We start from the raw sequence: 57,671 nt of genomic DNA, 5'->3' as shown, positions 1-57,671 counted from the left end.
GGCCGTGGGTTACACGCTGGATGAGATTCCGAATGACATTACGCGCAAGACGCCTGCGTGTTTTGAGCCGACGATTGATTATGTTGTAACGAAGATTCCGAAGTGGCAGTTTGAGAAGTTTCCTGGCGCGGACGATGTGCTGGGACCGCAGATGAAATCTGTCGGCGAGGTGATGGCGATTGGGCGCACCTTCAAGGAATCGCTGATGAAGGCGTGGAGGGCGCTTGAGACCGGTAAGAAGACCGGTACTGAAGTGCTGGAGCCGCGGCGGTTGACGCAGATGCTGGTGACGCCGAGGCCGGAGCGGCTGGGGTACATCCGGTTTGCGTTTGAGCGCGGGATGAGTGTGCGTGAGGTTGCGCGGTTGACGGGGATGGACCCGTGGTTCCTGCACCAGATTCGCGAGATTACGCTGGAACAGCAGACAATTGCCAAGACTACTCCAGAAGAGATTACGGAAGAGGCTCTACGCAGACTGAAGCGGATGGGCCTGAGCGATGAACGCATTGCGGCGGAGTGGAAGCTTGAGGGCCATGACGGCGTGAAGCGGGTGAGGGAACTGCGCGAGTCGAAGGGAATCAGGCCGGTCTTCAAGCTGGTGGATACGTGCGCGGCGGAGTTTGAGTCGATGACGCCGTATTTGTACTCAACGTATGACGAAGAAGACGAGTCGCCCGCAACGGATAAGGCGAAGGTCATCATTCTGGGATCGGGGCCGAACCGGATCGGGCAGGGAATTGAGTTTGATTACTGCTGCTGTCACGCCGCGTTTGCGCTGAAGGAAGATGGCTACGAAACGATCATGGTGAATTGCAACCCGGAGACGGTTTCGACGGATTACGACACGAGCGACCGGTTGTACTTTGAGCCTCTGGTGCTGGAGGACGTGCTGGCGGTCTATAACCATGAGGCTGCGGGCGGCGCGAAGATCGGCATGATTGTGCAGTATGGCGGGCAGACGCCGCTGAATCTTGCTCACAGGCTAAAGGCGGCGGGAGTGCCGATTATCGGAACTTCGCCGGAGTCGATTGATCTGGCTGAGGACCGCAAGCAATTCGGAAAGCTGCTTGTCGATCTTGGGATTCCACAGCCGGCGGGTGGCACGGCTACAGGCGTGGAACAGGCGTTGGCGATTGGTGAGCGGATTGGCTATCCAGTGCTGGTGCGGCCTAGTTATGTGCTTGGCGGGCGCGCGATGGTGATTGCGTATGACGCCGAGGCTGTAACGAAGTACATGCGCGAGGCTGTGGAGTATTCGCAGGAGCGGCCGGTGCTGATCGATCACTTTCTGGAGAGCGCGGTGGAAGTGGATGTAGACGCGCTGTGCGATTCAGAAGATGTGGTGATTGCGGGCATCATGCAGCACATTGAGGAGGCTGGGATTCACTCTGGCGATTCTTCTTGTGTGCTGCCTGCGGTGGGGATTGCAGAGGAGACGCTGGAGACGATTCGGACGCATACGCGGAAGCTGGCGCTTGCGCTGAAGGTTGTTGGTCTGGTGAATCTGCAGTTTGCGATTCAGAAGGATGCAAGCGGCAAGGACCAGGTGTATGTGATTGAGGTAAATCCGAGAGCTTCGCGCACGGTGCCGTATGTTTCCAAGGCGACGGGCGTGCCGCTTGCGAAGGTGGCGGCGCGGCTGATGACTGGACGCACGCTGAAGGAGCTGTTGCCGAAGCAGGTTGCTTCCGGTAAAGACCTTGAGGTTGGCGATCACTATTATGTGAAGTCGCCGGTGTTTCCATGGAACAAGTTTGCCGGCGTGGATACGGTGCTAAGCCCGGAGATGAAGTCGACGGGTGAAGTGATGGGCGTGGCGGCGAGCTTTGGCGAGGCATTTGCCAAGGCGCAGCTTTCAGCCGGGCAGTTGCTGCCTTCCGGCGGCACGATGTTTATCAGCGTGAATGATGCGGATAAAGCCGCAGCGGTGGAGTTGGCGCAGCGGTTTGTGGGTCTTGGGTTCAAGCTGGTGGCAACTGAGGGCACTGCGAATGCGCTGGAAAAAGCTGGGCTGATTGTGGAGCGCGTGTTCAAGGTGAAGGAAGGCCGGCCGAATGTGGTGGACCTGATCAAGGGCGACAGAATTCAGCTGATTGTGAACACGCCGCATGGGCAAGACCCGTTCTTTGATGAGAAGGCGATTCGGCGCGCAGCAGTTCTGGCGCGAATTCCTACGATTACTACGATTGAGGCGGCGCAAGCGGCGGTGGAGGGAATTGCCTCAACGCAGCGCAAGCAGGTTACGGTGAATGCGCTGCAGCAGCTTCATGGGGCCAGAGCAAGCCTCGCTCGGTAGAACACACGAAGAGTGAGAGATGGTTAGCGGGCCGGGGCAAAAGCCTCGGCCTGAGCTATTTTGCGGAGTTTTTTCTTCGCGCTTGCACGATGCCGGCACCGATACCATAGCCGATTGTCGCGATGGCGGGCCAGGTGCCGAAGAACGGGCCGTTGTCATCGATGAGCCCGCTGGGAGTGGGGTAGCTGAAAAACGAGCGCACGATCTTTTCTGTGGCGGCACACTGGTTGCAGGCGTTGGGACCGGTGGGAAGATCAAGAAGCCAGAGGCTGAGGAAGAGCATCCAGATGATGCCGGCGAGCCAGACGTGGGGAGCAATCTCACTGGGCCGCGCGCCGATGATGAGCGCGCCGGCGATGAGCGGGACGAGAAACGAGAGTGTGGAGATAACGATCTGCGGGATGTACGTAGGATTGATGACATAGCCGACGAGCATCATGGCGCCCCAGATAGCAACTGCGATCAAGGTATGCCCGAAAAATGCGAAAACCTGATGAGTAAGCGTTTCACTGCCATCGTCGGCTTCGATTTCTATAGTGACTGACTTGGCCATTTGTGGCTCCAGTGGATTTGTCATCATTGTATAAATTGCCACTGGCAGGGCGGCAATGGCACAGAAGGGTAAGAGAAGGTAATAGGTTCCAAACCGTACCGTTTCCGGACGGGACTGTTTCCGAACTTTACAATGTTGATATGTATATCGAAGGCATTTTTACAGCGGCGACAACTCCGTTTTACACAGATGAGCGGGTATATTTCCGTAAGCTGGAGGCCAATGTGGCTCGCTACTCGCGGAGCCTGCTGGCTGGGATCGTGGTGCTGGGGTCCACGGGCGAGGCAGTGGAGCTGAACGATGCGGAGTCGCGTGAGGTGCTGAAGGTTGCGGCGGATGCGGCGGCAGCAGAGAAAGTGCTGATTGCAGGTGTCGCCAGGGAGAGCGTTCGCGGAACGATTGAGCTGGCAGAGGCCGCCGCTGAGGCGCGATACGATGCGGTGCTGGTGCGGACTCCTACGTACTATGTGCCGGCGATGAGCGAGGCCGCTGTTCTGCATTATTTCCGGAGCGTGGCGGATCGATCGCCGCTGCCGGTAATCCTGTACAACATTCCGCGATTTGCGCCGTACAACATTCCTGTGCCTGTGGTGGCGGAACTGGCACAGCATCCGAACATTATTGGGATTAAAGATTCGACGGGAAGCGTGGAGCAAGTGAGGATGCTTGTTGAGGCGACGCGGACTGCTCCCACGCGGAGTGTGCCGGTAACGACCATCTTTGAACCGGTGACGGGGCGGATGCTGGCTCCGAAGCTTGAGACGGAGAGCGGATTTGTGCCGGTGGGCGATCTAAGCGGCGGAGTTGCGGTGACGGTGACACAGTCTTCGACGTTGCTTAAGACGCGAATGAAAGAGGTCGGCTTCCAGGTGTTGGCGGGTTCTGCGGGAACCTTGCTGGAGTCGCTGGAGGCTGGAGCGGCAGGCGGCGTTCTGGCGTTTGCGGCTTGCGCACCACAGGCGTGCCAGGAGGTTTACTTTGCGTGGAAAGATCACGACCTGGAGCTGGCGCGGGCGAAGCAGGAGAGAATAGCCGGACCAAGCCAGCGAATTGTGGGCCAGCTTGGGATCAGTGGAGTGAAGTATGCCTGCGACTTTAACGGCTATTACGGTGGGAAGGCAAGGGCACCGCTGCTGCCGCTGAATGCAGAGCAGAAAGCGGAGATTGAAGGCCTGCTGGCGGATATCCGGAACTAGAAACCATTCCATCAACGACAGTGCGTTTCAAAGCAAAGATTTTTGCTGAAGAAAGGCATCACGTGGTTCTGAAAGCGGTCTGCTACTGCGCTGGTGTGCGTGCCGGAGTAGATTTCAAAGCTGTTTGCGAGGCCGTAGCGATCAAAGACCTCATGCAGCTTGCCGGCATCGATACGCAGCCCATCCTGGTCGCCTACGTCCATAGCAATGGCGCGATATTGACGCAGGTCTCCAATGTACTGGTCAACGAAGGCGAGCGGGGCATTGGCGGCCCAGCGGGCTAGAACATCGGGCTGCGGAACGCCGTCCTTTGTGGGCAGGTCAAGATAGAGCGGAGGGTTCTTTGGGTCAGGGGACCAGGCCGCCGCCGAGGCCAACTGCGCACGGGCGAAGAAGTTGAGCTTAGCGGAATCTTCTTCGTTTTTCACTTCGGCGAGGGCTTTTTCCAAATCAGGGTTTGCTGGGCTCGCAGAGCGTGCGGAGAGGCAGCATGGACTCATGATGTAGAGGCTGCCGAAGACGTCAGAATGCTTCATTCCGATGCGGGTAGCTCCATAGCCGCCCATGGAATGACCGACAAGGCCGCGGCTCTGACGATTTGGCAACGTCCGATAATGCGCATCGATATAGGCGACGAGGTCGTGTGAGATGAAGCGCTCAAAGTCTCCTGTGGTGATCGAGCTCGAATACATGGAGCCGTTGTGGATGGTCTTCGAGTCAGGAAGAACGACGATCATCTCCTTTGCGCCCTGGGCGAAGGCGCCTTGGATGGTTTGCGGAACGTGGATCTCATGCGACCACTGCTCGGCTCCGATGGAATAGCCGTGAAGAGCGTAGATAACCGGGTAACGGTGATGCTTGTCAGTGGCGTAGCTGGGCGGCAGGAAGACGAGAACGTCGCGGTCAACGGCGTCGCCTTCGAGGTTGCCTTCAAGCGATGCGCCGTGAATCTTAATGCGTTCAAGCGTGACTGGCTTTGCGCCGGGAATGACGGGAGGGACCTGAGTTTGCACCTGTGCAATGAGCAGGGACGCGAGGCCTAGCTGAAAGGCTATTGCGACGAACAGCACTTTGATCATCTTTGTCATCAGGAATGTCCGAATTCGGGAGTCAAGCAACTATAGCGAGGAGTAAGACGCTGAGACAAGATAATCCACGGCATGTGTCAATATGTCCGATAACGTATATTCTGTATACAATCGCTATGGGATTGAACCTGAAAGGGTTAAATAGGCTGGCTTCGGTGAAACTTACTCTTCCCTTAGGGGCTGAGCCGCGAATAATTTATGGAAATGGAATGTGCGGGAGGGTTTATGCGCTCGGCTACATTTTGTAGCGGCCTAGATCTTCGTCGTTCAAGCCCTGCAGCCAGCCGCGCAGTTGTTCTGCCGATGGACCGTCGGCCGGGCCACCGGGATTGAGGCGAGCGGCGTGCATTACGCGCTCATCGACGTAGATCGGACAGTCGTAGCGAAGAGCCAGAGCGATGGCGTCTGATGGGCGCGCATCGATCATCACCTGTTCGCCATGCTGCGTGAGCCAGAGTGCGGCAAAAAAGGTGTTGTCTCTAAGGTCATTGATGACTATGCGATCCAGCTCAGCATTCAAATTCTGGATGATGTTGCGGAGCAGATCGTGGGTCATGGGGCGGGACGCCACGGACTTGTCGATCTCGTTGAAGATCGCATTGAACTCAAAGATGCCAACCCAAATGGGCATGACAGCGTCCGAAGCGACGTCTTTGAGGACGACCACAGGCATATTGGTTGCCGGGTCCATCATGAGGCCGCGGATTTTGACTTCGAGGTCCATCAGTTCCCTCCTACTCTATCCCTGTTCCGGTTTTCTGGCTAGAGCGCTTCGCCTACCAGGCTATTTGGATGCGTGGCTGTGATGCGGACCTGCATGTAGGTTCCAGGAGCAGGGGCGATGGGCGAACCGGTGGTGAAGTTCACGGATTTATTCTGACTGCTGCGACCCGAGACCTGACCGCGCGCTGGATTTTGCCCCTCAACCATTACTTCCATTACTTCCCCTAAATGTCTGGAATAACTAACCCTTTGAATCTCGCGCTGGCGTTCAAGCAATACTTGAAGTCTTTGCGCTTTCTCAGCTTCGGGGATCGAGTCAATCATGACTAAAGCCGGCGTGTTGGGCCGAGGGGAATATTTGAAGCCGAAGACGCAATCGTATTGAACTTCTGCGAGGAGGTCCATGGTTTGGATGAAATCATCCGGGGTTTCGCCTGGGAAGCCGACGATGATGTCGGTTGAAAGCGAGATTCTGCGCTTTGCCGCCTTCATCCAGGAGATGCGCTCAAGATACCAGTCGCGGGTGTACTCGCGGGCCATGGCTTTAAGAACGCGGTTGGAGCCCGACTGGATTGGCAGATGAATGTGGTCGCAGAGCGTGGGGTAGGCATCGATGACTTCGACGATGTCCTTGGTGAAATCGCGCGGGTGCGAGGTGGTGAAGCGGACGCGGCGGATGCCGGAGATCTGGCTGACGGCGGCGAGGAGTTCCGCGAAGGACAACTTCCCTTCCGAATCGCGATAGCTGTTGACGTTCTGGCCGAGGAGCTGAATCTCGCTGTAGCCGAGATCTGCGATGCGCTTTGCTTCTTCGAGAACTGAAGTTGAGGTGCGGCTGCGCTCTTTGCCGCGCGTGTATGGGACGACGCAGTAGGCGCAAAACTTGTCGCAGCCTTCAATGATGGTGATGTAGCCGCGATAGGGGTTCTGGCGCGCGGTGAATTCGGTTTCGAAGGTTTCGTCGGTCTGGCGGTCGTCGAGGCCTGTGATACGGGATTCGCCGGCTTCAAGGCGATGGAGCATCTCAGGCAGCTTGCGGTACGAGGCGGAGCCGGAGACGAGCGAGACGTAGGGAGCGCGCTCGAAGATCTTTTCGCCTTCCTGCTGTGCGACGCAACCGAGGACGCCGAAGCGTTTGCCGGATTTGTACAGCTTTTTGTAATCGTTGAGGCGATTGAAGACTTTCTGCTCGGCCTTATCGCGGATGGAACAGGTGTTGTAGAGGATAAGGCCGGCTTCTTCTTCCGACTCGACCCGGCGATAGCCCTCGCGCTGGAGGGTCCCAATGACTTTCTCCGAGTCATGGGCGTTCATCTGACAGCCGAAGGTCTCAAGATAGAAGGTTTTTTCAGGCGACATCACAAGATTCAGTATATCTTGGCTGCAGATCAAGAGCAGGAGTTCATTTGCCATGCCGATTGAGGTCACAGGTATTTCTCCGCTGGTTCAGGTTTTTCATATGCCCACGTCAATCCGGTTTTATCGGGACAAGCTGGGGTTTACGGTAACCGGGCGCTCGAAGGCGATGAGCGACGACGAGGACGATGTGAACTGGGCGATGCTGGAACTGGGTGGGGCGGATGTCATGCTGAATACGGCCTACGATCCGGACGATGTTCCGGCCCAGCCGGATGCGGCGCGATGGGACGGGCATCAGGACACTTGTCTGTACCTGGGCTGCCCCGATGTGGATGGAGCGTACCGGGAGTTAATGGCACGTGGAGTCGAGCTCGATCCACCGAAAATTGCGTGGTACGGAATGAAGCAGCTTTACCTGAAAGACCCGGATGGATTCGGGATTTGCTTTCAATGGAAGGCGTGACTTTGGATTGTCACTCCGATCTTAGTGTTTCATTCGGATTTACGGACGCGGCGCGTATTGCAGGGATAGTCGCTGCCACAGCCGCGGCCAACACCAGAAGCCCAATGGCAATACAAGCGGAAACCGGGTCAGTTGTGCCGGTATCAAAGAGCAATCCTCTGATAACGCGAGCACCCACCAGCGCCAGGCCAACACCTGCAACGAGTCCGATTCCTGTGAATTGAGCAGCCTGCGACAATATCAGGCGCAAGATACGCGCGCGAGTGGCTCCCACCGCCATCCTCACGCCAATCTCCCGCGAACGCTGTGCAACGGAATAGGAAAGAACTCCGTAGATGCCGATGGCCGCCAATGCAAGCGCCACCACGGAAAAAATGCCGAGCAACATGGCGGTCATCCGCTGCCGGGCAATGGAGTTCGACATAAGCGCATCGACAGTTTGGACGTGGTAGATGGGCTGGTTGGGGTCCAGTGCATTCACTGCATTTTTTACGATGGACTCAACGCTCGCGGGATCCGCGAAGGTGCGCACAAGCAGAGCCGCGTGCAGACCGAAGCCCGGAAGATAGATCTCCGGTTGCGCATCGCTCTCAATCCCAAGGTCATGCGCGTCGGAGACCACTCCAATCACCGGAATCTTCTCCGGATGCGGGCTCAACACCCCGATAAGAATGTTGGCGCCCAGCGGGTTTCTGCCTGCCAGGTACCGCCGGACGAAGGCGGCATTGACGACGAATGATTGAGTACCTTTCTCAATGTCTTTCTGCTCAAAGATTCTGCCGCTTTGGAGAGCAAGGCCGAAGGTATGAAAGAAGCCGGGGCTCACGTATCGGATTTGCGCGGCGGGAAATATGCCCGGCGCAGTGGGAGGCGCGCCTTCCACCAGAAACCGAGTCATTACCTGGGACGGTCTGAGCGGAACAATCGTCGTGGTGGCGGCGGAGGAAACACCCGGAGAGCGCGCTATGTTTTCGAGAAGCTGCTCATAGAAATGATTCGTGACGGGGCTCTCATCGCCATACTTCGGCTCCGGCAGTGTGATTTCAGCACTGAGCAGATGATCGGTCCTGAAGCCTGGGTCAACCGCCAGCAGCTTCTGAAAACTCCGCACCACAAGCGTGCTTAAGAAGAGCACCACGACTGCGATTGCGATCTCTCCGGCAACCAGGGCGCCGCGCTTTCTGCTTCTGCCGCCGGTGCTTCCCCGCTCTCCTGCACGCAATGCCTCGGTCAGGCGCGGCGAGCGGTTCAGGAGCGGGAAGATGCTGAACAAAATCGCCGTCATCATGCATGTACACAACGCAAACAGTAATACAGGAATGTTGAGGTTGATGGACTGAATCATCGAGGGATCAAGAGATGCGGCGTGAGCAAGCGCCATGCGCAGCAACGGCAAAACTGCGGCCGCCAATGCGATTCCCAGTGCTCCACCCAGCAGGCAGAGCACAACCGCCTGGGCTAGAAATTGAGAAAAGAACTGCGTTCGGCCAGCGCCAAGCGCCTGTCGAATGGCAATCTCGCGCCGCTGTGCCGTGGCCCTGACCATCAAGAGACTGGCGACATTCGCACATGCAATCAAGAGCACCAGAAAGACAGCTCCAAGCAGGCTGAGCATGGCCGGGCGCAGCGTTCCCACCAACTCCTCGCGCAACGGCTTCAGCAGCACGCCGAAGTTTCGGTTGGTGGCGGGATACGCGACCGCCAGGCGCGCCGAGACTGCCTGCATATCGGCTCTTGCTTCGGGCAACCCAATACCAGGACGCAGGCGGCCAAGGACCCTGACCGAGTGCCACACGCGAGATACGCGTGTCTCCTGGTCCAGCAGCGACAGCGGTAGCCAGACCTCTCCTTCTGAGGGATAGCCGGCGCCGACCGGCAAAACTCCAATGATGGTGAAGGCTGTTCCATTGAGGTTGACGCTTCGTCCCACTATGCTGGGATCTCTGCCGAAGTAGCGATCCCACGCGGATGCGCTCAGCAATGCCACGTGATCGCCTTCGGGCTTGTCGTCCTGTTCGCCGATCACGCGGCCTATCAGCGGAGCGATCCCCAGCAGCGAAAAGAAGTTGCCGGAGGCCAGCACGCGATGCACCTGCTGCGCGTGCCCATCTGCGACCAGCGAGACTGTTTCCGGATTGAGAGCGGAGTAGGCTGCGAGCTGCGTGAAACTATGCTGCTGCGCCTTCCAGTCCTCGTAATCGGGATACGTGGCCTCGATTCCGCCCGTAATTTGCGGGTGAGTCTCGGATAAAGCGACGATGCGCCCCGCATCCGCAAAGGGCAGCGATTGGAGCAGGAGCGCGTAGACGCAACTGAAGATGGCCGCGGTTGCGCCTACTCCGAGCGCCAGTGTCAACACGACCGTTGTTGTAAATGCCGGAGACCTGCGCAGGTTGCGCGTGGCGTAACGGATATCCCGATAAAAAGTCCGCATCGCTTGACCCCGTATAGGAATGAGACGGAATTGCAGAGGAATTTGTTATGACTCATTCGGTTTCGATTCGGTTCGTGATGGATGGAACCCCCTGAAAAATTGGCCTCCGCTTGCGCGGGGTACCGAGCAAAAAGTTCCCTATGGAGGAAATTTCTACCTACCGCTTTCCTGCTTTGTTTTCTGTAAGCTGCTGATCCATTGAGGCTTCCGAATTTCATGGTTTGGCAGGCTACGTGCTTGAACCGACACCAGAGTTTGTTTTTGCCGGAGGTGCCTCGTGCTGGAAGAGGCCGGAAGATATAGAGACAGGTCTGAACCTGAACCGGAGAGGTCGGATTGGAAGCGCCTGGCGCCGATTCTGGGAGCAGTTGTGCTTGCGGTAGCTGGTTTTGGCTATGCCATCCACGAACATAACAGCGCGCAGACCGCGAACTGGCAGAACCAGCAGATGGCGACGCAACTGGACACGACGCACAAGCAATTGGATGCGACGAACAGCCAGTTGAATGTACTGGCCGCGAAGGTGGATGCGCTGAGCAAGCCTTCCCCGGCGGCGACTGTGGGCGGTGTGGGTGCGTCGGGCGCACCGAGTGTCAGGCAGCGGCGGCCTGCAGGTATGTCGGACGCGCGCTGGAAAAAGATGCAGGCGCAACTGGACGAGCAGCGCAAGGCGATTGCGGCGACGCAGACCGACCTGCAGACAACGCGCGGCGATCTGGATAGCGCCAAGACGGAGTTGGGCGGATCGATTGCCAAGACGCATGACGAGCTGGTGCTGCTGCAGAAGCGCGGCGAGCGGAGCTATTACGAGTTCGACCTGAGCAAATCGAAGCAGTATGCACGGACCGGGCCGATGAGCGTGAGCCTGCGCAAGGCGAATGTGAATAAAGGCTATGCGGACCTGCAGTTGATTGTGGACGATCACACGCTGACACAGAAGCATGTGAATCTCTTTCAGCCGGCGATGTTTTACGACCCGGACAGCCCGCAGCCGATGGAGATTGTGATCAACGATATTACGAAGGATCACATTCATGGCTACATCAGCGCGCCGAAGTATCGGAAGTCAGAACTGACGGCAATGGCAAGTACAAATCCGGCACAGGGAGATGACTCCGGACCGGTAAGCGCAAACGCGCAACCTGCAACCAGGCAGAAGCTGTCGGTGCCGAAGGGAGATCCTAATGAATAGCCCGGTATCCTTTTCCCTCCGCGAAATTGTGGAACTTACTTTACTCATCGTGGCACGCTATATTCCAGCACCAGAATAAGCAGGAAGAATCTGACGGCCCGACTCCCGATGGAGCCGGGCCGTTTTTATTGCGATCAACGATATTGCGAAAGAGGACTACTTAAGGCAAATATCCCCGCGCGGCAAGTATGACGGGGCGCATGCTATGTCAAAGCCCGGGGCTGAAGCCCCTTAATTTCTCTTCCCGACTATTTTCAGCGGCCTGAAGGCCACTGCTTCCTCCGACGGAATGTGGTTACCAAAAAAATAACAAAATCTGCACATTCGGCTGTAAGTAATTGACTATGCAGCCAGTTGCGATGAAATTTCAGTGTGCAGAGTTTTGTTCGCCTTTTCTTTCCCCAGTTGTATGAAATCAATGACTTGCGGGCGGTGCGGTTTGTGCTCCGTGCCGGCATGGCGTCGAAAAAACAAAGGCCCGATTCCGGTGAGGATCGGGCCTTTGTACTGCTGATTCTAAGTAGAGCATAAATGGGGTTAATTGCATGCAAAGTTTCTGGAGGTCGTGGGGTTACGAAAGGGTGGTGGACTTTGGTAATGAGGGAAGGGCGAATGACGAGGGACGAAGGGCTGGAAAGCGAAGCTGGAAGGATTGGCGAAATTAGCAGAGAAAAGCAGCGGGTTAGCGCTGCGCGTAGCGAGCTGGCAAGTCGGCGGAAAAGCGGGTAGTGTCTCAGTTTGAAGAAACTGCCTCAGGGGCTAAAGCCCAATTTCATTTTTATGGCCGTTTCGGCACGACTAAAGTCGTGCCCTGTTACAAAGCAATTCAAATTGAGACACCGCCCCAGCTTCCCTGCTCTTACTGCTGGATGACGCCGCAGGCGATGCGGTCGCCGGAGTTGCCGGAGGGGTCGTTCGTCAGGTCGTCCGCCTTGGCGTGGATGACGAGCGCGGTTCCGCCATCGTGAAAGAGCGAGTTGGGGCCGGGGTCGAGCGTGGCACCGGGTACGACAAAGCTCAGCTTGCCTTTGCCCTTGGCATCGATGGTGAGATTGGGCAGATCGCCAAGATGCGGTTTTGGATCGGCGGCATTGTGTACGCCGTGGTGCGCGCCGGTGGGGTTGAAGTGGCCGCCCGCGGTGGTGAAGGCGGGACCTTCGCACTTGCCGACATTGTGGATGTGAATGCCGTGATCGCCGGGGGTGAGTTGAGAGGCTTCGACGGATATTTTCACGCCGGCTGAGGTGGCCATGAGCTTGGCGTGACCTATGGTTGCGCCTTGCGCGTTGACCAGGTCGGCGTGAGCGGATTTTGTGGCGGCAAGAGCAGAGCCGGCTGCGGCGAAGCAGATCAGCGCGGATGCGAGCGGAAGAAGTCTGGGACGCATTGGAATCTCCATGGGGAAGTCGAATAACGTATACGGCGTGGATGGTATCACAGGCGCAATGCCTATTGTTTCATTGGATGCCTGTGTGAAGGTAGGCGACTAGAGCATCCATCTGTTCCTGCGTGAAGCGTCCGGCGAAGGATGGCATCTTGCCTTTGCCGCCGAGGACGGTTTGAATGATCTGCGCGTCGGTGGCGGGCGCTCCGCTGGGAAGCGTGGAGCGGCGAAAAAGGTTGCTGAGATTCGGAGGGGGCGGCTTGAGAGCGAGATCGTTTTCCTCGTGGCAGTGCGCACAGCGCTCCTGATAGAGGTGTTGGCCTCCCGCTTGTTGCGGTGTGAGTTGAGAGTGCGAACGGCAGCCGGTGAAGATGAGAGCGGGGATCAGGATGAAAAGGGTTCTGGGGTTCATAAAGTACGATCCGGCCCGATAGAATTCGAACAGGCGCGATGCTTTTATCTTCCTCTATGACAGCGACAAACGAAAACCTGACTCCGATGGCGCATGCGGCGCAGAACCGGTGCTTTGGCTGCGGCGAGGCAAACCCGGTGGGACTGCACTTGAAGTTTTTTCTTGCCGAAGACGGAACCGTGGTGTGCGATGCGGTGGTTCCTGACAGCTATGAAGGGCCGCAGGGATACGCGCATGGCGGGATCATTGCCACGCTGCTGGATGAGGCGATGAGCAAGGCGGTGCGCTCGCGCGGCGTGGTGGCGATGACGGCGAAGCTGGAGGTGGAGTACAAGCGGCCGATTCCCTCCTCTGCCGCGGGCGAGCCGAGGCCGGTGCGGCTGGAGGGCCGAGTGGCGCGCAGCGAGGGCCGCAAGCATTGGGTGGAGGCGCGGATTGTGGACGCCGGCGGCATTGAGCTGGCTGCGGGCAAGGGGCTGTTTATTGAGATCCGGCACCGCGCGTAAGTTTTATGGCAGCTTCTGAAGCCAGTCGAGAACCGCAGCTTCAAGAAAGATGCGGCGATCGTCCCAGCCGTGATCGGTTGCGGCGTGGATGACGGTGACGCGCGAGTTCCCTGCTGCTTTGACGGCTTGTGCGAGAGCTTCCGCGTTGGGGGCCAGGCCGTCGTTCGATGTGAGAACTAATAGAGGGAGTTTCGCGAGGCCGGGAGCTGCGCTTGTGAAAGTGCGGGCGCGGACGGTGGCGATGGCGTCGTCTGCGATGCCCTCGGGAGTGCCGTTGAGGGATTCCATGTTTTCTCTCATCAGGGCGACAACTTTTTCGCGCGGCTGGCTGGCTGCGCGCGCCATGTCCGCGGCGGAGATGAGAATGGCTCCGGCTAGCTCAGGATGATGAGCGGCTGCCTGGGTGGTGACCCAGCCGCCGAGACTGTGACCGGCGAGGACGATGTGCTTTGTTTCGATGCCAAGCCGGGCGGCGTTGGCGGGATCTTCAAGATAGGCGAGAACGGCGTCGGCGTCCTCAAGATCGTTGGCAAAGCTGTAATGGCCGGGGCTGCCCCAGGAGCCGCGATAGTTGAAGGTGACGGCGTTCCAGCCGAAGCGGCGCGCGGCCTGCGCGAGATCGAGATTTTTCTCATTGCCGGGCAGACCGTGGCAGATGACGATGGTGCGATGCGGGCCTGCGCCGGAGGGAGTGTAGACGATGCCGTTGATCTCGACGCCATGAATGGGAATGTGCAGCACGGCCATGCCTGCCGGGTGCGCCGCATCCGCTGGAGGATCTATATAGATAGCGGTGGGGATGGATGGAGACTGAGCCTGCACGGCCGCGGAGAGGCAGAAAGCAGCTACTGCAGCAAAGGACAAAATGAGTGGGCGCATGGGGGAAGTGTACACGCGGAAACGCCCCGCTCCGTTCCTGAAGCAGGAAGGAAGCAGGGCGTTTACGGCTGCGCGCTGATTGGCGTGCAGGTTGCGGACCCGGATTCGCGGATCGGGATTAGTGGATCATCTGGATGGTTTCCTGAGTAATGGTGTCAAAGGTGGTGATGGCCTTGGAGTTGGCCTCAAAGGCGCGCTGCGCGATGATGAGGTCGCTGAACTCCTGGGAGATGTTGACGTTGGAGGCTTCGAGCGCGCCATCCTGCATGGTGCCGAGGCCGGCCGAGCCGGAGACGCCGACGGAGGAAGCTCCGCTGGCCTGTGTGGTGGAGTAGTCGCCGTTGCCGTTGGCGGTGAGACCCTGGAGGTTGGCAACGTTGCCGAGAGCGATCTGGCCGACATTGAGGTTCTGGCCATTCGAGAAGCTGGCCGTGACCGTGCCGTCGGAGCCGATGCTGAAGCCGCTGTAATCGCCTGCCGCGAAGCCGTTCGTCCCCGCAGTCGAGGAGACACCGGAGGCGGCATCGACCTGCGAGATGGTGCCGGTTCCGTTCGAGTTGAAGAGATTCCAACTGAAGTTCAGCGAAGATGCGCCATCCGAGAGGCCGGCAAAGGAGATGCCGCTGACGTTGGCAGATGGGCTGACCAGGTTGCCGTTCGAGTTGAAGTTGAGCGTGCCGGTGTTGTTGGTCGCGACCGGGTCCTGAATCACGGAGCCTGCAACCGTGATGTTGGCGCCGGAGATGGAAAGCTGTCCGGTGGCCGAGGCGGTGACTGTGCCGGTAATGCCGGCCGTGGTGAGCGCGCCTTGCAGAGCCGTGGCGTAGCTCGATACGGATTCTCCGGCGGTGATGCCGGGCGCGGAGATGGTGGTGGATACGCCGCCGGCGTTCAATCCGGTGATGGTCATGTTGGTGCCGGTATCGACCGTGGCGAGCGTGCCGCCGCTCGATCCGAAGTTATAGTTGACCGTGTTGATGCCGCCTGCGGCGGATGTGTTCGCCGTGAGCGTGTCTGGCACCGAGATGCTGTAAGACCACTGGTTGGTTCCGGTCTTGCTGAAGTCAACCGAGGCCTGATAGGAGTTGCCGAGCGAGTCAAAGAGCGTGACCGGCGCGGAGAAGGAATTGCCTTCGGAATCGAGCGTGACCGTCATGCCCATCGTCGTAGTTGCGGAAGGAGGCTCCGTTCCGCCAACCGGAATGGTGACGGGCGAAAGCTCTCCGCTGGTGTTGACGACGCCGTTGGTTGCCGAGTAGCCCATCACATCGAGGCCGTTGGAGGTGACGAGCTGGCCGCTTGAATTGAGCGAGAAATTGCCGTCGCGGGTGAGGAATTGCTGGCCTCCGCCTGCAACGACGAAGAAGCCGTTGCCCTGAAGAGCCACATCGGTATCGAGGCCGGTTGAATCGGGCGTGCCGGCGTTGAAGTCGGTCTCAATGTTGGCCACCTGGGTGCCCGCGCCCGACTGGATGGGATCGCCGGAACCGGTGGAGCCGAGCTGATCATAGAAGAGATCGGAGAAGTTCACCGTCTGGTTCTTGAAGCCAGTGGTGTTCATGTTGGACAGGTCGTTGGCGATGGTGTTCAGCGCCGTCGTATCGGCGTTCAACCCGGTCAACGGAATGTAGAAACTTGCCATTGTGTGTCTCCTCTGTGGTTCAGCGCTGGGAAGTCCAACGTTGGGAATTCATGGTTCGTTGTGGTTGTGCAAGGGGCATCCAGGCGTGCGTGGAGAGCCCGATCGCTGGTTGCCGGGATGTCAGCGCGTAATGCGCTGGCCGTCGAGCGAGCGCGCGACACGAAGCGCCGCGCGACTCTTGGAACTGGTGGAGGAAGCGCCTAGATTGCCTTGCGTGAATTTGACCGGGCCGCCGGGCCGCACCGGGAGGGGATGGCCTGTGGGCGGCGTGAATGTGATCGGGCCGCCGGTCCGCACCGGGAGGGGATGGCCTGTGGGCCTGGTGGGATCGAATGACACGCCGCTATGCGGGCCGTTGGGCGGCGGAGTAATTGCGGCCAGGGTGCTTGTTGAATTGGCATGGGCGGATGCGGCTTTCGTGCTTTCCGTGCTCGTCTGCGCAGAGGCAGTCGAGGAGCCGGATGCGAGCGATGCGCTCGCATCGGCGCTCGCGCTCGGGAAGGCAGTCGTCAGCGTCTGGTTAATGTTGATCAGTTGTTCCAGGCTGTTTACGTTCACCAACTGATCGATGTACTCGTTCGGATCGGTGTCGGATGTGGGGTCCTGGTTCTGCATCTCCGTTACGAGGAGCGTAAGAAAGTCATTGGCCGAGATGGTCGTATCGCTGCTGCTGCTGGAGCTGGTCGAAGTGTCCATGGCCTGTGCGCTCATCAGCGGATTCGCCTGCGGCGCCGTGACCGGATTCAAGATTCCCGATGTTGCTGACATGTTTCCTCCCTGCGTGTGTTGTGTTGATCTATGCGAGGACTGAAATTCGTCCGTTGTGCGTTGGCGTGTAGACTTCCGGCTCGGAGCTGCCTGTGTGGAGCGCGGAGGATATGGATGTTTGTCCGGAGGCTTGATCCGCGGACGATTGCGACGATCGATCCTGCTGATGCGCTCCGGGCTGGGCGCCGGAGTTCCCAGACTGCTGCATGGAGCGATCCTCCGGCGCGGCCAGAGATGCGGTAATGGAGCTGCCGTGATGCTCGGCCAGGTAGGCATTCAGGCCGGCGAGATGGTTTCCCAGAGCCTGCGCGGCCTCCGGCGAGTTGGGCACAACAGAGGCATGGAGACCGCCAGAGGAGAGATCGGCGCGCACGCTCACCCACCCGAGCGATGGGTCCTGATAGCCTGCCTCGACCTGGCGTGGACCCGTATGTGTCCATGTTGTGGCGGGCTGGCCGGGATCGGCGTCCAGCGCGGCAAAGGTGTCGCGCGCTGTCGGCGAGTTGGATGCGGCCTGTTGCGCCGTGCCGGTTGTGGATGATCCGCGTTCCGCGGGAAGCCCTGAAATCCCCGCGGCATCGCGCGACGACATCGTATGCGAAGCGACGGCAGGGCTCTGCAAAGCCGCATCGCCGGCAATCGGATGCTGGAGCGAGTCATGCTCGCGCGTTGCGGCGGCGTGACTGGAAGCTGCGCGGGTCTGCTCGGCCACAGTGCCGGGCTCGGTGCTGGGCAACGCATTTGTCGCGTTGCCGGAAAGAGACTGCTCGGAGGCGGACTTGATTTGGGACTGCGGCGCGGGGTCATCGGCGGGAGACTGAGCCGAAGCATCCGCGCGCCGCGGCGCGGACTGCGCCGTGGCTGCCGTACTCGCTGCTGCGGCATGCGAGGTCTGAGCATTCGCCGAGGAGACGCTATTGGTGGCACGAACCGATTCCTCAACGGTCAATGCGCCGGAAAGATCCTTTCCCTGCGACTCGGATTCTGTTCCGATCGATGCCGAGAGCGCGGAGGATGTATAGGATGCTCTTGTCGCGGAGGTTGAGCCGGATTCCACGCCGGCATGAATCGTCTGCGTATGCTGCGGCGGCGGCGCGGCGGGCAGGTTGAGATTGGAAACGTGAACCGGGGCCGGCGCGAAGCCCTGATTGGATGGGAGGCCGGTCTGTGCGGAGGTTTTTTCGCTATCGCGCGCGGGTTTTGTCTGCGCCGGGCGCTCGCTCTCCGATGACTTGCCCGCAGTCGCGCCGGCAGTAGCCCTGGCCGCAATGGAAGCCGGAAGCGCAGGTGACTCGGAGATCGGCTGCCGGACAGCCTGCAATCGCATGGAAGCTGCGCTATCGCTCTTTGCGGGACCGGTTTCTGCCGGATCAGTTTTTGCCAGACCCGGAGGAACGGATGCCTGCGGTGTTTGAAGTGCGCGCGGCAGGGAGGCTGTCTCGTTGAGGAAGCCACTCTTTGTATCGCTCTCGACGCCCGTGCCGGCATCTGCGAGCTGATCCTTGAAGTGATCCTCGAACTGATCCTTGAGCTGATCCTTCAGAGCTTCGGACGATGCTGCATCCGAGGCGTGTGTCTGGCCTGCGCTCACCAGAGCCTCCATACCTGCACGGAAGCTGATGGCTGCGGAGCCGGCAGTGGCCCTGGTGGAAGATGCCGTGGAGGCGTCGGACTGGGTCTGCACCTTCTGTCCGCCGGGAATGAGGGATGCAATCGGAAATGCCGCAGCTGCAGTCATGCCTTGAGGAATTGCAGATGGCGTGCCAAAGAATGGGGCGAAGGGTTAGAAGAGTGTCAGGTTTGAGGATGGAAATTGGTGAGAAATCTCAGTGCTATTGGACAATCTTCATGCGCGCTATGGCAGATTTGAGAAATCCTCAGACTCATCAGAAAATGCATTGGGAAGTACAGAGTCTCGGCGGTCAGTACGCGGGCGCGACAGGTACCAGTCATCGAGGCTCTTCTGGCCTTTCCTGTTGGCTTCGAGGGCATCGGCGGCCTCCGTCTCCTCAATGAGAGTCTCGGCCTGACGGCGCTCGATGCGCTTCGATAGAAACTCCTGCCGGCGGAGTGCGGCCTGTGCCGCCGCTCGCAAGAGGCGCGGAGCGAGCGCCAGCGCATGGCGTTTGCCGATGGTTGTCTCGGTGAGAGCCGATTGCCGCTCAAGCGGCTTGCGAGAAGAGTTCTGCTCTGGATTCCGATCCATCTCCAGACTTTGATCGAGAACGCTTGCGGTGAAGCCGGTGCGGCCGCCTCGCTGGCGCGCCGCGGCCTGCTCCAGCGCTCTTTCAAGCTGCCGCAGTTCTGCCAGAGCCGATTCAAGCGCGCGCTGGTGCTGCTCCTGTTCGAGATCGCGGATGCGGAGAAGGCGTTTGAGGGCGCTTGAGACCGGCATGCGCTACACCTCGCCGGCAAGCGACTGAAGCCGCGCAAGAGCCGCATCGAAGCGCACCTGCTCGCGCGCGTCCTGGGTGAGAAAGTTGCGGATGGCAAGGCGGGCGCGCAAGGCTCGATCGAGATCGGGGTCGGAGCCGGGACGGTATGCGCCGATTCGCACCAGATCCTCCGAGCGCGCGTAAACAGCCATGAGACGGCGTACCAGCGCTGCCTGTTCGCGATGCGCCTGCGAGGCAACAGCAGGCATGAGACGGCTGATGGAATCGAGAACCTCGATGGGTGGATACCAGCCTTCCGCGGCCAGAGCACGGGAAAGCACGATGTGACCGTCGAGCAGCGAGCGCACGGCATCGACGAGCGGGTCCTGCTGATCGTCGCCTTCCATGAGCACGGTATAGAAGGCCGTAATCGAGCCTGTGCGGAACTGGCCGGTGCGTTCGACGAGTTTGGCCAGCCGCGTGAAGACGGAAGGCGTGTAGCCTTTCGCGGTAGGCGGCTCGCCCGCGGCAAGACCAATCTCCCGCGCGGCCATCGCGAATCGCGTGAGCGAGTCGAGGACGAGAAGCACATGCCTGCCTTCGGCGGCAAAGGACTCAGCCACCGTGGTTGCGGCCAGCGCGGCGCGCATGCGCAGCAGCGGAGACTCATCCGATGTGGAGACGACAACGACGGAACGCTTGCGGCCCTCCTCGCCGAGCGCGTCTTCAAGGAATTCGCCGACTTCCCTGCCGCGCTCGCCGACCAGCCCGACAACCGTGACATCTGCTTCGGTGTTGCGCGTCATCATGCCGATCAGCGTGCTCTTGCCCACTCCCGATCCGCCAAAGATACCGACGCGCTGCCCGCGTCCTACCGTGAGCAGCGTGTCAATCGAGCGAATGCCGGTGCCAAGGGGTCGCTTGATGGGGACGCGGTCGAGTGGCGGACGCACTTTTCCGTCGAGCGAAGCTGTTCCGGTAGCGGCCATCGGACGATGGCTGTCGATGGGTTCGCCAAGCGCATTCAGAACCCGGCCCATCAGCGCCGAGCCAATCTCAATCTCCGGGTGCGTGCCCGATGCCAGCACCTCATCCCCATAGCGGATACCTTCGGTGCTCTCGACGGGCATCGAAAGCACATTCGAGCCGCGAAAGCCGATGACCTCGGCGCGATGCGCGCGGCCATTGCGATCGACAATCTCACAGCACTCACCCACGGAGGCCAGCGGTCCTGCGGACTCAATCGTCTGGCCGACGGATTCCAGCACCTCTCCGCGCCAGCGCCAGGGTTGACTGCGCCTGAGGCGGCTGAAATATCCATCGAGCGTAGTGGAAACCTTGATGCCGGCTTTCAAAGCGGTCATGCGGTTTCCTCCTCAGAGTCCTGTGTGGACGCCTTCGCAGCCGCGTATGCCGATGCGCGCGAGCCGGGGCGATCAAAGAATCCGCGCTCGATTTCACTTAATTGCGCGCGGACGCCCAGATCCACGGAACCAAGTTCGGTCTCAATAACGCAGTCTCCCAGGCGCATTCCCTCACCCGTGGTCACCTCCGGACGCGAGCCGGGATTGGGAACAAGAGCAATCGCCTCGCGCCATAACTCAAGATCGCCCGCCGGCACTCTCAGCTTGACGCGGGTGGAAGAGGCAAGCTGCCCGAGCGCGACACGTACCGCTCCTGAAAGCAGAAGCGTATCCATCTGTGCTTCGCGCCGAAGTATGCGCGCCGCAACCGCGAGCGCGAGGCGCACTACCTCCGGCTCAATGTCGTGCATATATTGCTGGCAGGCCGCATCGAAGCTCTCGATCGACCGTATACGTTCTTCCTTGCGCCGGGCCTCCGTTGTATGAGCGAGCGTGGCATTGGCCTCGCGCTCGTGGTCGCGCTGCTCCGTACGGCCCTCCTCGCGTCCCTGCTCACGGCCGGCCGCGAAGGCGCGCCGCTCGGCCTCCAGGAGCAATTCATCTCTTATGGAAGAGGCTGACTCGGGCGATGCGGAGGAATGCTGAGCTTCGAGAGAACCATCCTCCGCGTCATCCTGCTCTTCAAACGCCCAGCGCGAGCCCATCCCTTCCGGAGCCTCCGGCCCGTGCCGATACGCAAACTCCTCAATGATCCATGCGCTCTTCATCGCCGCTATCGCCAATGTTCCTCCCACGTTCTTCCCCTTCGTCCGGCCCGATCGTCAGACCAGCATCTCGTCCCCGGTTTCGAGTTTGAGAATAACCTTGCCCTCGGCCTCAAGCTTCCGCGCCAGGTTGAGAATCTCCTGTTGCGCCTGCGCCACCTCACGCGATCGAACGGGGCCAAGCACCTCCATGTCTTCCTGCAGCATTTCGACGGCGCGCGCGCTCATGGCCTTGAACACCTGGGCGCGCAGCTCTTCCTTGGCGCCGCGCAGCGCAAGCGCCAGTTGCCGTTTGTCGATCCCGGAGACGATCTCCCGCATCGTCGCAGCCGGAACCGTCACCAGATCTTCAAAGGTGAACATCAGGTTGCGGATGCCCAGCGCAAGCTCGGGCTGGCCCTCCTCGATGCTCTCGAGGATGTGCCGGGACTCCTCGACATGCAGGCGGTTCAGCAGATCGGCTACCGCCTTGAAGCCGGAGTAGCTCTTGCGCTTGGTGTCGCCGACGTTTTCAAGGCGGCGGTGCAGAATCAGCGCTACCTTCTGCGCCATCTCGGGCGAGAACTGCCGCATCTCCGCAAGGCGCCGGATGGCGACCACCCTGTGTTCCGGGGTGAGATTGTCGAGCACCATCGCGGCGCGGCGCGGATCGAGATGGGCAAGCACCAGCGCAATCGTCTGCGGATGTTCGCTGTCGAGCAGCTTGCCGAGCTGTATGGGGTCCGTGCGCTGCAGCTTGGCCAGGTCGCTGTGCGAGGCCTCCTGCGTGCGCCGGATCATGTGCATCAGATCGTCGGCGCGCTCCTTACCGAAGGCTTCGATGAGCAGCCGGTTGGCGTAATCGAAGCCACCGTGCATGACGAAGTTCTGCGTCTCCAGCAACTCCCAGAACTCTTCGAGAATCTGCGAGGAAACGATGGGCGGGACGCCGCGCAGATCTGCCAGCTCCTCGGTGATCCGCTGCACATCGGCTTCGGGCAGAGCGCGCAGAATCTCCTTCGAGATCTCCTCGCCCACAGCAATAAGAAGAATTGCCGCCTTGCGCGCGCCCTTGATCTGCGCGGTCATTCTGCGCCGCGCCTCACGAGTTTCTAAATCCAATTGCGTCGTCAAGTGTGCCTTCCTCTGTGTGTCCTGTGATGGTTGGGGCCCGGCGGCGGACATATCGGCGCGCCCGCGTTACTCGGAGTGAATCCAGCTCTGCAGCAGGCGCGAACTCTGCGCCGGATCACGCTTCAGCGTTTCGCTGACCTGCGTAAAAATCTCCTGGGTGCGCGCCGCCTCCGGCGACAGAGCGTGAAAGTCGGCCGAGTCCAGCGCGGAGAACGCGGAATCATGCGGCGCGGGAAGCTCCGCGGTTTTAGATCCACCCGGCTTCTGCTTGCCGAAGCCCGCGCTGCGCAGTGCGGGCCGCACGCCAAGCGCCAGGACAAGAACGAGAGCTGCAAGCAGCGCGCCGTAGCGGATCAGCACTGGCGAGTTCTCCGCGCCTCGAAGCGCGCGTTCGAGAGGCGAAGCCGCCGCCTGACCGCGATTGTCGTCAAAGGCCAGGTCTTCGACCGCGACCATATCGCCGCGAGCGTTATCGTATCCAACGGCGGCCTGAGCCAGCGCGGTGAGGTTCCTGAGTTCTTCCGGCGAGCGCTTCTGCCAGACCGCGGATTTTGCGCCCGAGGCCGGCTGCACCATGCGGTCGTTGACGACGATCGCCGCCGTAAGCCGCCGAACCTTGCCGGAGTTTTCAACGGTGTGGCGCACGGTCTTCGAGACGCCGTAGGTGGCCGTCTCGCTCTTGGCCGACTGCGGCGGCGTATTCACCTGCGGATAGACCGGCAGCGCCTGGGCATTGGGAGCGTTCGAAGCCGTGCCGGGAATCCCCGCGGGCGCAGGCTGCGATCCCGCAGTCTGCTCCGTACGCTGCATGGAGAGCTGCGCGCTCTGGGCCGGGTCGTAGGATTCAGCCGTGACTTCGGTTGCCGAAGGATCGTAATCGACGGTCACCGAGGCCCGCACATTGCCTGCGCCCGTAACCGGCTCAAGCGTGGCGACGATCTTTTCTTCGAGAGCCTGCTCGGCGGTGAGGCGCAGCGCCTCGGGTGTCTTGGGACCGAGCGGCAGATGCCCCGCGGCATCGACCAGCGAGACATGGTCCGGCGTAAGGCCGTCCACCGCTGAGGAAACCATGTTGCGGATGGCCTCCGCCTCGCCATCGGCAAGAGCTGGATGGCGCAGCTTGAGCACCACGGCCGCCTTGGCCGGACGCTCCTGTTCGCGGAAGAGCGAGTCGTGCATCATGACCAGGTTGACCCGTGCCGACTCCACATCGGCCAGTGTGCCGATGGTATGCTCAAGCTCGCCTTCGAGAGCGCGCTGGTAGTTCACCTGCTCGTCAAACTCCGAACCGACCCAGTTCGGCTTGTCGAAGATCTCAAAGCCCATTCTGCCGCTCTTGACGCCGCCCTTGGCCGCCGTGGCCAGACGTGCCTTGTCGAGCTGCGCGGCGGGGACTCGGATCGTGCCGTCTTTCGCGCCGACATCGAAGGGAATCTGCGCCGCGGCAAGCGTCTGCTCCATCTGCCGGGCATCGTCCGCGTCGAGCCCCGTATAGAGCACGCGCCAGTCCGTATGCAGCCCATACCAGGCGACAAAGCCCACAACTGCCGTGAGCAGGACCACGGCCGCAATGGCCCAGAAGCGCTGGCGAGGCTCCATCTCCGCCCAGCGCAGGTGCGCGCGCGTCTTCAGCGCCGCCAGCCCATCGGTCCACTGTGCCGATCCCGCTCCGCTGCCGGGCGGGTTGTGGATAGGGGGCGTATTCATCTCCATCTGTGTTCCCGTTGCCATGCTTGTATGCCTTTATCTTCCGGTTCGTCGAGGTGGTCCAAATCGGGGCCGCTGGAATGCGGGCCGCTTCTATGAGAAGAGCCGCCTAGAACTGCATGCTCATAACCTGCTGATAGGCCTGCACCGCCTTGTTGCGGACAGCAAGCGTCAGATCGAAGGCCATCGAGGCCTTCTCGCCGGCGATCATTGCCTGATGCACATCGACGCCGGTGCCGGTGATGAGCCCTCTGACGGCGCGGCCCGCCTGATCCTGCAACCGGTTTACCTCGCCGACCGCGTCGGTGAGCAGATCGCCAAACGGCACCGACCCCGCAGCATCCATTCCGGCTGCGTCCGTCATCGGGGAAAGTCCGGTAAGCTGCGCAGGCGTTTGGGACTGCAACTGTGTCTGCAGGCTGTTCATGACTGCGGAAGCGCTTGTGTTTGTAATCGCGGTAATTGCCGGCAACATTCGATTCTCCTTATTTGAGGCGTTGCGGGTTACAGCAAAACCAGAGATGCTGCATCCCGAGGCCACAACATCTGAGTTGACGCGACCATCAGGGAGCGGCAACCTTGTTCATCTTCAACAGAGCACTCGTCCTCTGGTTTTGCTCTAAGCCTTGCCAATATCAAGCGCCGAGCCGATCATGCTCTTCTCAGCCTGCACGGCCGAGCCGTTCAGGCCATAGGCGCGGGTCGCTCCCATCAGATCCACCATCTCGGTGAGCGGGTTGATGTCGGGATATTCAACGTAGCCGTCGGGACCGGCATCCGGATGGCCGGGATCGTAGCGGCGCAACGGCGACGCCGGATCCTGGACAACCTGCGCGATATGCACGCCGCCGGCGGGTTCGCCCTCTGAGCCGGGAAAGCCAAGAAGCGGCATCGGCGGAGGCGCAATCAGGCTTTGCGGCGCGCCGATGGCCCCATTCATCGCCAGGGCAAAATTGGGATCCAATTGCATATCGCCGGCATTGGCCGCGAAGATCACATGCTGGCGGTGATAGGCGCCCCCGTCGGCAGTACGCGTCGTCTCGGCATTGGCCATATTGGCCGCGACCACCTCGGCCCGCATCCGTTCGGCCTGCATCGCGCTGCCCGAAGTCTCCAACAGTCCAAAAAGATTCATGATGTTCTCCTGATAACGCACTCAAACCTGAAAAGCGAATTCCGCTTTTGAACCCGGCACATCATTTGCCGTCCACGTGTATCGCATTCATCTCCGCCTGGTACTCACCCTTGAGGAGCGCGACGCCGGTCTTGAACTTCAACTGCGCCTCGGCCAGGTTCAGGCTTTCGCGGTCCATCGAAACATTGTTTCCGTCGGGCCGCGTGATCAGGTTCTCCTCCGGACGAAGCCGTACCTTCTGATCGGGAAGCCCCTCTTCGACCTCGAACATGGCCGAGCGCATCTCGGCCTCGAAGTCCATGCCCATGGCGCGAAAGCCGGGCGTGTCGATATTGGCCATGTTCTCCGCGGTCAGCTTCACCTGGCCGTTGGCCAGATCGAGGTACCGGGCCAACTGATCGCTCATCATCGTTTCGATTTGCATGATCTTCTCCGCTCTTCTCTCTTGTTAGGCGTGCGCAATCGCGCCGAACTCGATCTCGCCGGCGCAGATGACCGGCGCTTCGCCGGCCAGGATGGAAGCGCGCTCCAGCACATGCTCAAGCTCGCGGACGTTGCCGGGCCAGCCATGCGCCGTCAGGCGCGCAAGCGCCGCTGAATCGATGCGTTTGACAGGCTCGGTTCGGCCCATCTTGTCCAGAAAGTGCTGGATGAGAAGAGGCAGGTCTTCGCCGCGCTCGGCCAGCGACGGAGTGCGGATGAGAAAGACCGCCAACCGGTAGTAAAGATCCGAGCGGAAGTTGCCCTCCGTGGCATTCTTCGCCAGATGCTGGTGCGTGGCTGCGATGATCCGCACGTCGACCCGTACCGATTCGTTCTCGCCGACGCGCTGCAGTTCGCCGCACTCGACAAAACGCAGGAGCTTGGCCTGCAGCGCCAGCGGCATCTCGCCAATCTCGTCGAGAAAAAGCGTGCCGCCATCGGCAGCCTCAATGCGGCCTGTTCTGCCATGCGTGGCCCCGGTAAAGGCCCCGCGCGTATGGCCGAAGAGCTCGGCTTCAAGCAGCGCCTCCGGTATGGCGGCGCAGTTAATCGCGACAAAGGGCTTGCGGGCGCGCGGCGAGAGACGATGCAGAGCCTGAGCCACAAGCTCCTTGCCGGAGCCCGTCGGCCCTTCGATCAGCACAGGCGTCGAACGCGGCGCGACGAGCCGGACGCGGCGGCTGACCTCAAGCATTGCGGGCGCGTTGCCGATTAGGTCCGGGAGGCGGTGATCCGAAAGGCGATGATCTGGAAGACGCTGGTCCGAAACCCGGTGATCGAGAATCCGGTGATCGATGGGACGCTGCTCCAAAGGCTGCGCCGCGGAGACGATTTCTGTCTTTGTGGATGAAAAAGATGGGATGGCCGGCGAAGGGAATGGCTCCGGCGCCTCCAATATCTCGGGTGCCGTATTCCATGCCGCCGTATCGGTGAGGACTTCACTCCGAGAAGCGCCATCCTGACTGACCCGCAGGGCGTAGAGCAGCTCCTGACGGTAGGGACTGCGCGGACCTTCCGAGTTGACCGCGCCCTCAACCGTCAGCACATCGACACCGGCGAAGGAGCGCTGAAACTCCGCGAGAAACTCGCCCAGGTCGAGATCGGGAAGCCAGGAATCGACGATAGCCGCCTCAATGGGTACACCGTCCGCGGCCGCCCAGGCCTGCGCGCCGGAGGATGCCTCGCGCACCTGCCAGCGCAGGCCGGCAAGCGTCCCTCGCAACTGTTCGCGGAGGCTGGCATCGGCGCTGATCAGAAGCGCGATGCGCTGCCGCGCGCGAGAGACCGGAATGGAGGCCGGCGGAGGGCCAAATGAAAGAGGGCCGAATGTGGAATGCGATGCGGGTGAGGCCACGTTTCCTTCTCCTTCTTGCTGTTTACGCTCTTGCTGTTTGCGCCTGACGTTTGCGTTCTGTCGATGTCAGAGCATCTCGGTGCGTGCCGCGGCGGGTAAGGCGACGGTATGAAAGGCCGGCCCCAGCACGACAGCCAGCTCGGCATCCGAGGGAACCTTGTATCCCTGGCCGCGCACGGTGCGAATCAGATGTCCCGGCGCGGGATCCTTCAATTTGCGGCGCAGATAGTTCACATACACGTCGACGATGTTGGTGGTCTGCGCCGGCTCCATCTTCCAGACCGTATCCAGAAGCTCGACGCGCGAGACGCACTGGCCGCGGTTCAGCATCAACTGCTCAAGCAGCGCGAATTCCTTATTCGTGAGCTGTATGTGCTCGCCCGCGCGGCGCACGGTATGCTCCATGCGGTCGATTTCGAGATCGCCCGCGCGCAGAAGCAGACGCGCCTCCCGCTTGCGCCGCATCAGCGCGCGGCAGCGCGCGCGCAGCTCATGCAGACTGAAGGGCTTGGTCATCAGGTCGTCGGCGCCAAGGTCAAGGCAGCGCACGCGCGTCTCTACTTCGTTGCGTCCGGTAAGAATCAGCACCGGCAGATCGGTGTCGAGGCGGCGAAGCTCCTCAAGCACCTGCTCGCCGTCCTTGACCGGCATGTTCAGATCGAGAATCGTGAGCTCGGGCATCTCCTCGCGGAAGGCTTCAACAGCCGCCGCGCCGTTCTGCGCGAGGCGCACTCTGTGACCATCGGATTCCAGGCCGCGTGTAAGAAATATTCCCAGCGCCGGATCGTCTTCGGCAATTAGCAATCTCATGAATGCTTGCTCTCCTGCTGTCCCGATCTGTTGCAGAATGCTGTCCACATTTGAGCCGTCTGAATTAGAGAGCTTTCATGTGCTGCATCTCCACGATTGCGTGAGAGGATTTAAAGCGCAAGATGAGAGAGATGAAAGAGTGAGAGCGGATTCCGTAAGTGGGATAAGAGAAGATGAAGTGTCAAAATGGGCAAGACTTCACTGCGGACGCTTGCGCCGATACATGGCCTCATCGGCACGCTTGAGAAGCTGCTGCATGGTCTCGCCGGGGACGTACTCGGCCGCGCCGATGGAGGCCGTGACGCATAGGCGCAGCGCGCCGACAAGATAGTTGCCGCAGACCCATGTACTGACGCGTTCGACGAGTTTCTGCGCGGCAGCCAGAGGGCAATCGAGAACCATCACCCACTCGTCGCCGCCCCAGCGCCCGGCGACGTCTGTTGAGCGAAGCGAGTTGCGCAGCTCTCCGCCGAACTGGCGCAGGATCTCGTCGCCGATGAGGTGGCCGTGATTATCGTTGACGGTTTTGAAGTCGTCGATGTCAATGAGGCCGATGCTGAATGGCCGTCCTTCTTCCATGCGCCGGGCGATCTCCTTTTCGATGGCGAAACGGTTGGGCAACTGCGTCAGCGAATCGAGAGAGGCAACACGCTCGGCTTCCTGCAGGCGGTCCCTGGAAGCGGCCATCTGCGCGCGCAGCTCCGACAGCTCGGCGTTGCTCTCATCGAGAATCGTGCTGATCGACTTTCTTATCTCTTCGGCGGCGGCGAGGATGGACTCGCGCATGAGCGGAAGGTCATCGTAACTCGCAATGGCATGAAGCTTGTGGGTGATGGCCTCGATGTGCCGCGCGCAGCGTTGATCGCGCTCCCCTGCGCGCTGGGTGCTCCGGGCCAGCACGAGCAGCATCTCCTTGACCTCGCTGGTGCGGTGCTCGAGGTGTCTGGCCATTCCATGGCCCCAGGCGATGAGCTGATCATGAACTTTTTTACCGGCACGGGAGACGGACTCTTCCGTGCTGTCCTGTTCGAGATTCGCGGAGACTGTCTCCATGACTTCGAGCAGGGCGGCTCCTTCGGCGCTGGAGATCTCCACTCCGCAGCGGCCCATGGTTTCGATGGCATCCCGGTAGGCCGCGAGCAGCGCGGAGGGAGCGTGTGCCGCGCCGGGGCCGTCCTGGCCGGGGCCGGAGGCGCCAACGGACTTTCGTCCGCGGAGATATTCACCGATCAAGATCATTCCGTTCTCATGCATATTTCCGTACCTGGATGCGGGGGGCCCTTGCTACAGAATCGGCAGGTTGCGGCGGAATCCTGAGTGGAAAATGTACTTCTTTTTAAGAAAGTGCAGTAGATCGGGAGAGTTGCCTGACAATCGCCGCAGAAAGTTGGCAATAAGAAGCAATTTTTATTGCGATTCGCTTTTTATTCGCTATAATGCGCGCAGGGTTGCTGCAACTTGCGGCAAACCGAAGCCGAAGCCGGCACGCGCCGGCAGGGAGCGTAAAGCGGATGGCAGTGACACGACGGCAAAAGGAAGTTCTCGATTTTCTGGAAGGTTTTGTGGCGCGCAATGGCTACTCGCCTTCTTTTGAGGAGATTGCGCGCGGCATGGGGCTCAAGAGCCTGGCCACGGTACACAAGCACATCACAAATCTCGAAAACAAGGGCATGCTGGACCGCGTACATAACCGCAGCCGCTCGATCGATGTACTTCCTCCCGGCACGCGCACGCGTTCGAGCGACCGGCTGCCGCTGGCCGGAAGCATTGCCGCCGGCAAGCCGGTGGAAACAAGCGAGTCCATCGAGTCGATTTCCCTCTTCGACGTGGTGGGCAACCGCGACGTCTTTGCGCTTGAGGTGCGCGGCGACTCGATGCGCGACGAACACATTATCAGCGGCGATTATGTGCTGGTGGAACGCACACGAACGGCGCGGCAGGGGGAGATCGTGGTTGCTCTTGTGCATGGAGCGGAGACAACGCTGAAGCGGTTCTACTCAGAGGGCAGCGTGGTGCGACTGCAGCCTGCGAATATCGAGATGGAGCCGATCTATGTGCCCGCCTCGCAGATTGCCATTCAGGGCCGCGTGCTGGGAGTGCTGAGAAAGTATCACTAAAAACAGGGAACAGGGACAAGGGAACAGGGATTAGAAAAAGCAAATGCCCGGCATTCATGCCGGGCATTTCACTGTTCGCGGTAACCAGCTCACAGGCAACCGCTTTTACACGATCAGCTTCTCTACCTTTTCCGCGATCGCTTCCTGGGGAACATAGCCGATGATCTGGTCGACCACCTTGCCGCCCTTGAACAACAGCAGCGCCGGAATGCCGCGGATACCGTATCGCGAGGGCGTTGCGCCGTTCTGATCCACGTTGACCTTGCCCACCTTGATTTTGCCCGCATACTGCGCGGCTACGCCGTCCACAAAGGGGGCAATCATCTTGCACGGACCGCACCAGCCGGCCCAGAAATCCACCAGCACAGGCTGCTCGCTCTTGAGCACCTCCTGGTCAAAATTCGCATCGGTAAACTCAAAAACACCCGCTCCCGCCATGATTCTCTCTCGCTCCTAATTCCCGCAGGCCCCAGCTCTGCCGGTTTCTCTGCATATTCAGTCTCTCATGGGATGCATAAGGTTGACGGAAAGTCGCAAGCCGGGGAACCTGACACTACAGCAGTGAAAGCCGGGCGAGGCGCAAAATTCGGGCGCAAAATTAAAGCGCCCGGATTCCTATTATGGAATCTCGGGCGCTAGAGCAGCCCTCCCCCAGAACTGCCCACGATGCGTAGAGTATGGTTTCCGCGACTGAGAAGCAAGTTATCTTAAGTAATCCAAAAGTAATCGAAGTTTCATAATATGGAACACTTATTGAAAATTTGAAACGCTCAAAATTCAGAAAAGAGAAAGAAATAGCAAGCTTTTAACGGCTTTATGCCCTCTTCCTTCCGTAATAGTAAATCGATTACTGCTCAATTTTTGGCCCGAAAGTTGTACCCGAGGCCGCGAATTGCGCGACAACCAACTCCGCGGATGGAAGCCCTTGCAGCGCCGCTTGAATAGTGGCGGTTGCCGTCTGAATGCTCTCTTGGCTCTCCACAATGACAAGTACAGCCGGTCCGGCGCCGCTGAGAGAGACGCCGAGGATTCCCTGCCCCCCGGCAAGCGGAAGGAGCGGCGGCAGCAAATGACATATTTCGCCTCGGTACGGCTGGTGGATGCGATCCCGCATGGCGTGCGCAAGCAGGTCGCCTCTTCCCTGCGCAAAGGCGGCGGAAAGCAGCGCCGCAGCCTGCAAATTGGCCACAACGTCAGCGCGCCCATAGCTTTCCGGCAGCACCGAGCGAGCCTTGCTGGTGGCCAGAGGCTCGGATGGCAGGACGACGATAGCGCGCCATGCCGCCGGAGGGGCTATGCTCGTAAACCAGACGCGCTCAGGCCGGGCGCTGCCGGCGAATTGCGCCGCAGCCACGAAGCCTCCGTGCCAGCAGGCGGCCGCATTGTCCGGATGACCTTCAAGAAGCGCTGCTTCCTCAAGGATTCGCTCGGCGGACCAGCCAAGCTCACCGAAGTGGACGGCCAGAGACAGCGCGGCAAGCCGGCCCGCGGCTGAGGACCCGCAGCCCATTCCGAGTGGGATCTCGTTTCGCATCCGGATGGCCAGCGGGACGACAGGACGGCCCTCTTTCACCAGCACATCGCGATAGAGGTCGAGCACCAGGTTGTCTGTGAGGCGCGCGCAGCGCTCCGCATCCCGGCCCGTTGCGTCAATCGAGAACTCCGCTGCCGGCGCGGCCTCGATTTCAAGATAGAAATCGAGCGCCACGGCAACGGCGTCAAAGCCCGGCCCAAGGTTTGCGGAACTTGCCGGAAGCCGGATGAAGAAGGGCTCACTCATGCGCCGGCGTCCTTGATGGCCGCCAGCACGGCCGCCGGATCGGCATCCATGGAGATTGCGTTGCGGCGGAGCGGCTCGATGAACTGTTCAAGGCCGGCTTTTTCCTCTTCGCGCAACAGCGTGCCACGGTGAAAATCGATTGTGTAGTCGGCGTCCTTGAGCGTGTGCCCTGTGAGCACCAGCACCACTACATCGCTTGAACCGATCAGCTTCCTGGCGCGCAGTTTTTTCAAGCCGGCCAGCGTAACGGCGGAGGCTGGCTCACATCCCAGGCCCTCCGCACCCAGCTCCGCTTTGGCAATGGCGATCTCAGCTTCGGAAACATCGATGCACCAGCCGCCTGTGTCGTGAATAATTCTAGCGGCTTTGCGCCACGAGGCTGGGCTGCCGATGCGGATGGCGGTGGCGCGTGTGTTGGCCTCGACCGGCTCCAGCACCGAGGAGCCTTGTGCAAGCATGCGTACCAGGGGGTTGGCGCCTTCTGCCTGAATAATGGAGATGCGTGGCATGCGAGCGACAAGACCGAGGTCTTTCAGCTCCTTGAAGCCCTTGCCAAGCGCGGAGCTGTTGCCGAGATTGCCGCCGGGCACGATGAGATGATCGGGCACATTCCAGTCGAGCGCCTCGGCAATCTCAAAGGCGGGAGTCTTCTGACCCTCCAGGCGATACGGATTCACGGAATTGAGAAGGCTTATTGGTTCTGTCTGGACAATCTGGGTGAGCAGGCGCAGGCAGCCATCGAAGTCTGTTTTAACCTGGCAGGTGACGGCGCCGTAATCCATGGCCTGCGAAAGCTTGCCCCATGCGATTTTGCCTTCAGGAATCAGTACAAGGCTGCGCAGGCCGGCGCGGGCGGCATAGGCCGCCATTGCGGCGGATGTGTTGCCGGTGGAGGCGCAGGCCACCCACTCAAAGCCACGCTCGCGGGCTACGCTGAGCGCGGCCGTCATGCCGGTGTCTTTGAAAGAGCCAGTGGGGTTCATGCCCTGATGCTTGGCGAAGAGTTGATCGATGCCGAGAGACTTTGCAGCGCGAAAGAGCGGATAGAGCGGCGTGTTGCCTTCGCGGAGCGTGACGGCATTGCCGTAGCTATCGAGAAACGGCAGCAGTTCGCGAAAGCGCCAGACGCCGGAGTGATCGAGAGTCTCAGAGGAGGAGCGGCGCTCACGCCAGAGCCACTTGAGCGCGCCTGGGTTAGGCCGATTCGAAGAGCTTTTCTGCGCCCAGCCGGGATACTCCACCTCAAACAGATCCCCGCAGGCCTCGCAGCGAAAGTCCGGACGGGCCGCAGTGCCCGCGATGCGCGCACCGCAGCCGAAACAACGTAACTGATGCAGGTTGTCGTTCATCTCTGGTGTTAGCCTATCAGCGCCGCTGCGGATTTGCCTTTACAGGGAGATAGAGGAGTGACGCGAACAGCCCGAATTGCACTGATTTTCATCGTGGGAATGGTGGCATGGTTCAGTGGAGTGGCGCAGACGCCGCTGCGCGTGGCTGCCGCTGCCGATCTGGAGCCTGTATTACCACCGATTCTGGCTGCATTTCAGCAGGCGACGGGGATTCATGCAGAGGCGACTTATCAGGCGTCAGCAATGCTGACAACGCAGATTGAAAATGGCGCGCCGTTTGATCTGTTTTTGTCCGCGGACCTGAGCTACCCGCAGCGATTGATTGATGCGGGACTTGCAGACGCGGCTGGTACGGCGGACTCATCTACGCCAATTACTTACGCGAAGGGAACGCTGGTGCTGTGGGCGCGCAAGGATGGCGGACTGCCGCAGCCATCGCTTGATCTGCTGCGGAGTCCGGCACTGAAGCGGCTGGCGATTGCCAATGCGGATCGCGCGCCGTATGGCCGCGCGGCGGTGGCGTCGCTTAAGAGCCTGGGGCTCTATGATGCGCTGCAATCGAAGCTCATTACGGCGGAGAATATCGCGCAGGCGGCACAGTTTGCTGATTCGGGAAATGCGGATGCCGGGCTGATTTCACTGACCTCGGCGCTGACGCCGCGGATGTCTTCGACCGGAAGTTATTTCGTGATTCCGCATGATCTGTATCCGCCTATTGAGCAGGGCGCGGTGATCGTCAGCAAGACTGCGCAACGCGAAGCAGTACACAAGTTCCTCGATTATCTGCTCTCACCCGCGGTGCAGACGCAGTTGGCGAAGAGTGGATTGACGCCGAAGTAGTGGGTCAGTTTTAACGCGGGGGCTAAAGCCCCATTTTTTCGGCGCTGATTCGGCGCGACTAAAGTCGTGCCCTGATACAAATCCAATTCAAACTGCCCCATTATCGACACCTGCGAAGTAGCCGCGGAAGCCGTATTCTGTTGCATACATGGATTGGCAGGCACTTCTACTCACGCTGCGGCTGGCGACGCTGACGACTGCGATTTTGCTGGTGATCGCAGTGCCGTTGGCCGCGCTGCTGGCTCTGGGCCGCTCACGGTGGCTTTCACTTATTGAAGCGATAACTGCTCTGCCTCTGGTGTTGCCGCCGACCGTACTGGGTTTCTTTCTACTGGTACTGCTGGGACCGCGCACCGCCGTTGGTCGTGGCATTATCGCCACACTCGGCCATCCGCTGGCGTTTTCGTTTTCGGGGCTTCTTGTTGGAAGCGTGATTTACAGTCTGCCGTTTGCTGTGCAGCCGATTACCGCGGGCTTTGCGGCGGTGAATCCCGCGCTGGTGGATGCGGCGCGGCTTTTGGGCGCGGACATGCCAAGGCTTGTGGGCACCGTGCTGCTGCCGCTGGCGCGGCGGTCCATTGTTGTAGCTGCTGTGCTGAGCTTTCTGCATACAATAGGTGAGTTTGGTGTGGTGCTGATGCTGGGCGGAGATATTCCTGGCGCAACACGGACGCTTTCGATTGTGCTCTACGACCAGGTGGAGAGCTTTCATTACGCGGCAGCTACGCGGACGGCGGTGGCTTTATTGGCGATGAGCATTGTGGCGCTTGTGGCAATCTATGCGACTGGGGCGGGGCGCGGATTAGGGCGAGAAATGGCACGGGAAGATCGCCGTGGTTGATTGTTCGCTCGATCTCAGGCGCGGCGGATTTCATCTGCGGATTGCATGCCGCTTTGCATCGGAGTGGACGGTGATCTTTGGGCCTTCCGGTGCTGGTAAAACAACGCTGCTGCGGGCGTTGGCTGGCCTCGAACGCGGCGGAGCGGCGCGCATCGCGATGGAAGGCGAGGACGTTGCAAGTCTGCCGCCGGGTAGACGGCGGATTGGCTTTGTTACGCAGCAGGCCGCGCTCTTCCCTCACTTAAGCGTGAACGCGAATGTTGGATATGGATTGCACGGCATGGCGCGCGACGCGCGTGTTGTGCGCGTGCTGGAGATGCTACGGCTTGTTGGCGCAGAGCATCTTGTGGGCAGCCGCAGCTCGCACCTATCTGGTGGTGAAGCACAACGTATTGCTCTGGCTCGCGCGCTGGCTCCTATGCCGCGATTGCTGCTGCTGGATGAGCCTTTCTCGGCGCTGGATGGTAAGACAAGCGATGAGTTGCTGGCGCGTTTGCAGCCGTGGCTGCGCGAGCGAGGAGTGAGGGTGATTCAAGCTACGCATGATGCGACGGATGCGTTCCTGACCCATGCCGAAGTTGTGCTGCTGCGCGATGGGCAGATCGTGGCGCAGGGTCCTGGCTTTGAAGTGCTGCAGGCGGAGCGGGAGCGGCTGGCGCGCAGCCTGAACGTGGCTCAGAGGCCTGCAAGTTAAAAGCCGAGCTGTATCGGCTCCATCTCTAATGTGACGCCGAAGCGAGAGGCCACTGTCGCGCGGATATCCTCCGCGAGCGCGAGGATTTCCACAGCCGTTGCGCCGCCGCGATTGACGAGCGCCAGCGTGTGGCGCGTGGAGATGCCGGCTGCGCCGCGCGTGTAGCCTTTGGTAAATCCCGCCTGCTCGATGAGCCATGCCGCGGGAATTTTTCTATGTTCAGGACCTGCGTCGTAGGTTGGCGGTGGGGCGCCTGCAACTGACGCGATTGCCTGCACGGCTTGCACGGGCACAACGGGATTTTTGAAGAAGCTGCCCGCGCTGTGGCAGTCCGCGTCGCCTTCGACCAACAGCATTCCTTTGCTCTGACGGATGAGGCGGACTGCGGCGGCTACTTCGACGAGTGTTGGTGTCGCTTCTGCTGGAAAGATACGTTGCAGATCGACGTATTTGAGCGTTGGCGCTCCTCCGCGCTGCAGCTTGAAATCAACGCGCGTCACGATATAGCGGCCTTTGTCTGTTGAGTTGAACCGGCTGCGGCGATAGGCAAACGCACACTCCGCTGCGGAAAATTCGACGAAAACCCGCTGCTGGAGATCGAAAGCTCGCACGCGCTGGATGACTGAAGCTACTTCCTGCCCGTACGCGCCGACATTCTGCACCGGCGTGCCGCCGACCGTGCCGGGAATGCCGGCCAGGCATTCAACGCCGGCGCAGTTGGCCTCAACAGCCTGCTGCACGAAAGCGTCCCAATCTTCTCCCGCAGCGACGCGGAAGAGAACCTGATCTGCGCTCTCGCTTTCAATGACCTCCACGCCGCGCAGAGCGATGTGAAGAACAAGCCCATCGAAGCCTTTGTCGGAGACGACGAGATTGCTGCCTCCGCCGAGCACGAAGAGTGGAATTCCCTTCTGCTGTGCCCACGTGCTGCCCTCAAGAATCTCTTCTTCTGAGTGCGCCTCAAGAAAGTAGCGCGCGGGTCCGCCGACTCCCAAAGTTGTGAGTGGAGCTAATGGCTTGTTCTCGATCGGATGCATCGTTTCAAGGCTACACCGGCGAAGTTGGTAGAATAGAGACAGGCAACGACCCTTGCCCGGAGGCAGCAATGTACCCAGAGATAATGGTGATTCCGATGCGCGAGGAACTGGTTCGCGCAGGAATCGTGGAAACGAAGACGGCAGATGATGTGGATGCGGCGATTGCTCAGTCCGGAACCACGATGGTGGTGGTGAATTCGATCTGCGGCTGCGCAGCGGGCAAGATGCGCCCCGGCGTGCGGCTGGCTCTGGCAAATGCCACCACGCAGCCGGATCAGAAGATTACCGTCTTTGCCGGACAGGATCGCGAGGCCACGGATCGCGCGCGCGGCTACTTTGAAGGTCATCCGCCGACGTCTCCTTCCGTTGCGATTATGCGCGATGGCAAGCTGGTGTACATGATGCCGCGCTTTGTGATTGAGCAGGCAACGGCGCAGCAGATTGCCGGCGAGTTGATCCGCGCGTTTGACGAGCATTGCGCGAAGGCTACTGCTTAGCTTCTGCTTCGCTAGATTGCCAATCGCGAACCACCATCCAACAAACGATGGAGACAGCGCTGCTAAGTCGTCGTGCCTACTCGCAGAAGACGCGGACCTTGGCCTTGTTGCCTTCCGCGCCGTTCATTTCCACGGTCAGATACTCAAGGTGATCGACTAACTCCTCGAGGTTTTCCGGCTTGATCTGCGAGAGCGTCAACGGCACGCCATGCCTGCTCAGCGCTTCATCAAACTGGCCGTGAGCCTGCTGGGGAATCAGCGCAGCCAGCCGAACGCCGGTGCGCAGAAGCTGCATGGGCACGCGAACGTTGACGGTGGTCAGACCCTTTTTTCCAGTCATGGATTCATCGGTGGGGCACCCGAACTTTATATCTTCGGGAGAGATGCTTTCAACAAATCAATTTAGGCAAATATCCCCGCGCGACAAGTATGAAGGTTCACATGCTGTGTAAAAGCCCGGGGCTGAAGCCCCTTAATTTCTCTTCCCGGCTATTTTCAGTGGCCTAAAGGCCACTGCTCCCTCCGACTGGATGCTTACTTGCTTAGCTGGGATACTTTCCTTAATTTATTGTTCCGCGCAGGAAAAATCGTTCGAAAATTAAAAATCTACAGCCTCTCCCGCAAAAAGCTGATCACGTGATCCGCATGAACCACGCCAACCATCCGCCCCAGACTATCGACAACAGGCAGGGAATGCAGATTGTACTTATCAAATATCTCCGCCAGCTCATTCTGCCGCCGGTCAAACGGGCACGACAAAACACGCGACTCAGCCAGTACGCCGATGTGGGTCTCCGGCTGCGCCATCACCAGCCGCGCCAGCGAAACCGATCCACGCAGAGCGCGACGCTCGCCGAGAAGGTAAATTTCCGTAACAGTTTCCGGATCGCCGTCAAAGTCCTTAAGCGCCTGCACCGCCTGCGCAACCGTAGCCTCATACGCCACAGCAACGAACTCCGAAGTCATCGCGCCGGCAGCAGAATCCTCATCAAATTCGAGAAGCTCCTCAACCTCCTGGCGCTCCTCCGGTTCCATCTCTTCCAGGATGGCGTCAGATTGCTCCTCCGATAGCTCAGCAAGCAGATCAGCCGCAGCCGCCGGATCCATCTCCTCAACGATGTCGGCAATTTTCTCATCGTCGAGCTTTTCAAGCAGAGCCTTCTGCAGCTTGGGATCGGCTTCTTCAAGAGCCTCAGCAGCAACCTCTTCGTCGAGCGCAGTGAAGATGGCTTCACGCTCGGCAGGCGGTAAATCTTCGAGGATCTCAGCCAGATCGGAGGGATGTATGTCGTTCAAGCGCTCATGCTCAATCCGCAGCTTGACGCGGCGAGCAGGATCGACCTCGATGACATCGACAAACTGCCAGGGAATGCCGCTTGCGGCAAACCGGCGCGAAAGAGTTTCAAGCGTGGCGCGGGGCAAAAGGCCCTTGAAGATGCGACGGACAGCTCCCCGCAGCCCAACTTCTACTTCCGCGACGCGAAGCAGGTGAGCAGAGCCACGGCCCAGCCACTCAAGGTCCACATCGTTTACGCGGACCACCTTGCGGCCATGGACATCGATGATCTGGCGGTCAATGAGGTCCTGCTGAAGATAGAGGTAGCTGCCCTGGTCTTTGAGCGGCACAAGGGCACCGGAGGTACGCAGCTCAAGTGTGCCTGCCGGCGTCTCCATGACCTCCTCTGAGGGAACAATGGCAAGGCCGGAACGTGTTTTGAGCACAAGGCCGGCCACGCGGCCCGCATCCGCGCCGGTCGCAACGGCTATGTCCTTCAGCTTGCCTCGAAGCGTTCCCTGCGCGTCTGTAACAGGCGTGCCAAGCAGCGCAGTAAGGCTGACGCGGCTTGTGGCGCGGAGTTGCATGATGAGAGTGTAGACTGAGCACGCGCTTTCTGTGCCGGAAGAAATGACGGATGCTTTTGAGGTAATCCCGCTGCTATCCTTGACACAATTCCTCCCAACCATGAAACTTCCGTCAGGCGGCTAGTGCCTGCACGATCTGAGCAAACGAAAAGGGCCCATACTGACTTGAGCGAACCAATTGCAGGCCGCCTGACCCTCCAGCTCGCCTCCACCATGGAGAGCGTCTCTGAGATTGAATCCGCAGCGGAGAAGATGGCCAGCGCAGCCGGCTTCGACGAGGATGATGCCTTCCACATCACAATGGCCGTGCGCGAGGCCGCGGTGAACGCCGTGCTGCATGGAAATGAATATGACCCGGCAAAGAAGGTAACGGTCGCATTTGAAGACAACGGCACTTCACTCGTATTTAAAGTGAGCGATGAAGGCAAGGGGCTCGACCCCGATTCCCTGCCCGACCCGCTGGCCGCGGAAAACCTGCTTCGCGGCACGGGAAGAGGCATCTTTCTCATCCGTTCGTTCATGGATGAGGTACACTTTCGACAATTGCATCCAGGCACGGAAATGACGCTGGTGAAGCACCGGCCGCAGACGGGGGCCTCGGCCTGAACCCGGCGCCGGGCGCGCCGTAACTATTTTCCAACAAGGAAAGCCTCGCCCGGATGCTATAACTTATGTACAGAATTAAGGAGGAGTTTCCGTGGCACTAACGATTGCTTCCCGTGAAGTGGATGGCGTAACAGTTCTGGATCTTGGCGGTCGCATCACCCTGGGCGAAGGCAGCGTGCAGTTGCGCGAGGCCATCCGCGATCTGATCAGCAAGGGTTCCAAGAGCACTTTGCTGAACCTGAGCGACGTAAACTACATTGACAGCTCAGGCCTGGGCGAGTTGGTGAGCGCTTACACGACATCCAAAAATCAGGGCGCGAGCCTGAAGCTGCTGGGCTTGACCAAGAAGGTCAAGGATGTGCTGCAGCTGACCAAGCTGTACACCGTTTTCGACATCTACGACGACGAAGCCAGCGCCATCGCCTCCTACAAGTAGCAACAACCCTTGCATTGAAAAAGGCCATCCGAATGGATGGCCTTTTTCCGCTGCTCGAATCTTTCGACCGCGGTCTTAGAACTTGACCTGGGGCGCATTGCGCGAGGCGGCGTTTGCTTCAAAATACGCGTCCTCGTGAGCCTGGAAGCCGAGCATTCCAGCCCAGATGCTATTGGGAAAGGAACGAACGTAGGTGTTGTAATCGCGCAGTACGGTGTTATAGCGTGTGCGCGAGACCTTGATGCGGTTTTCCGTTCCGGCAATTTCATCCTGCAGGCGCATGAACTGCTCGTTCGACTTGAGCTGCGGATAGTTTTCCGTAAGCGCAAGAAGGCGACCAAAAGCTCCGTCCAGCGTGTTGTTGGCGGCAATCTTATCCTGCGGCGTGTGCGCGTTGAGCAGGCCCGCGCGAGCATTGGCAATGTCACCAAAGACCGTGGTCTCCTGCTTGGCGTAACCCTTGACGGTTTCCACCAGGTTAGGAATCAGATCGGCGCGACGCTGCAGGTCCGCGTCCACATTGGACCAGGCATTTTTCACTGCCTCGTCTTTTTGCACCAGTTGATTCTGTGCGCCTTTAAAGCTGAAGAAAACAAACAGCCCCGCCAGAAGCAAAGCTCCAACCACTCCAAGAGATACCAGACATCCCTTGCCCATACAGTTACATTCTCCTTCCGCCCACTGAGGGGCGAACTACAAAACTCTGCAATCCACAAATGGCACCGCCGGCGCAGCCGCCTGGCGGCCAGTACTCCTACCAGCTACCGCCCGATCCGCCGCCGTCAAACCCACCGCCGTCGCTACCACCGCCGCCAAAGCCGCCAAAACCCGATCCGCCGCCTCCGCCGCTGTCACCACCGCCGCCACCCCAGCCTCCGCCGCCACGGGGTCCGCCAATGCCCGAGAGGAAAAGTCCCCAGCCCAGCCAACCCAGAATGCCACGTCCCGCGCCGAAAACGCCGAAGAGAATCAGCAAAAAGAGAACGAAGAGAATCCCGCCCCATCCCGAGCTATGGTGTACACGACGCCCCGGCTGCACGGCCAGTTGGCCATTTCCCGCATCCTGCAGCGTGACATTGGCGTCCTTGGCGATAATCTCGCCAACCCGGCCCACCGCGCCCAACAGCGCCGAGTCGTAATCGCCCGCTCGCAGGCTCACCTGCATCTCGCGGCCAATATCGCCCAGCAACCCATCCGGCAAAATGCCCTGCAAACCAACTCCGGCGTCGATGCGATACTTGCGATCGTTAACGGCAAGCAAAATCAGGACACCTTTTCTCGCATTGGCATCCGTGCCTTGCCTGCCCATCCCCCACTTGCTCTCAAGCTGAACCGCCCAGTCGGCGGGGTCTTCCCCGTCCAGCGTCTTCACCGTCACCACGGCGATCTGAGCATTGGCCTGTGAGTGGTCTAACTGGCTGCAAATACGGTCGATACGAGCGATAGCCGCAGGAGACAGAACGTGGGCGAAATCGCTGACATAGTCTGTTGGCTTGGGAAGGCTATCGACGCTCTCGGCGTGAAGAACGAGGGCGGAAAAGATCAGAATGGCGGCTGCAAGCAGCCGGGCTCCCAACTTGAAGGAGCGCGAAAAGGCGTTCATCGCTCTCCATTGTACGTTGCCGCGCAGCAGAAAGTTCCGTGAACCGATTCGCGGCGGCAAGACTCTAAACTAATACTGAAATGATCGAGAATCCGCTTCCTTCGCCGCCCATCGCTCGCACCGAACACACGGAAACCATTCTTCACGGCGTTACGCTCACGGATGAGTACGCCTGGCTGCGGCAAAGAGAGAATCCTGAAGTTGTGGCCTATCTGGAGGCAGAGAATGCCTACACCGAGGGAGTAATGGCTCCGCAGGAAGCACTCCGGGGTGAACTGTATCAGGAGATGCTGAGCCACATCCAGCAGACGGATGTTTCGGTTCCTCACCGCGACGGCGCGTGGTGGTATTACACGCGTACGGAGGAGGGATTGCAGTACGCCATCCACTGCCGCAAGCGCGGCGGCAAATCGGGACCGGACAAAAACGCGCCAGAAGAAGTGATCCTGGATGGCAATGTTTTGTCGAAGGGCCATGCGTTCTTTGCAATCGGCGCAACAGATATTTCCGATGATGGACGCTGGTTGGCCTGGACCGCGGATACCACCGGCTTTCGGCAATACACGCTGCGAATCAGGGATCTTGAAACCGGCCATGATCTTCCAGGTGAGCTGTTGCGCGCGGGTTCCGTGGTGTGGGCGGCAGACAATATGACGCTCTTTTATACAGTGGAGGACGAAGAGCAGAAGCGACAGCATCAGCTATGGCGGCATCTGCGGGGAACGCCATACGCCGCGGACGCGCTGGTATATCAGGATGACGATGAGCGCTTTAACGTCGGCGCAGGACGCACCCGTGACGGCAAGTTTCTTGTGTTGGAGTCACACAGCCATACCACCAGCGAGTGTCATGTTCTGGAAGCCGACGACTCAGACGGCAAGTTCCGCTTAATTGCGCCGCGCGAGGATGAGCACGAGTATTTCATTGAGCACCGCAATGAGCAGTGGTTCATCCGAACCAACGACAAGGGGCGCAACTTCCGGCTCGTAACGGCGCCTGTGGATGCGCCACAACGGGAAAACTGGACCGAACAAATTCCGCACAGAGCCGATACCATGCTGGAGGATGTGGACCTCTTCCAGGATTTCTTCATTGCCTGCGACCGCGAGAATGGGCTTCCGCGTCTTCACATTTACAAGTTTGCGGGAAAAGAGCCGAAGAGTGCACCCGCGGGTGAAATCAGCTTTCCGGAGCCGGCGTACAGCGCCTATCCGCATGTAAACCGCATCTTTGATACAAAGACGTTTCGCTATTCCTACCAGTCACTGGTTAGCCCGAGTTCAGTGTATGAGTACGACCTTGCAACCGGAGTTTCAGAGCTGCTGAAGCAAGTGGAGGTGCCGGGAGGATTTGACCGCACGCTCTACGCCAGCGAGCGCTTGAATGCCACGGCGGAGGATGGCGTGCAGGTGCCCGTCTCCATTGTGTATCGAAAGGACACACGCAAGGCTGGCAGCAATCCTCTGTATGTGTACGGATACGGGTCTTATGGCTATGCCCTTCCATTGGGATTCAATTCAAACCGGCTGAGCCTGCTGGACCGCGGCCTGGTGCTGGCTTACGCGCACATCCGCGGCGGGGGCGACCTGGGCGAGACATGGCACGATGCGGGCAAGATGTTAGTGAAGCGTAATACCTTTACGGACTTCATTGCCTGTGTGGACCATTTGATCGCGGAGGGATATGGCGATCGGTCACGCGTGGCGATTGAAGGCGGATCTGCGGGCGGACTGTTGATGGGTGCGGTGACAAATATGCAGCCTGAGCGATTTCGAGCCGTGCTCTCTCACGTTCCGTTTGTGGATGTGATGAATACGATGCTGGATGCATCGCTTCCGCTGACTGTGCCTGAATATGAGGAGTGGGGCAATCCGAATGAGGAAACTTACTTTCAATATATGCTGAGTTACTCGCCTTACGATAACTTGAAGGCCGCGAGCTATCCGGCGATGTTAGTGAAAACCAGCCTGCATGACAGCCAGGTCATGTACTGGGAGCCCGCGAAGTATGTCGCAAAATTGCGGACACTGAAGCAGGATGCAAACCCACTGCTGCTCGTAACGAACATGAAGGCCGGCCACGGCGGCGCTAGCGGACGGTATGACTACCTGGAAGAGATCGCGTTCGATTACGCGTTCCTGCTGAATGAACTGAAAGTAGTGTGATACATTTGCCCTGCAATCAGGTGAGACAAAATGCAGTTAAGATCCAGCAGCGCACTTTGCCTGGCGCTGATATGCACATGCGGCTTCTCAGCACCGCAAGAGAAGCCGCAGAACATGACGAAGGTTTACAGGGTCGGTAAAGATGTAACCACGCCGGAGCCCGTTCCAAAAGATTACTCTGCGGTTCTTGTCTCCACATGCGATCGAACAAAGCCTGTCAAAAGTGACATGAAGCTGGTAGTCGATCCAACAGGCTTTCCACAAGATGTCTCAGTAGATCAATCCACCGACCCTGACGTAGCTCAACTCTTGCTGCAGTGGATGGCGGCTGTAAAATTCAAGCCCGCTCTACGGGACGGCAATCCGATTGCAGCAGGTATATCCGATCGTATCGAGGTTGGCATCTGTTACGCAAAAGAAACAGACCAGGTAGGGAACCCAATCACTCGCCTGCATCTCAATTCCGCACCGATTCATAAAATTTCTCCCTGGAAAGATGCGCCGCCCGAGATACAATTTTTTGTCTCCGGCAACGACTCTCAAAGCGATACAGCCAGCAAACCTGCTCAGAATGACGCAGCGGTCGAGTATATAGCCAAAGGCATTACTCCTCCAATTCCCGTCTATACCGTCGATCCGCACTATTCGGAGGAAGGTCGCAAGAAGCACATTCAGGGAGAATGCATGGTGCAGGTCATTGTGGACGCTCAAGGCATAATTCAGAACGCGCGAATTGTAAAACCGCTCGGCTATGGTCTGGATGAAATGGCAATCGAAGCAGTAAAGAGCTACAGGTTCAAGCCAGCCAGGAAAGATGGCAAACCGGTGCCGGTCTATATAACCATCGCAATCAACTTCCGGCTAAGGTAGAGCTATCCAGAACAAAAGAGCACAGAGAAGATCGAAGTTGAGCCTCAAACACTCTGCGTTTGCGAAAGCTGGTCTGCCGGTATCAACGCCAGCAAATCCTGATCGAAGATTGCTTTCCGTCGATCTGCCAGCAGAGTGAAACGGCGATAAGCCGCATCCAGCTCAGAAGCTTCCAAACTCACTCCCAGTTCCCTGTAGCGAAGAGCTAGCGCGCTTCTGCCCGAGTGCTTACCCAGCACCATGCGGCGTTGAGGAACTCCAAACGCAACGGGATTCATGATTTCGTAAGTAAGCGGGTTCGCCATCACTCCATGCTGGTGAATGCCGGCTTCATGCGCGAATGCATTTTTTCCTACCACGGCCTTGTTCGGCGCAGGTGCAAATTGGATAATCTCCGAAAGCAGTTCACTTATGGGAAATAAGCGATCCAGCACGAGCGAATGCGTACACGGATACTGGTCTCTGCGCACCTGCATTGCTGCCGCAACCTCTTCCAATGCGGCGTTACCGGCTCGTTCCCCAATGCCATTGATGGTACACTCCACCTGCTGCACACCGGCGGAAACCGCGGCCAGAGTATTCGCGACCGCAAGCCCGAGATCATTATGGCAGTGCGACGACAGCGTCACTCCTGATACCTCCGGAAGGCGCGCGCGAAGCATGGTAAAGATTCCCGCATACTCATGCGGTACCGAGTAGCCCACGGTATCCGGGATATTAATGATGGTGGCTCCGGCGGCGATCACAGTGGCAACCATCTGGCAGAGGAAATCCGGGTCGCTGCGCGTTGAATCTTCCGGTGAAAACTCAACCTCGTCGATCATGCTGCAGCCAAGTCTTACCGCAGCATCGGCCTGCTCGAGCGCCTGGCTGCGCGAGATTTTCAGTTTGTATTCGAGATGAATATCGGAACTCGAAAGCACAATGTGTACCCTGGAGCGGCGCGCTTTTTCGAGCGCCCGTGCGGCAGCCTCGATATCTTCTCTCTTTGCTCGCGCAAGGGAGCCAATGTTTGGACCTCGCACCTCCTGGCTGATTGACTGAATCGCCTGAAAGTCTCCCGGCGATGCGGCAGCAAAGCCAGCCTCGATCACATTGACGCCAAGTTCTTCCAGCGCATGAGCCATCCGCAATTTCTCATCGATGTTCATGCTGCAGCCAGGGGCTTGCTCCCCATCACGCAGAGTTGTATCCAGAAAACGAAGGCGATTTGAAGACATAGGTCTCCTAACTAAGCAGGCGTCGATGAAGCGACACCGGAAAACTCAATCTCAACCGAGGAAGAGAGCCGCATTTCGGCTCTTTATCGAGCTCTAATAGCGGCAAACCATTTACTACATGGCCCAAGCCCGCATAGCAGGCGATTAGCAGAGACGTGTCAGTATAGCGCGCAATAAAACGTTTCTGTAGCAACATATAGTGTTAGTGCTGCCACAAAAGGTGGGAGAGGATAGCCAATTCGTAACTCAAACTACATTACCGGTGACTTTGATTAAAAAAGTTACCTGTGTACTCTACTGGAATAAATTTTGTTTTGATACTATCGCAATAGAAATTAACCTTGGTTCCCCTTCGACTGTCTTTTGTTTTCCCGGGTTTCGACAGAATAAGCCCGAGATTTTTTGCACTTTTGCTCTCGTGGGCCACTATTCATTAACCTTGAGGAGAACTTCCATGGATCTCTGCGGAGGTGCTGTCAGTGTGCGCGCCGCGCTCGATGCGCTAACTGCGTTGCAACCGGATGTTGCATTTCTTATCAGCTCGGAGTCCGGAACATCCGTGACATTTCGGGAGCTTCAGGAACATTCGCTTTTGCTCTCAAGACTCCTTGCGCATTACGGAGTTCAGCCGGGCGATAAAGTCGCGTTCCTGATGGACAACGGGCTGCTCCCTGCCCAGCTCTTCCTTGGAGCGATGTACGGCGGGTTTGTTGCGGTCCCGCTAAATGTTCGTGCCGGCGCCATGCAGCTTTCCTACATGATGGACCACTGCGACGCCAAAATTGTGTTTGTTCAGCCGGAGTACAAAGAGTTGTTGAGTGAGGCTCTTGCCGGTGTCCGCCGGGATATACGCATCGTTGAAGCCAGCGTGGACGGTCCCTTGGCCGTCGAAAATGAAGCGCTGAGTTCTGAAGCTCCATCGTTCCCGCCATCCGCCGATGACATCGCAATGCTGATGTACAGTTCCGGCAGCACCGGCAAACCAAAGGGCGCTCTTCATACACACAGTTCGATTCTGGCTCACGGACGAAATTCCATTCAGGGGCACCAATTAACATCAGCCGACCGTTCCCTGCTGGTACTGCCTCTCTATCACATCAATGCGGAATGCGTAACTCTGATTCCCACTCTTCTGAGCGGTGGTTCCGTAGTCATTGCTCACCGGTTCGCAGTCAACCGCTTCTGGGACTGCATCGATGCGTTTCGCATCACATGGTCCGCTCTGGTCCCGACCATTATTTCTGAATTAGTCAATTGGGACGACCCGGGAAAGGAACACCGCCAGGCTGCATTTCAGCGCATCCGGTTCTTTCGTTCTTCTTCCGCGCCTCTGTCCCCATCACTGCAGCAGCAGTTTCTCGATAAGTTCAATCTGCCACTGATCCAGGCAATGGGGTCCACCGAAGGCGGCAATGTTTTCTCCAATCCCGTACCTCCCGCGAAGAACAAGCTTGGATCTCCCGGCCTGCCATGGGGCTTTGAGACCCGCATTATCGATCGTGAGGGCATCGACGTTGCTCAGGGCGACCCAGGCGAAGTGCTGCTTCGCAGTCCGGCCCTGATGAAGTGCTATTACAAGGACCCAGAAGGCACCGCTGCCGTGGTTGACAGCGACGGATGGCTGCATACAGGCGATCTCGCCCGGCAAGACGAGGATGGATATTTCTTTATCGTTGGCCGGTCCAAGGAACTCATCATCAAGGGCGGCGTCAACATTGCGCCCCGGCAGATCGACGAAGTTCTTGAAACCCATCCGGCTGTACTTGAAGCCGCTGCGGTCGGCATCCCGGACCGGTACTTTGGCGAGGAAGCTGTCGCATTTGTGGTTCTCCGCGATGGATCAGCTGCGGACGAGCGAGAGTTGCTCACATTCTGCGAAACTCGCCTGGGGCATTTCAAGACGCCGGCACGAATTTACTTTCTGAAGGAGTTGCCGAAAGGACCATCCGGAAAAGTACAGCGGCTTCGTCTTCTCGATCCGGAAATTCTGTCCACGGTTGCAGTTGCCAACTCAGTTGAAACGACCTCGCTCAGTGACAACAACCAGGCTGGAGATGACTCGAATGCATCCGCGGCGGCAGCCGTTGAGCAAATCATCGCAGCCGCATGGGCTGAAGTTCTCAACGTACCTGAGATCGACACGGAAGCAAACTTCTTCGCTCTGGGCGGCCACTCCCTGCTTGCCATTCAATGCATCTCGAAGCTGCGCACAAAGCTGCCTGTCGTTCTGACGCTCGCTGATTTCTTTGAGAACAGCACAGTGGCGGAGCAGGCGCGCCTGGTTCGGCAAAAACTTCATAGTGCAAACGTCAAACCAGATGGACCGCTGACCGAGTCATCGAACTGGGAAGAAAATTTTCTCAGGCAATATGTGCCGGCGGATCAGGAGTCCATTCCACATCTCGATTCCACTCTTCCTCATCCGCTCAGCCCGCTTCAGCAGCGACTCTGGTTTATGGAGAAGCTCAATCCGGATGTGCCGGTTTACAACGAGTCAGAAGCTGTCCTGTTAACAGGCAATCTGAATGTCACGGCTCTGAAAAATGCCTTCAATGTCATCGTTGCGCGGCATGAGGCGCTGCGCTCCACGATTGATGTGATCGATGGAGTGCCCCACGCAGTCATTCACCAGAGCTGGCCGCCGCAATTCAGAGAATTTGACCTGAGCCAACTTGCAGCCGCCAAGCGCCAGTCAGAGCTTGACCGTTTGCTCATCGACGAACCGCGCATGCCGTATAGCCTGGAAACCGTACCCGGCATTCGCATCTCTCTCGTCCACCTCAGCGAACACGAGCACGCGCTCATCCTGAGCATGCACCACATCATCTGCGACTGGGCCTCCGAAGGCGTCATCTGGCGCGAGTTGTCTGTTCTTTATCGCTCGTACATGAACGGAGAACAGGCGGACCTGCCAACGCTTCCCATTACGCACCGGGATTATGCAGTCTGGAACGAGAAACGTTTAGAGGAGACGGATTTTTCAGAAGACCTCGCCTTTTGGGACAAGAACCTGAAAGGCGCTCCGGCGCTTCTTGAGGTACCTGCTGACCGGCCTCGTCCCGCAATGGCATCTTATAAGGGCAAGCGTGTGCGCAGAAAGCTCAGTCCCGAGCTAACGGAAGCACTGCGCGGAATCAGCCGGCGGGAAAAGACCAGCCTCTTCACGATCTTTACCGCAGCGCTGGATACGGTGCTCTATCGCTACACGGGCACCGACGATATTCTTATCGGCCTCCCTATCGGCGACCGTGATCTGCCCGAGTTGCAGTCTATTATCGGATTCCTGCTGCACACCCACGTGCTACGCACAACGCTCTCAGGCGATATTCCCTTCCGCGATCTCCTCGGCCGCGTGCAAAAAGGAGTGCTGGATCTTTACGCACACCGCGCCGTTCCATTCGATCACGTTGTGCGCAAGCTTCAGCCAGAGCGCAATCAGAGCTACTCGCCTCTCTTTCAGGTCATGCTGAACTGGCGCGACCGCGATCAGCAGCTTACCTTCATCGGCCTTGAAGGACTTGCCATTGAATCTCTGATGGCGACTGCCGATACATGCAAGTTTGATCTTTACTTCTTCGTGACCGATGGCGGCGAGGAAGTCTGGCTGGAACTGGAATACAACACCGACATCTTCGATCAAGACAGGATCTCCCGCCTGCTGGGTCACTATCAGACTGTGCTTGAGTCCGTGGTCGTTGATCCAGGTATAACTGTCGGAAATATTCCTTTGCTCACCGCAGCAGAATACGAACAAACCGTCGTCGACTGGAACCGGACTCAGGTTGATTTTCAAGAAGAAGAATCTCTTGATCGGCTCATCGATCAGCAAATTAGACGTGTCCCTGAAAAAATTGCGGTTTCCTATGGAGACGAACAGCTTTCGTATCGTCAGCTCGGCGACCGTATCCATCGGCTCGCAAGCCAGCTTCAACAACTTGGCGTCAAGCGCAACGATCTGGTAGGGATCAGCGTGGAGCGTTCTATCGATATGATCGTGGGCCTGCTCGGAATCATGCGGGCCGGCGCTGCCTATCTGCCTCTCGATCCCACCTTCCCGCCGGAACGCCTCGCATTCATGCTGCAAGACGCGCAACCATCCGTCTTGCTGACTCAGGAAAAACTGCGCACACTACTTCCGCAATCTCAAGCCCAGGTGGTTGCGCTCGACACGTTGCCGCCTTCCGCGGATACCACGCCCATGGTTGCCGCGGAACACGGGCCTGATGACCTGGCCTATGTGCTCTATACTTCCGGTTCCACTGGCACTCCAAAGGGAGTGCAGATCCAGCATCGCGCCCTCGCGAATTTCATGCTTGCCATGCAGCGCGAGCCAGGAATCACAGCAGACGATACTCTCCTTGCGATTACCACCTTGTCCTTTGACATCGCGGGCCTCGAACTCTACCTGCCGCTCACGGTCGGCGCACATCTGGTCATAGCACCAAACGAAGTCACACGCGATGGACAGCAGCTTTTGGCGCTGATGCAAAGTACAGGGACAAGCATGATGCAGGCTACGCCGGCCACCTGGCGTATGCTGCTCGATGCCGAATGGTACGGCGCGCCAAATCTGACAATCCTCTGCGGCGGCGAATCCTGGAGTTCTGAGCTTGCCGGCCAGCTTCTACCGCGATGCAAGTCACTTTGGAATATGTACGGGCCCACGGAGACAACCATCTGGTCAGCGGCTTCACAAGTGCAGGCATCGGGAGTTGTTCGTATTGGACAGCCAATCGCGAACACGTCTCTCTATGTTCTCGACCATTGCAATCAACCGGCTGCTGTTGGCATTCCAGGAGAACTTCACATCGGCGGCCGCGGACTAGCCCTCGGGTATCTTGGGCGCGCCGAATTGACCAGCCAGCGCTTCATCCCGAACAATTTTTCCGAGCAGAACGAAAAGATATACAAGACCGGCGATCTTGTTCGCCGCTTTTCAGACGGTTCCATCGAATTCCTTGGCCGCCTCGATCACCAAATCAAGCTTCGTGGCTTCAGAATTGAGCTTGGAGAGATTGAAGCTGTGCTCGGCGGTCAGCCTGGGGTCAGTCAGTGCATCATGACCCTTCAGGAACTCGGTTCCGGCGAGCAGCGCCTCGTTGCCCACATCGTACTGGACGACCCCGATGATCTTCCGAGCCTGGATGAGCTTTCGAATGCACTCAAGCAGCACTTGCCTGCTTACATGATTCCCAGCACATTCTCCATTCTCGAAAAAATGCCGCTGACTGCAAACGGCAAGGTCGATCGCAAGGCGCTGCTAGCTCCGGCAATGGAAACTCTTGCCACAGAAGGTTACGAAGCTCCGCAAGGCGAGATGGAGATGGCGATAGCTTCCATCCTGGCTGAGGTGCTTCAACTGGAGCGGGTGGGACGGAAGGATAACTTCTTTAGTCTGGGCGGCCATTCCCTGCTTGTTCTCCAGGTGGTTCAGAAGATCAATAAGCGGTTCGAAGTCGATCTGCGAGTTGCCGAATTCTTTCAGAACCCAACTATTCCAGGGGTAATGGAAGCGCTCAAAACACGGGTCAAACAAAAATCCCGGCTGATCAACCTGCGTCCGGCTCACTCCACGGGGCAAATCTTCTTCATGGATGCAGCCGTTGGGCTATGCCGGCTTGCTCATGCATTTGATGCCGGGCCAGCAGTGTTTGCAACAGATGTCCAACTGGACCAGGCCGTCGTTAATGCTTCCGTCGAAAATCGCGTGCAAGATCTCCCAGGCATGGAAGAATTTGCACGGCCATGTGTAGACCTCATTCTGCAGGAACAACCGAACGGCCCCTGTGTCCTGATCGGACACTCATTCGGCGGCCTTCTCGCATTTGAGGTTGCGCGTCAACTTCGGTTAGCTGGAAGAGAGATCAATGCGGTTGTAATCCTCGATACGACGGCCCCATTGTCAATTTCGTATCGACTGAAAAACCTGACCTTTTCCCGAGCGAAGTCAGCGATCATGTGGCGCATTACAAGCGCTGTGAATCTGGTCACCACGAAGCTTGGGAACGGCTCAAATCCCAATACGCCGGAACTTTCAGCTGCCGTTAGAGAAGAAGTAGGCCAATATCAGGGCGCGCTCGTCGATTTGCCGTGGGATATTCGTCAAAAGATTAACTGGACTGCCCGTGACCGGTACCAATGCCGCCGCGGCGCTGGAAGAGGAATTCTGGTTCGCGCCAGGGATATGCGGCCAAGTTTGCACTTTGAGAACATGGGTTGGGACGGGATGTTCGTGGATGGGTTGCAGGTTGTAGATGCGGATGGGGATCACATGTCATTGCTGGCGGAGGAAAATGTCCAGGGTCTCGCAAAGGACATTCAGAACTATCTTTCCCCGATCATGACGTTTAAACCAGCGAAAGCCGCCGCTCAAGTTGAACCAAAGATTTCATCGCCGCGCCCTCGATGAAGCATGTCGGGTCTTTTTCGAAAATGAATCTGTCATACCGGTTTCAGATCAAAGAAAAATGGCCCGAATTCCATCTGGACTTCGGGCCATTTCATTTTTTGCCGTGGCAAGAATCTCCAGCGAGTATAAGAATGAGGTTTGCGCTTCATGACGAAACAAATTGAAGGATATGTTCAGGCCGCGAATGTAAATTCCGCCGTGAATGCGATGCGGCATCTTTTGGGCGAAAACCGAGAAGGCAGACTGCGCGGCATCTACTCGGTCTGCTCCGCAAATCAACTCGTGCTTGAAGCGGCCTTTGCCCAGGCCGCATCGGACACGAGCCTGCTGCTGATAGAGGCCACCTGCAACCAGGTGAATCAGGATGGGGGTTACACCGGCCTGACACCTGAGCAGTTTCGCGATCATGTTCACTCTCTTGCAAGCGAAGCTGGCTTTCCGGAAGACCGGTTGATTCTCGGCGGCGATCATCTGGGCCCCAATCCCTGGCGATCAAAGCCTGCGCACGAGGCCATGGAAAAAGCGGCTGTCATGATTCAGGCTTTTACGCGTGCCGGATTTACAAAGATTCACCTGGATGCAAGCATGCGGTGCGCTGACGATCCGGAAGTGTTGAGCGATACCGCGATCGCGGAGCGCGCTGCCCGTATGTGCGAGTTGTCTGAAGCCGTTGCGGCGGATACTGCACAATTCCCGGTCTACATCGTGGGTACGGAAGTGCCCACGCCGGGAGGCGCGCAGGGCGAATTGGAGGTTGCGGTCACCAGTGTCAGCAGCGTGCAACGGACGCTCGATGTGCATCGCGAGGCCTTTGAGCGACGCGGACTGACATCCGCCTGGGAGCGGGTTGTCGGAGTCGTAGTGCAGCCAGGAGTAGAGTTCGGCGATGAGAGCATCGCCGATTATGTGCCACAGGATGCGCAGCAGTTGTCGGAGTGGATCCTGGGTGAGAAGAGGATCATCTTTGAAGCTCATTCGACTGACTACCAGGCCGCGCACTCGCTCAAGCAGCTTGTTCGCGGGCATTTTGCGATTCTCAAGGTCGGACCCGAGCTCACGTTTGCCATGCGTGAAGCTGTTTTCGGCCTGGCTCGCGTTGAAGAGGAGTGGATTGCCGATACCAAACGATCCGACATTCGTGTTGTGCTGGAGCAGGAAATGCTTGAGCACCCCGAAAACTGGAAGGGCTACTACAGGGGAGATTCCCATCACCTCAAGATAGCGAGAGCTTACAGCCTGAGCGACCGGATTCGTTATTACTGGCCCAATGCCGGCGTTGTGAATGCGCTCTCCGTGCTGACGCAAAACCTTCTCCGCCAGCCCGCTCCATTACCACTGATCGCACAGTATCTTCCTTTTGAGGCAGAGGCAATTCGCCGCAAGGAACTCCTCAACGATCCGCACGCGATGATACGTCATCGCATTCGGAGAGTGCTGGCGCGCTACTCCCATGCCTGCGGCTCTGCAGCCGGCAGGCTGTGAGCTATGCCATCGGGATGAGAGAAGAACGATAACGTCCATTGGAACGGAGAGGAAGCCATTCGCGAGATTGAGACGGATCTATGGAACAGGCGCAGATTCATCCAGATGAACGCCGGCGCCGCGATTACGGCAAATACTCCAGAGTTCATCGCGGATTCGGGTCGTTTCATTTTCCGGCGTAGAAGCGCGCAAAATCTTTCTGGGCGTTGGCCGCAATCAACAAAAAAATCGGCCCCGCCCATCCGAGCGAGGCCGACTCTGTTTCTGCAAACCTGTTACTTGACCTGCAGGAAGATAACTACAAGGGTGAACAGCGTGAGCGACTCGATGAACGCCAGACCAAGCACCAGCAGGAGCTGGATGCCGGCGCGTGCGCCGGGGTTACGAGCAAGCGCTTCGGTAGCCGAAGCAGTGGCCTTGCCCTGGCCGAGGCCGCATAGGCCTGCTGCCAGCGCCATGCCAATACCGGCACCGATTGGCACCAGGCTGATGGTTCCCGAACCGGAACCCTGCGCGAAGACCGGCGAAGCGAGGAACAGCGCCGCCAGTGCCATGAACATATATTGAAGCTTCTTCATAGTTCTCCAGCTTCCCTGAAATTAGCTGCCAGTGGGTGGTTGAGGCTCACCGTGCCGGAAACTCTCGCGAGTCCCTTTGGCCCCCTCACGCTTGCAGCCCTCTGTTGTCCCGGAGCGGAAGCGCTCTCCGGCAGAATCTTTTTAGTGCTCGTGCGAAACCGCGCCGGTCAGATAAATCATCGCCAGCAGCATAAACACATACGCCTGAATCAACGAAACCGCCGCGTGCAGCCCCAGGAAGACGGCCGGAATCGCAATCGGAATCAGCGAGAAAAACACCAGCGTCAGCAGATCGCTGGCAAACATGTTCGCGTAGAGACGAATCGTCAGCGACATCACGCGCGCACAATGCGAAATGATCTCAATGGGAAACAGCAGTGGAGAAATCCACCACACCGGCCCGGCAAAATGCTTTACATAGCCGACAACGCCCTGCTCCTTGAAACCATAAAAGTTGTAATAGACAAAGGTACACAGCGCAATGCCGAGCGGCACAACAGGCACGCCGGTAGGTGTCTCAATACCGGGGATGAGACCCAGCAGATTGTTGAACAGCACAAAGAGAAATACGCACGTGGTGAACGCCTGAAAGCGCTCATAGCCGTGGCCGATGATCTGGTCCGCCTGTTCGCCGCCGCGCTCGTGGATTATTTCGGCAAGCTGTTGCGCCGGATTCGGCTTCTCCACGGAGAGCGTGAGCCGCACCAGCAGGAAGAACGCAATCAGAATCGCGAAGACCAGAAACTCCAGCGCAAAGGTGTTGTTAATCGGCGCGGCAGGGTTAGCCGGATGCACATGGAGGAGATTCATAACGGCTGTCACGGCAGGGCCGAACAGGGCATTCAACAGGCGCGTGATGGCGAGTGTTTCCATCGTCAGGGAACAAGTCTTTCTGTTTTCAGGTAAGTGAGTTCAAACTCAGTTTCGCAGTAACCGGAGCGCTTCCCAGGCAAGGACCAGCATGGCCAGCCCCAAACCGCAAAGGAGAGCGACCGGAGAACCCTGTAAACACTTCAGGCTACCATAAATGGCAGCCGCATAGACGATCAACCGCGCTAGAAAGAAAAGGACCACCGTGACAGCGCCGCGAGGGGTCTTCTGCTGGTCGAGTTTTGCGTTAAAGAGCCGGATCAGCCTCTGCCATTCAAAGATGCTGGCAGAGGAAATCATCGCGCCAACGGCAAGCATCGCCGCATTGCGCCAACTGGAGGCGATCCAGATGCCTGCTGCACCGATAGCGCCCAGAATCAGCGTGTTGCGGATTGCGCGCTTGAGTACAAGTTGCAGCGCCTCGTCTGTGAGGTCTGCGATAGGAGGGTTGGAATCGGTCATTGCTTGTTCTTATTATCGCCGGATTTGCCGTTAGTTTGCGAGCCTGTGGAAAGCACGAGACGAATGACGTAAACCAGGCCCGCTATGCCGCCGAAAACGATGCCCGCCGCGGCAATCCATGTCGTGTGGAACAGCTTGTCCAGTCCCGCTCCCATAAGCCATCCGACAAAGGCCGCTGAGGGGAGCAGAAGCGCAATCTGCATCATCTTCTCGGCCTGCACAAGGGTGGCCAGGGCGCCCGAGTCGCGCTTCTTCTCGCCGCTGTCTCGATTTGAGTCCGGGATGGGCTTGTTGAAGGCCATGCATGCCCGTTATACACGGTTCGAGCCAGTGTTTGCCCAGCCGCTATACTGACGGGTAGGCATTTGACACAAAAGAGAAGGATTTCCCGTGCATTTTGAATCGGAATTTGAGCGCGAACTCTTCGCCTTGCGGCAGGATAAGCTGCAGCAGATAGAGGCGCTCGGTCAGGCAAAGTATCCCAATCAGTTCGCGTTCACGCACACCATCGCGGACGTCCGCTCTAAATGGAACGAAACGGCCGGAGAGACGCTAGAGGCTGAAAAGCCGCAGGTCGCCATTGCGGGCCGCATCCTGGCCATCCGCGCGCAGGGCAAAGCAGGCTTTGCCGGGCTACAGCAGGACGGCCAGCGGCTGCAGATTTATGTCCGTCTGGACGCTGTGGGCGAGCAGGCATTTGCTTTGTACAAGCTTCTCGATCTTGGCGACCACATCGGTGTCTCTGGCTACCTCTTTCGCACCCGTACCGGCGAGCTGACAGTACACGTGGAGACCTTGACGTTTCTCTCCAAGGCCATGCTTTCACTGCCTGAAAAATTCCACGGCCTTTCTGACGTCGAGATACGTTATCGCCAGCGCTATGTGGATCTGTTCACCAATCTCGATAGCCGCGAAGTCTTCGTCAAGCGCGCCAAGGTGCTGCGCGCCATTCGCCAGTTCTTTGATACGCGCGGGTATCTCGAAGTCGAAACACCAATGATGCAACCCATCGCCGGCGGCGCAGCGGCGCGTCCATTCGTCACGCACCACAACACGCTGGACATGGACCTGTTCCTGCGCATAGCCCCGGAGCTTTATCTCAAGCGCCTCGTCGTCGGCGGCCTCGATCGCGTCTATGAAATCAACCGCAACTTCCGCAATGAAGGCATCAGTACACAGCATAATCCTGAGTTCACCATGCTGGAGTTCTATCAGGCCTACGCGAACTACAAAGACCTGATGCAACTCACTGAAGAGTTGATCGAGTATGTAGCGAAGGAAGTAAATGGAAGTACTAAAACGACTTTTCCCCTGCCTCCCAATCCGCGTCGGAAAGAAGAAGTAGCAGAAATTGATCTAGCAAATTGGCAACGGTTAACAATGCGGCAAGCTGTGAGTAAGTGGTGGAATCCAGAAGATGGACCCACACCAATAATTGACGACTTTAGCAGCCTCACAAGGTTTATCGACTGGATTGAACGAGTTTTGCGCTCAAATCCTACATCGTCACGTTGGCTCGATCAACTAAACGAGAACCGAAATCCAAACGCTGAAACAGTAGAAAATATCACTCATTTAGTTCTCGGCCGAAACTGGAAACAACTGAAATTAGGCAGCCCTTTAGGGAAATCAATTGCAGACGTTTTTGAATTCGTTGCCGAGCCGCATTTGATTCAGCCAACTATCATCTATGAATTCCCTACTGCGGTCTCGCCCCTCTCTAAGCAGAAGCCAGACGAACCCGATTGGGTAGAACGCTTTGAGTTTTACATAGGCGGCTTTGAAGTCGGCAATGCCTTCAGCGAGCTCAATGATCCCGTCGAACAGCACAAGCGCTTTGCGGATCAGCTCAAGGCGCGTGAAGGTGGCGATGACGAAGCGCACCAGATGGATGAGGATTATGTTCGCGCGTTGAGTTATGGGCTGCCGCCGACGGGCGGCGAGGGCATCGG

52 protein-coding genes (1 of these 52 running past the window's edge) are annotated in these 57,671 nt (G+C 58.6%); 17 read left to right on the top strand and 35 right to left on the bottom strand.

The genetic code is table 11. The features are described 5' to 3' along the window. On the top strand, positions 1-2,296 hold the 3' portion of the coding sequence (carB, locus tag ABSG47_RS02825; RefSeq protein WP_424166105.1) for a carbamoyl-phosphate synthase large subunit. It extends 1,001 nt beyond the left edge of the window; the window shows 2,296 of its 3,297 coding nt (coding positions 1,002-3,297); its start codon lies beyond the left edge, outside the window; it ends in the stop codon at positions 2,294-2,296. A gap of 55 nt (positions 2,297-2,351) precedes the next feature. Here carB and ABSG47_RS02820 read toward each other — a convergent pair whose 3' ends face one another. Next, positions 2,352-2,849 (bottom strand): hypothetical protein, encoded by a 498-nt coding sequence (locus ABSG47_RS02820; RefSeq protein WP_424166102.1) that lies wholly within the window; start codon positions 2,847-2,849, stop codon positions 2,352-2,354. Between the two features lie 140 nt (positions 2,850-2,989). On the opposite strand from ABSG47_RS02820, the gene ABSG47_RS02815 reads away from it, so the two are divergent. Further along, on the top strand, positions 2,990-4,045 hold the full coding sequence (locus ABSG47_RS02815; RefSeq protein ID WP_424166100.1) for a dihydrodipicolinate synthase family protein: 1,056 nt from the start codon (positions 2,990-2,992) through the stop codon (positions 4,043-4,045). An 11-nt stretch (positions 4,046-4,056) separates the two neighbouring features. Here ABSG47_RS02815 and ABSG47_RS02810 read toward each other — a convergent pair whose 3' ends face one another. The 3 genes from ABSG47_RS02810 to miaB form a co-directional block, all read right to left on the bottom strand. Then, positions 4,057-5,133, bottom strand: coding sequence for an alpha/beta hydrolase (locus ABSG47_RS02810; protein WP_424166098.1), 1,077 nt, complete (start codon positions 5,131-5,133; stop codon positions 4,057-4,059). Between the two features lie 235 nt (positions 5,134-5,368). After that, the gene (locus ABSG47_RS02805; protein ID WP_424166096.1) at positions 5,369-5,857 is read right to left on the bottom strand and encodes a bifunctional nuclease family protein; all 489 of its coding nucleotides are present in this window, start codon (positions 5,855-5,857) and stop codon (positions 5,369-5,371) included. A gap of 38 nt (positions 5,858-5,895) precedes the next feature. Further along, entirely contained in the window at positions 5,896-7,215 is a 1,320-nt protein-coding gene (miaB, locus tag ABSG47_RS02800) for a tRNA (N6-isopentenyl adenosine(37)-C2)-methylthiotransferase MiaB (protein WP_424166093.1), read from the bottom strand. Between the two features lie 52 nt (positions 7,216-7,267). Here miaB and ABSG47_RS02795 point away from each other — a divergent pair, with 52 nt between their 5' ends. Continuing rightward, positions 7,268-7,678 carry a VOC family protein gene (locus ABSG47_RS02795; RefSeq protein ID WP_424166090.1) on the top strand — a complete coding sequence of 137 codons (411 nt, stop codon included), beginning with the start codon at positions 7,268-7,270 and terminating at the stop codon, positions 7,676-7,678. Between the two features lie 10 nt (positions 7,679-7,688). On the opposite strand, the gene ABSG47_RS02790 is transcribed toward ABSG47_RS02795, so the two are convergent. Continuing rightward, on the bottom strand, positions 7,689-10,112 hold the full coding sequence (locus tag ABSG47_RS02790) for an ABC transporter permease (protein ID WP_424166087.1): 2,424 nt from the start codon (positions 10,110-10,112) through the stop codon (positions 7,689-7,691). Between the two features lie 277 nt (positions 10,113-10,389). Here ABSG47_RS02790 and ABSG47_RS02785 point away from each other — a divergent pair, with 277 nt between their 5' ends. Beyond that, positions 10,390-11,304: a hypothetical protein gene (locus ABSG47_RS02785; RefSeq protein ID WP_424166085.1), complete on the top strand. Its 915-nt coding sequence runs from the start codon at positions 10,390-10,392 to the stop codon at positions 11,302-11,304. An 859-nt stretch (positions 11,305-12,163) separates the two neighbouring features. On the opposite strand, the gene ABSG47_RS02780 is transcribed toward ABSG47_RS02785, so the two are convergent. Together ABSG47_RS02780 and ABSG47_RS02775 are read right to left on the bottom strand one after the other, a co-directional pair. Continuing rightward, positions 12,164-12,691: a superoxide dismutase family protein gene (locus tag ABSG47_RS02780; protein WP_424166083.1), complete on the bottom strand. Its 528-nt coding sequence runs from the start codon at positions 12,689-12,691 to the stop codon at positions 12,164-12,166. 70 nt (positions 12,692-12,761) lie between these two features. Continuing rightward, entirely contained in the window at positions 12,762-13,100 is a 339-nt protein-coding gene (locus ABSG47_RS02775; RefSeq protein ID WP_424166081.1) for a c-type cytochrome, read from the bottom strand. 56 nt (positions 13,101-13,156) lie between these two features. Here ABSG47_RS02775 and ABSG47_RS02770 point away from each other — a divergent pair, with 56 nt between their 5' ends. Further along, complete coding sequence (locus tag ABSG47_RS02770; protein ID WP_424166078.1) at positions 13,157-13,606, top strand: PaaI family thioesterase; 450 nt, start codon at positions 13,157-13,159, stop codon at positions 13,604-13,606. A 3-nt stretch (positions 13,607-13,609) separates the two neighbouring features. On the opposite strand, the gene ABSG47_RS02765 is transcribed toward ABSG47_RS02770, so the two are convergent. The 15 genes from ABSG47_RS02765 to ABSG47_RS02695 form a co-directional block, all read right to left on the bottom strand. Next, positions 13,610-14,500 carry an alpha/beta hydrolase family protein gene (locus tag ABSG47_RS02765; protein ID WP_424166075.1) on the bottom strand — a complete coding sequence of 297 codons (891 nt, stop codon included), beginning with the start codon at positions 14,498-14,500 and terminating at the stop codon, positions 13,610-13,612. Between the two features lie 103 nt (positions 14,501-14,603). After that, positions 14,604-16,127 carry a flagellar hook protein FlgE gene (locus ABSG47_RS02760; protein WP_424166073.1) on the bottom strand — a complete coding sequence of 508 codons (1,524 nt, stop codon included), beginning with the start codon at positions 16,125-16,127 and terminating at the stop codon, positions 14,604-14,606. A 120-nt stretch (positions 16,128-16,247) separates the two neighbouring features. Next, entirely contained in the window at positions 16,248-16,895 is a 648-nt protein-coding gene (locus ABSG47_RS02755; protein WP_424166071.1) for a flagellar hook capping FlgD N-terminal domain-containing protein, read from the bottom strand. 28 nt (positions 16,896-16,923) lie between these two features. Then, the gene (locus tag ABSG47_RS02750) at positions 16,924-18,633 is read right to left on the bottom strand and encodes a hypothetical protein (RefSeq protein WP_424166070.1); all 1,710 of its coding nucleotides are present in this window, start codon (positions 18,631-18,633) and stop codon (positions 16,924-16,926) included. Between the two features lie 117 nt (positions 18,634-18,750). Beyond that, positions 18,751-19,290: a hypothetical protein gene (locus ABSG47_RS02745; RefSeq protein WP_424166067.1), complete on the bottom strand. Its 540-nt coding sequence runs from the start codon at positions 19,288-19,290 to the stop codon at positions 18,751-18,753. Positions 19,291-19,293: 3 nt separating this feature from the next. Beyond that, positions 19,294-20,634, bottom strand: coding sequence for a FliI/YscN family ATPase (locus ABSG47_RS02740; protein ID WP_424166065.1), 1,341 nt, complete (start codon positions 20,632-20,634; stop codon positions 19,294-19,296). Beyond that, positions 20,631-21,428 carry a FliH/SctL family protein gene (locus ABSG47_RS02735; RefSeq protein ID WP_424166062.1) on the bottom strand — a complete coding sequence of 266 codons (798 nt, stop codon included), beginning with the start codon at positions 21,426-21,428 and terminating at the stop codon, positions 20,631-20,633. Before ABSG47_RS02735 ends, ABSG47_RS02740 begins: the two co-directional genes overlap by 4 nt. Before the next feature lie 27 nt (positions 21,429-21,455). Next, positions 21,456-22,511, bottom strand: coding sequence for a flagellar motor switch protein FliG (gene fliG, locus ABSG47_RS02730; RefSeq protein ID WP_424166059.1), 1,056 nt, complete (start codon positions 22,509-22,511; stop codon positions 21,456-21,458). Positions 22,512-22,577: 66 nt separating this feature from the next. Further along, positions 22,578-24,242, bottom strand: a complete 1,665-nt coding sequence (gene fliF, locus ABSG47_RS02725) for a flagellar basal-body MS-ring/collar protein FliF (protein WP_424166056.1) — start codon at positions 24,240-24,242, stop codon at positions 22,578-22,580. 85 nt (positions 24,243-24,327) lie between these two features. Then, positions 24,328-24,693, bottom strand: a complete 366-nt coding sequence (gene fliE / locus ABSG47_RS02720; RefSeq protein WP_424166054.1) for a flagellar hook-basal body complex protein FliE — start codon at positions 24,691-24,693, stop codon at positions 24,328-24,330. Positions 24,694-24,837: 144 nt separating this feature from the next. After that, positions 24,838-25,353 (bottom strand): flagellar basal body rod protein FlgC, encoded by a 516-nt coding sequence (gene flgC / locus ABSG47_RS02715; RefSeq protein WP_424166052.1) that lies wholly within the window; start codon positions 25,351-25,353, stop codon positions 24,838-24,840. Between the two features lie 61 nt (positions 25,354-25,414). Further along, positions 25,415-25,777: a flagellar basal body rod protein FlgB gene (gene flgB, locus ABSG47_RS02710; RefSeq protein ID WP_424166049.1), complete on the bottom strand. Its 363-nt coding sequence runs from the start codon at positions 25,775-25,777 to the stop codon at positions 25,415-25,417. A 24-nt stretch (positions 25,778-25,801) separates the two neighbouring features. Next, positions 25,802-27,190 carry a sigma 54-interacting transcriptional regulator gene (locus tag ABSG47_RS02705; RefSeq protein ID WP_424166047.1) on the bottom strand — a complete coding sequence of 463 codons (1,389 nt, stop codon included), beginning with the start codon at positions 27,188-27,190 and terminating at the stop codon, positions 25,802-25,804. Between the two features lie 66 nt (positions 27,191-27,256). Then, entirely contained in the window at positions 27,257-28,000 is a 744-nt protein-coding gene (locus tag ABSG47_RS02700; RefSeq protein ID WP_424166045.1) for a response regulator transcription factor, read from the bottom strand. A 198-nt stretch (positions 28,001-28,198) separates the two neighbouring features. Further along, positions 28,199-29,239, bottom strand: coding sequence for a GGDEF domain-containing protein (locus ABSG47_RS02695; RefSeq protein ID WP_424166042.1), 1,041 nt, complete (start codon positions 29,237-29,239; stop codon positions 28,199-28,201). A gap of 272 nt (positions 29,240-29,511) precedes the next feature. On the opposite strand from ABSG47_RS02695, the gene lexA reads away from it, so the two are divergent. After that, positions 29,512-30,117 carry a transcriptional repressor LexA gene (lexA, locus tag ABSG47_RS02690; RefSeq protein WP_424166039.1) on the top strand — a complete coding sequence of 202 codons (606 nt, stop codon included), beginning with the start codon at positions 29,512-29,514 and terminating at the stop codon, positions 30,115-30,117. 105 nt (positions 30,118-30,222) lie between these two features. Here the strand turns inward: lexA and trxA are convergent, their stop codons facing one another. The 3 genes from trxA to thrC all read right to left on the bottom strand — a co-directional run bounded on the left by trxA (position 30,223) and on the right by thrC (position 33,246). Then, the gene (trxA, locus tag ABSG47_RS02685) at positions 30,223-30,555 is read right to left on the bottom strand and encodes a thioredoxin (protein ID WP_424166037.1); all 333 of its coding nucleotides are present in this window, start codon (positions 30,553-30,555) and stop codon (positions 30,223-30,225) included. Between the two features lie 409 nt (positions 30,556-30,964). Continuing rightward, complete coding sequence (thrB, locus tag ABSG47_RS02680) at positions 30,965-31,897, bottom strand: homoserine kinase (RefSeq protein ID WP_424166035.1); 933 nt, start codon at positions 31,895-31,897, stop codon at positions 30,965-30,967. Next, on the bottom strand, positions 31,894-33,246 hold the full coding sequence (gene thrC, locus ABSG47_RS02675; protein WP_424166032.1) for a threonine synthase: 1,353 nt from the start codon (positions 33,244-33,246) through the stop codon (positions 31,894-31,896). Before thrC ends, thrB begins: the two co-directional genes overlap by 4 nt. Positions 33,247-33,303: 57 nt before the next feature. Between thrC and modA the strand changes: the two genes are divergently transcribed. The 3 genes from modA to ABSG47_RS02660 all read left to right on the top strand — a co-directional run bounded on the left by modA (position 33,304) and on the right by ABSG47_RS02660 (position 35,621). Further along, positions 33,304-34,086 carry a molybdate ABC transporter substrate-binding protein gene (gene modA / locus ABSG47_RS02670; protein ID WP_424166030.1) on the top strand — a complete coding sequence of 261 codons (783 nt, stop codon included), beginning with the start codon at positions 33,304-33,306 and terminating at the stop codon, positions 34,084-34,086. Between the two features lie 148 nt (positions 34,087-34,234). After that, entirely contained in the window at positions 34,235-34,927 is a 693-nt protein-coding gene (gene modB / locus ABSG47_RS02665; RefSeq protein ID WP_424166028.1) for a molybdate ABC transporter permease subunit, read from the top strand. Further along, the gene (locus ABSG47_RS02660) at positions 34,920-35,621 is read left to right on the top strand and encodes an ABC transporter ATP-binding protein (protein ID WP_424166026.1); all 702 of its coding nucleotides are present in this window, start codon (positions 34,920-34,922) and stop codon (positions 35,619-35,621) included. The genes modB and ABSG47_RS02660 overlap by 8 nt, the downstream gene beginning before the upstream one ends. On the opposite strand, the gene ABSG47_RS02655 is transcribed toward ABSG47_RS02660, so the two are convergent. Further along, entirely contained in the window at positions 35,618-36,658 is a 1,041-nt protein-coding gene (locus ABSG47_RS02655) for a UDP-N-acetylmuramate dehydrogenase (protein ID WP_424166024.1), read from the bottom strand. The two genes, ABSG47_RS02660 and ABSG47_RS02655, sit on opposite strands and share 4 nt — an antisense overlap. Before the next feature lie 68 nt (positions 36,659-36,726). On the opposite strand from ABSG47_RS02655, the gene ABSG47_RS02650 reads away from it, so the two are divergent. Further along, positions 36,727-37,155, top strand: a complete 429-nt coding sequence (locus ABSG47_RS02650) for a BrxA/BrxB family bacilliredoxin (RefSeq protein WP_424166021.1) — start codon at positions 36,727-36,729, stop codon at positions 37,153-37,155. Positions 37,156-37,231: 76 nt separating this feature from the next. On the opposite strand, the gene ABSG47_RS02645 is transcribed toward ABSG47_RS02650, so the two are convergent. Together ABSG47_RS02645 and ABSG47_RS02640 are read right to left on the bottom strand one after the other, a co-directional pair. After that, a complete protein-coding gene (locus ABSG47_RS02645) occupies positions 37,232-37,495 on the bottom strand; it encodes a hypothetical protein (RefSeq protein WP_424166019.1) in 264 nt (87 codons plus the stop codon). Positions 37,496-37,761: 266 nt separating this feature from the next. Continuing rightward, entirely contained in the window at positions 37,762-39,018 is a 1,257-nt protein-coding gene (locus tag ABSG47_RS02640; RefSeq protein ID WP_424166016.1) for a magnesium transporter MgtE N-terminal domain-containing protein, read from the bottom strand. Between the two features lie 165 nt (positions 39,019-39,183). Between ABSG47_RS02640 and ABSG47_RS02635 the strand changes: the two genes are divergently transcribed. Then, a complete protein-coding gene (locus tag ABSG47_RS02635; RefSeq protein WP_424166013.1) occupies positions 39,184-39,624 on the top strand; it encodes an ATP-binding protein in 441 nt (146 codons plus the stop codon). A 91-nt stretch (positions 39,625-39,715) separates the two neighbouring features. Next, complete coding sequence (locus ABSG47_RS02630; protein WP_424166011.1) at positions 39,716-40,060, top strand: STAS domain-containing protein; 345 nt, start codon at positions 39,716-39,718, stop codon at positions 40,058-40,060. Positions 40,061-40,135: 75 nt separating this feature from the next. Here the strand turns inward: ABSG47_RS02630 and ABSG47_RS02625 are convergent, their stop codons facing one another. Both ABSG47_RS02625 and ABSG47_RS02620 read right to left on the bottom strand, forming a co-directional pair. Beyond that, a complete protein-coding gene (locus ABSG47_RS02625) occupies positions 40,136-40,717 on the bottom strand; it encodes a LemA family protein (protein WP_424166008.1) in 582 nt (193 codons plus the stop codon). A 97-nt stretch (positions 40,718-40,814) separates the two neighbouring features. Beyond that, on the bottom strand, positions 40,815-41,663 hold the full coding sequence (locus ABSG47_RS02620) for a TPM domain-containing protein (protein ID WP_424166005.1): 849 nt from the start codon (positions 41,661-41,663) through the stop codon (positions 40,815-40,817). 80 nt (positions 41,664-41,743) lie between these two features. On the opposite strand from ABSG47_RS02620, the gene ABSG47_RS02615 reads away from it, so the two are divergent. Together ABSG47_RS02615 and ABSG47_RS02610 are read left to right on the top strand one after the other, a co-directional pair. Then, entirely contained in the window at positions 41,744-43,828 is a 2,085-nt protein-coding gene (locus tag ABSG47_RS02615) for a S9 family peptidase (protein WP_424166002.1), read from the top strand. A gap of 114 nt (positions 43,829-43,942) precedes the next feature. Next, positions 43,943-44,698: an energy transducer TonB gene (locus tag ABSG47_RS02610; RefSeq protein WP_424165999.1), complete on the top strand. Its 756-nt coding sequence runs from the start codon at positions 43,943-43,945 to the stop codon at positions 44,696-44,698. A 44-nt stretch (positions 44,699-44,742) separates the two neighbouring features. Here the strand turns inward: ABSG47_RS02610 and ABSG47_RS02605 are convergent, their stop codons facing one another. Next, positions 44,743-45,918, bottom strand: coding sequence for a 2-isopropylmalate synthase (locus ABSG47_RS02605; RefSeq protein WP_424165997.1), 1,176 nt, complete (start codon positions 45,916-45,918; stop codon positions 44,743-44,745). Between the two features lie 454 nt (positions 45,919-46,372). Here ABSG47_RS02605 and ABSG47_RS02600 point away from each other — a divergent pair, with 454 nt between their 5' ends. Further along, positions 46,373-52,327: an amino acid adenylation domain-containing protein gene (locus ABSG47_RS02600; protein WP_424165995.1), complete on the top strand. Its 5,955-nt coding sequence runs from the start codon at positions 46,373-46,375 to the stop codon at positions 52,325-52,327. A 147-nt stretch (positions 52,328-52,474) separates the two neighbouring features. Further along, positions 52,475-53,809 (top strand): D-tagatose-bisphosphate aldolase, class II, non-catalytic subunit, encoded by a 1,335-nt coding sequence (locus tag ABSG47_RS02595; RefSeq protein WP_424165992.1) that lies wholly within the window; start codon positions 52,475-52,477, stop codon positions 53,807-53,809. A gap of 275 nt (positions 53,810-54,084) precedes the next feature. Here ABSG47_RS02595 and ABSG47_RS02590 read toward each other — a convergent pair whose 3' ends face one another. The 4 genes from ABSG47_RS02590 to ABSG47_RS02575 form a co-directional block, all read right to left on the bottom strand. Beyond that, complete coding sequence (locus ABSG47_RS02590) at positions 54,085-54,387, bottom strand: ATP synthase F0 subunit C (protein ID WP_424165990.1); 303 nt, start codon at positions 54,385-54,387, stop codon at positions 54,085-54,087. Positions 54,388-54,528: 141 nt separating this feature from the next. Beyond that, positions 54,529-55,260 carry a F0F1 ATP synthase subunit A gene (atpB, locus tag ABSG47_RS02585; protein WP_424165988.1) on the bottom strand — a complete coding sequence of 244 codons (732 nt, stop codon included), beginning with the start codon at positions 55,258-55,260 and terminating at the stop codon, positions 54,529-54,531. A gap of 45 nt (positions 55,261-55,305) precedes the next feature. Continuing rightward, positions 55,306-55,719, bottom strand: coding sequence for a hypothetical protein (locus tag ABSG47_RS02580; protein ID WP_424165985.1), 414 nt, complete (start codon positions 55,717-55,719; stop codon positions 55,306-55,308). Then, the gene (locus ABSG47_RS02575) at positions 55,716-56,021 is read right to left on the bottom strand and encodes an AtpZ/AtpI family protein (protein ID WP_424165982.1); all 306 of its coding nucleotides are present in this window, start codon (positions 56,019-56,021) and stop codon (positions 55,716-55,718) included. The genes ABSG47_RS02580 and ABSG47_RS02575 overlap by 4 nt, the downstream gene beginning before the upstream one ends. Before the next feature lie 88 nt (positions 56,022-56,109). Here ABSG47_RS02575 and lysS point away from each other — a divergent pair. Continuing rightward, positions 56,110-57,671, top strand: a 1,562-nt coding sequence (lysS, locus tag ABSG47_RS02570; protein ID WP_424165980.1) for a lysine--tRNA ligase, incomplete at its 3' end; no start/stop codon positions are given.

Source organism: Occallatibacter sp., assembly GCF_049510455.1.
In the GTDB taxonomy this organism is placed as follows: domain Bacteria; phylum Acidobacteriota; class Terriglobia; order Terriglobales; family Acidobacteriaceae; genus Telmatobacter.
This window is presented reverse-complemented; position numbering and strand designations above follow the sequence as displayed.

Coding starts and splice junctions, on each gene's coding strand:
- ABSG47_RS02820 (WP_424166102.1), bottom strand. CDS start 2,849: ATGGCCAAGTCAGTCACTATAGAAATCGAAGCCGACGATGGCAGTGAA.
- ABSG47_RS02815 (WP_424166100.1), top strand. CDS start 2,990: ATGTATATCGAAGGCATTTTTACAGCGGCGACAACTCCGTTTTACACA.
- ABSG47_RS02810 (WP_424166098.1), bottom strand. CDS start 5,133: ATGACAAAGATGATCAAAGTGCTGTTCGTCGCAATAGCCTTTCAGCTA.
- ABSG47_RS02805 (WP_424166096.1), bottom strand. CDS start 5,857: ATGGACCTCGAAGTCAAAATCCGCGGCCTCATGATGGACCCGGCAACC.
- miaB (WP_424166093.1), bottom strand. CDS start 7,215: ATGTCGCCTGAAAAAACCTTCTATCTTGAGACCTTCGGCTGTCAGATG.
- ABSG47_RS02795 (WP_424166090.1), top strand. CDS start 7,268: ATGCCGATTGAGGTCACAGGTATTTCTCCGCTGGTTCAGGTTTTTCAT.
- ABSG47_RS02790 (WP_424166087.1), bottom strand. CDS start 10,112: ATGCGGACTTTTTATCGGGATATCCGTTACGCCACGCGCAACCTGCGC.
- ABSG47_RS02780 (WP_424166083.1), bottom strand. CDS start 12,691: ATGCGTCCCAGACTTCTTCCGCTCGCATCCGCGCTGATCTGCTTCGCC.
- ABSG47_RS02775 (WP_424166081.1), bottom strand. CDS start 13,100: ATGAACCCCAGAACCCTTTTCATCCTGATCCCCGCTCTCATCTTCACC.
- ABSG47_RS02770 (WP_424166078.1), top strand. CDS start 13,157: ATGACAGCGACAAACGAAAACCTGACTCCGATGGCGCATGCGGCGCAG.
- ABSG47_RS02760 (WP_424166073.1), bottom strand. CDS start 16,127: ATGGCAAGTTTCTACATTCCGTTGACCGGGTTGAACGCCGATACGACG.
- ABSG47_RS02755 (WP_424166071.1), bottom strand. CDS start 16,895: ATGTCAGCAACATCGGGAATCTTGAATCCGGTCACGGCGCCGCAGGCG.
- ABSG47_RS02750 (WP_424166070.1), bottom strand. CDS start 18,633: ATGACTGCAGCTGCGGCATTTCCGATTGCATCCCTCATTCCCGGCGGA.
- ABSG47_RS02745 (WP_424166067.1), bottom strand. CDS start 19,290: ATGCCGGTCTCAAGCGCCCTCAAACGCCTTCTCCGCATCCGCGATCTC.
- ABSG47_RS02740 (WP_424166065.1), bottom strand. CDS start 20,634: ATGACCGCTTTGAAAGCCGGCATCAAGGTTTCCACTACGCTCGATGGA.
- fliF (WP_424166056.1), bottom strand. CDS start 24,242: ATGGCAACGGGAACACAGATGGAGATGAATACGCCCCCTATCCACAAC.
- fliE (WP_424166054.1), bottom strand. CDS start 24,693: ATGTTGCCGGCAATTACCGCGATTACAAACACAAGCGCTTCCGCAGTC.
- flgC (WP_424166052.1), bottom strand. CDS start 25,353: ATGAATCTTTTTGGACTGTTGGAGACTTCGGGCAGCGCGATGCAGGCC.
- flgB (WP_424166049.1), bottom strand. CDS start 25,777: ATGCAAATCGAAACGATGATGAGCGATCAGTTGGCCCGGTACCTCGAT.
- ABSG47_RS02700 (WP_424166045.1), bottom strand. CDS start 28,000: ATGAGATTGCTAATTGCCGAAGACGATCCGGCGCTGGGAATATTTCTT.
- ABSG47_RS02695 (WP_424166042.1), bottom strand. CDS start 29,239: ATGATCTTGATCGGTGAATATCTCCGCGGACGAAAGTCCGTTGGCGCC.
- lexA (WP_424166039.1), top strand. CDS start 29,512: ATGGCAGTGACACGACGGCAAAAGGAAGTTCTCGATTTTCTGGAAGGT.
- trxA (WP_424166037.1), bottom strand. CDS start 30,555: ATGGCGGGAGCGGGTGTTTTTGAGTTTACCGATGCGAATTTTGACCAG.
- thrB (WP_424166035.1), bottom strand. CDS start 31,897: ATGAGTGAGCCCTTCTTCATCCGGCTTCCGGCAAGTTCCGCAAACCTT.
- thrC (WP_424166032.1), bottom strand. CDS start 33,246: ATGAACGACAACCTGCATCAGTTACGTTGTTTCGGCTGCGGTGCGCGC.
- modB (WP_424166028.1), top strand. CDS start 34,235: ATGGATTGGCAGGCACTTCTACTCACGCTGCGGCTGGCGACGCTGACG.
- ABSG47_RS02655 (WP_424166024.1), bottom strand. CDS start 36,658: ATGCATCCGATCGAGAACAAGCCATTAGCTCCACTCACAACTTTGGGA.
- ABSG47_RS02650 (WP_424166021.1), top strand. CDS start 36,727: ATGTACCCAGAGATAATGGTGATTCCGATGCGCGAGGAACTGGTTCGC.
- ABSG47_RS02645 (WP_424166019.1), bottom strand. CDS start 37,495: ATGACTGGAAAAAAGGGTCTGACCACCGTCAACGTTCGCGTGCCCATG.
- ABSG47_RS02640 (WP_424166016.1), bottom strand. CDS start 39,018: ATGCAACTCCGCGCCACAAGCCGCGTCAGCCTTACTGCGCTGCTTGGC.
- ABSG47_RS02625 (WP_424166008.1), bottom strand. CDS start 40,717: ATGGGCAAGGGATGTCTGGTATCTCTTGGAGTGGTTGGAGCTTTGCTT.
- ABSG47_RS02620 (WP_424166005.1), bottom strand. CDS start 41,663: ATGAACGCCTTTTCGCGCTCCTTCAAGTTGGGAGCCCGGCTGCTTGCA.
- ABSG47_RS02615 (WP_424166002.1), top strand. CDS start 41,744: ATGATCGAGAATCCGCTTCCTTCGCCGCCCATCGCTCGCACCGAACAC.
- ABSG47_RS02610 (WP_424165999.1), top strand. CDS start 43,943: ATGACGAAGGTTTACAGGGTCGGTAAAGATGTAACCACGCCGGAGCCC.
- ABSG47_RS02605 (WP_424165997.1), bottom strand. CDS start 45,918: ATGTCTTCAAATCGCCTTCGTTTTCTGGATACAACTCTGCGTGATGGG.
- ABSG47_RS02600 (WP_424165995.1), top strand. CDS start 46,373: ATGGATCTCTGCGGAGGTGCTGTCAGTGTGCGCGCCGCGCTCGATGCG.
- ABSG47_RS02595 (WP_424165992.1), top strand. CDS start 52,475: ATGACGAAACAAATTGAAGGATATGTTCAGGCCGCGAATGTAAATTCC.
- ABSG47_RS02590 (WP_424165990.1), bottom strand. CDS start 54,387: ATGAAGAAGCTTCAATATATGTTCATGGCACTGGCGGCGCTGTTCCTC.
- atpB (WP_424165988.1), bottom strand. CDS start 55,260: ATGGAAACACTCGCCATCACGCGCCTGTTGAATGCCCTGTTCGGCCCT.
- ABSG47_RS02580 (WP_424165985.1), bottom strand. CDS start 55,719: ATGACCGATTCCAACCCTCCTATCGCAGACCTCACAGACGAGGCGCTG.
- ABSG47_RS02575 (WP_424165982.1), bottom strand. CDS start 56,021: ATGGCCTTCAACAAGCCCATCCCGGACTCAAATCGAGACAGCGGCGAG.